62 protein-coding genes and 2 pseudogenes (1 of these 64 cut by a window edge) are annotated in these 53,040 nt (G+C 71.1%); 28 read left to right on the forward strand and 36 right to left on the reverse strand.

The features are described from left to right. Nucleotides 1-157 precede the first annotated feature (157 nt). From ACFV46_RS11940 to ACFV46_RS11960, 5 genes are all read right to left on the reverse strand, one after another. Nucleotides 158-1,591: a S28 family serine protease gene (locus ACFV46_RS11940; protein WP_385497933.1), complete on the reverse strand. Its 1,434-nt coding sequence runs from the start codon at nt 1,589-1,591 to the stop codon at nt 158-160. A gap of 155 nt (nt 1,592-1,746) precedes the next feature. Continuing rightward, complete coding sequence (locus tag ACFV46_RS11945) at nt 1,747-2,625, reverse strand: PhzF family phenazine biosynthesis protein (RefSeq protein ID WP_385497934.1); 879 nt, start codon at nt 2,623-2,625, stop codon at nt 1,747-1,749. A gap of 81 nt (nt 2,626-2,706) precedes the next feature. Next, nucleotides 2,707-3,843, reverse strand: a complete 1,137-nt coding sequence (locus ACFV46_RS11950; protein ID WP_385497935.1) for an FAD-dependent oxidoreductase — start codon at nt 3,841-3,843, stop codon at nt 2,707-2,709. Between the two features lie 236 nt (nt 3,844-4,079). Then, complete coding sequence (locus ACFV46_RS11955) at nt 4,080-5,141, reverse strand: fatty acid desaturase family protein (protein WP_385497936.1); 1,062 nt, start codon at nt 5,139-5,141, stop codon at nt 4,080-4,082. A gap of 119 nt (nt 5,142-5,260) precedes the next feature. After that, on the reverse strand, nt 5,261-5,707 hold the full coding sequence (locus tag ACFV46_RS11960) for an anthrone oxygenase family protein (RefSeq protein ID WP_385497937.1): 447 nt from the start codon (nt 5,705-5,707) through the stop codon (nt 5,261-5,263). 91 nt (nt 5,708-5,798) lie between these two features. Between ACFV46_RS11960 and ACFV46_RS11965 the strand changes: the two genes are divergently transcribed. Next, nucleotides 5,799-6,377, forward strand: a complete 579-nt coding sequence (locus ACFV46_RS11965) for a TetR/AcrR family transcriptional regulator (protein WP_385497938.1) — start codon at nt 5,799-5,801, stop codon at nt 6,375-6,377. A 73-nt stretch (nt 6,378-6,450) separates the two neighbouring features. On the opposite strand, the gene ACFV46_RS11970 is transcribed toward ACFV46_RS11965, so the two are convergent. The 3 genes from ACFV46_RS11970 to ACFV46_RS11980 all read right to left on the reverse strand — a co-directional run bounded on the left by ACFV46_RS11970 (nt 6,451) and on the right by ACFV46_RS11980 (nt 8,858). Next, nucleotides 6,451-7,968 (reverse strand): MFS transporter, encoded by a 1,518-nt coding sequence (locus ACFV46_RS11970; protein WP_385497939.1) that lies wholly within the window; start codon nt 7,966-7,968, stop codon nt 6,451-6,453. 107 nt (nt 7,969-8,075) lie between these two features. Next, nucleotides 8,076-8,603, reverse strand: a complete 528-nt coding sequence (locus ACFV46_RS11975; protein ID WP_376728283.1) for a DUF488 family protein — start codon at nt 8,601-8,603, stop codon at nt 8,076-8,078. A gap of 45 nt (nt 8,604-8,648) precedes the next feature. Further along, nucleotides 8,649-8,858 carry a DUF2945 domain-containing protein gene (locus ACFV46_RS11980; RefSeq protein ID WP_385497940.1) on the reverse strand — a complete coding sequence of 70 codons (210 nt, stop codon included), beginning with the start codon at nt 8,856-8,858 and terminating at the stop codon, nt 8,649-8,651. A gap of 165 nt (nt 8,859-9,023) precedes the next feature. Here ACFV46_RS11980 and ACFV46_RS11985 point away from each other — a divergent pair, with 165 nt between their 5' ends. Both ACFV46_RS11985 and ACFV46_RS11990 read left to right on the forward strand, forming a co-directional pair. Next, entirely contained in the window at nt 9,024-9,800 is a 777-nt protein-coding gene (locus ACFV46_RS11985; protein WP_385498038.1) for a maleylpyruvate isomerase family mycothiol-dependent enzyme, read from the forward strand. A 65-nt stretch (nt 9,801-9,865) separates the two neighbouring features. Beyond that, complete coding sequence (locus ACFV46_RS11990; protein ID WP_385497941.1) at nt 9,866-10,258, forward strand: VOC family protein; 393 nt, start codon at nt 9,866-9,868, stop codon at nt 10,256-10,258. Nucleotides 10,259-10,274: 16 nt separating this feature from the next. Here the strand turns inward: ACFV46_RS11990 and ACFV46_RS11995 are convergent, their stop codons facing one another. Both ACFV46_RS11995 and ACFV46_RS12000 read right to left on the reverse strand, forming a co-directional pair. Further along, nucleotides 10,275-10,868, reverse strand: a complete 594-nt coding sequence (locus ACFV46_RS11995) for a YdeI family protein (protein WP_385498039.1) — start codon at nt 10,866-10,868, stop codon at nt 10,275-10,277. Between the two features lie 143 nt (nt 10,869-11,011). Then, entirely contained in the window at nt 11,012-12,133 is a 1,122-nt protein-coding gene (locus ACFV46_RS12000; RefSeq protein ID WP_385497942.1) for a hypothetical protein, read from the reverse strand. Between the two features lie 103 nt (nt 12,134-12,236). Here ACFV46_RS12000 and ACFV46_RS12005 point away from each other — a divergent pair, with 103 nt between their 5' ends. Then, the gene (locus ACFV46_RS12005) at nt 12,237-12,584 is read left to right on the forward strand and encodes a DUF1931 family protein (RefSeq protein ID WP_385498040.1); all 348 of its coding nucleotides are present in this window, start codon (nt 12,237-12,239) and stop codon (nt 12,582-12,584) included. On the opposite strand, the gene ACFV46_RS12010 is transcribed toward ACFV46_RS12005, so the two are convergent. Continuing rightward, a complete protein-coding gene (locus ACFV46_RS12010) occupies nt 12,500-12,712 on the reverse strand; it encodes a hypothetical protein (protein ID WP_385498044.1) in 213 nt (70 codons plus the stop codon). The genes ACFV46_RS12005 and ACFV46_RS12010 overlap by 85 nt on opposite strands. Nucleotide 12,713: 1 nt before the next feature. Here ACFV46_RS12010 and ACFV46_RS12015 point away from each other — a divergent pair, with 1 nt between their 5' ends. Further along, a complete protein-coding gene (locus ACFV46_RS12015) occupies nt 12,714-12,917 on the forward strand; it encodes a hypothetical protein (RefSeq protein WP_376728383.1) in 204 nt (67 codons plus the stop codon). A 217-nt stretch (nt 12,918-13,134) separates the two neighbouring features. On the opposite strand, the gene ACFV46_RS12020 is transcribed toward ACFV46_RS12015, so the two are convergent. Then, nucleotides 13,135-13,521, reverse strand: coding sequence for a peptidase inhibitor family I36 protein (locus ACFV46_RS12020; protein ID WP_361932677.1), 387 nt, complete (start codon nt 13,519-13,521; stop codon nt 13,135-13,137). Nucleotides 13,522-13,538: 17 nt separating this feature from the next. Beyond that, nucleotides 13,539-13,913, reverse strand: coding sequence for a hypothetical protein (locus ACFV46_RS12025; RefSeq protein ID WP_385497943.1), 375 nt, complete (start codon nt 13,911-13,913; stop codon nt 13,539-13,541). 347 nt (nt 13,914-14,260) lie between these two features. On the opposite strand from ACFV46_RS12025, the gene ACFV46_RS12030 reads away from it, so the two are divergent. After that, nucleotides 14,261-15,151: a winged helix-turn-helix domain-containing protein gene (locus ACFV46_RS12030; RefSeq protein WP_385497944.1), complete on the forward strand. Its 891-nt coding sequence runs from the start codon at nt 14,261-14,263 to the stop codon at nt 15,149-15,151. 26 nt (nt 15,152-15,177) lie between these two features. Here the strand turns inward: ACFV46_RS12030 and ACFV46_RS12035 are convergent. Next, a pseudogene (locus ACFV46_RS12035) lies at nt 15,178-15,989 on the reverse strand (alpha/beta fold hydrolase). A 180-nt stretch (nt 15,990-16,169) separates the two neighbouring features. Between ACFV46_RS12035 and ACFV46_RS12040 the strand changes: the two are divergent. The 4 genes and pseudogenes from ACFV46_RS12040 to ACFV46_RS12055 all read left to right on the forward strand — a co-directional run. Then, nucleotides 16,170-16,352 (forward strand): hypothetical protein, encoded by a 183-nt coding sequence (locus ACFV46_RS12040; protein ID WP_385497945.1) that lies wholly within the window; start codon nt 16,170-16,172, stop codon nt 16,350-16,352. 89 nt (nt 16,353-16,441) lie between these two features. After that, nucleotides 16,442-17,107 carry an HAD family hydrolase gene (locus ACFV46_RS12045; RefSeq protein WP_376728276.1) on the forward strand — a complete coding sequence of 222 codons (666 nt, stop codon included), beginning with the start codon at nt 16,442-16,444 and terminating at the stop codon, nt 17,105-17,107. A gap of 53 nt (nt 17,108-17,160) precedes the next feature. Next, nucleotides 17,161-17,733, forward strand: a complete 573-nt coding sequence (gene mug / locus ACFV46_RS12050; protein ID WP_385497946.1) for a G/U mismatch-specific DNA glycosylase — start codon at nt 17,161-17,163, stop codon at nt 17,731-17,733. Nucleotides 17,734-17,934: 201 nt separating this feature from the next. Further along, nucleotides 17,935-18,831 (forward strand): annotated as a pseudogene (locus ACFV46_RS12055) (TDT family transporter); the annotation flags it as partial. Here ACFV46_RS12055 and ACFV46_RS12060 read toward each other — a convergent pair. The 3 genes from ACFV46_RS12060 to ACFV46_RS12070 all read right to left on the reverse strand — a co-directional run bounded on the left by ACFV46_RS12060 (nt 18,827) and on the right by ACFV46_RS12070 (nt 21,073). Next, nucleotides 18,827-19,894, reverse strand: coding sequence for a GlxA family transcriptional regulator (locus ACFV46_RS12060; protein ID WP_385497947.1), 1,068 nt, complete (start codon nt 19,892-19,894; stop codon nt 18,827-18,829). The pseudogene ACFV46_RS12055 and the gene ACFV46_RS12060 overlap by 5 nt on opposite strands. A gap of 172 nt (nt 19,895-20,066) precedes the next feature. Further along, complete coding sequence (locus ACFV46_RS12065; protein ID WP_385497948.1) at nt 20,067-20,780, reverse strand: SDR family NAD(P)-dependent oxidoreductase; 714 nt, start codon at nt 20,778-20,780, stop codon at nt 20,067-20,069. A gap of 134 nt (nt 20,781-20,914) precedes the next feature. Beyond that, a complete protein-coding gene (locus tag ACFV46_RS12070; RefSeq protein WP_376728272.1) occupies nt 20,915-21,073 on the reverse strand; it encodes a hypothetical protein in 159 nt (52 codons plus the stop codon). Between the two features lie 212 nt (nt 21,074-21,285). Here ACFV46_RS12070 and ACFV46_RS12075 point away from each other — a divergent pair, with 212 nt between their 5' ends. Both ACFV46_RS12075 and ACFV46_RS12080 read left to right on the forward strand, forming a co-directional pair. Beyond that, a complete protein-coding gene (locus ACFV46_RS12075; protein ID WP_385497949.1) occupies nt 21,286-22,203 on the forward strand; it encodes a DUF6891 domain-containing protein in 918 nt (305 codons plus the stop codon). 106 nt (nt 22,204-22,309) lie between these two features. Beyond that, entirely contained in the window at nt 22,310-23,056 is a 747-nt protein-coding gene (locus ACFV46_RS12080) for a phosphotransferase family protein (protein ID WP_385497950.1), read from the forward strand. Between the two features lie 105 nt (nt 23,057-23,161). On the opposite strand, the gene ACFV46_RS12085 is transcribed toward ACFV46_RS12080, so the two are convergent. Beyond that, complete coding sequence (locus tag ACFV46_RS12085) at nt 23,162-23,779, reverse strand: CGNR zinc finger domain-containing protein (protein ID WP_385497951.1); 618 nt, start codon at nt 23,777-23,779, stop codon at nt 23,162-23,164. Nucleotides 23,780-23,940: 161 nt separating this feature from the next. Between ACFV46_RS12085 and ACFV46_RS12090 the strand changes: the two genes are divergently transcribed. Beyond that, the gene (locus ACFV46_RS12090) at nt 23,941-24,684 is read left to right on the forward strand and encodes a metallophosphoesterase (protein ID WP_385497952.1); all 744 of its coding nucleotides are present in this window, start codon (nt 23,941-23,943) and stop codon (nt 24,682-24,684) included. 40 nt (nt 24,685-24,724) lie between these two features. Here ACFV46_RS12090 and ACFV46_RS12095 read toward each other — a convergent pair whose 3' ends face one another. Together ACFV46_RS12095 and ACFV46_RS12100 are read right to left on the reverse strand one after the other, a co-directional pair. After that, nucleotides 24,725-24,853, reverse strand: a complete 129-nt coding sequence (locus ACFV46_RS12095) for a hypothetical protein (protein ID WP_385497953.1) — start codon at nt 24,851-24,853, stop codon at nt 24,725-24,727. A gap of 74 nt (nt 24,854-24,927) precedes the next feature. After that, the gene (locus ACFV46_RS12100; RefSeq protein WP_361932719.1) at nt 24,928-25,929 is read right to left on the reverse strand and encodes a DUF389 domain-containing protein; all 1,002 of its coding nucleotides are present in this window, start codon (nt 25,927-25,929) and stop codon (nt 24,928-24,930) included. A 273-nt stretch (nt 25,930-26,202) separates the two neighbouring features. On the opposite strand from ACFV46_RS12100, the gene ACFV46_RS12105 reads away from it, so the two are divergent. Beyond that, complete coding sequence (locus tag ACFV46_RS12105; protein ID WP_385498041.1) at nt 26,203-27,300, forward strand: MerR family transcriptional regulator; 1,098 nt, start codon at nt 26,203-26,205, stop codon at nt 27,298-27,300. An 8-nt stretch (nt 27,301-27,308) separates the two neighbouring features. Here the strand turns inward: ACFV46_RS12105 and sigJ are convergent, their stop codons facing one another. Beyond that, entirely contained in the window at nt 27,309-28,229 is a 921-nt protein-coding gene (sigJ, locus tag ACFV46_RS12110; protein WP_385497954.1) for an RNA polymerase sigma factor SigJ, read from the reverse strand. A 115-nt stretch (nt 28,230-28,344) separates the two neighbouring features. Here sigJ and ACFV46_RS12115 point away from each other — a divergent pair, with 115 nt between their 5' ends. Continuing rightward, nucleotides 28,345-28,713 (forward strand): hypothetical protein, encoded by a 369-nt coding sequence (locus tag ACFV46_RS12115; protein WP_385497955.1) that lies wholly within the window; start codon nt 28,345-28,347, stop codon nt 28,711-28,713. Nucleotides 28,714-28,736: 23 nt separating this feature from the next. On the opposite strand, the gene ACFV46_RS12120 is transcribed toward ACFV46_RS12115, so the two are convergent. Further along, entirely contained in the window at nt 28,737-29,201 is a 465-nt protein-coding gene (locus tag ACFV46_RS12120) for a MarR family winged helix-turn-helix transcriptional regulator (protein WP_385497956.1), read from the reverse strand. A 76-nt stretch (nt 29,202-29,277) separates the two neighbouring features. Here ACFV46_RS12120 and ACFV46_RS12125 point away from each other — a divergent pair, with 76 nt between their 5' ends. Together ACFV46_RS12125 and ACFV46_RS12130 are read left to right on the forward strand one after the other, a co-directional pair. Further along, nucleotides 29,278-30,129: an alpha/beta fold hydrolase gene (locus ACFV46_RS12125; protein ID WP_385497958.1), complete on the forward strand. Its 852-nt coding sequence runs from the start codon at nt 29,278-29,280 to the stop codon at nt 30,127-30,129. A gap of 91 nt (nt 30,130-30,220) precedes the next feature. Next, nucleotides 30,221-30,778, forward strand: a complete 558-nt coding sequence (locus tag ACFV46_RS12130; protein ID WP_385497959.1) for a YcxB family protein — start codon at nt 30,221-30,223, stop codon at nt 30,776-30,778. Between the two features lie 12 nt (nt 30,779-30,790). Here ACFV46_RS12130 and ACFV46_RS12135 read toward each other — a convergent pair whose 3' ends face one another. The 5 genes from ACFV46_RS12135 to ACFV46_RS12155 form a co-directional block, all read right to left on the reverse strand. Next, nucleotides 30,791-31,636, reverse strand: coding sequence for a hypothetical protein (locus ACFV46_RS12135; protein WP_385497960.1), 846 nt, complete (start codon nt 31,634-31,636; stop codon nt 30,791-30,793). 164 nt (nt 31,637-31,800) lie between these two features. Continuing rightward, nucleotides 31,801-32,955, reverse strand: a complete 1,155-nt coding sequence (locus ACFV46_RS12140; RefSeq protein WP_385498042.1) for a pentapeptide repeat-containing protein — start codon at nt 32,953-32,955, stop codon at nt 31,801-31,803. A gap of 111 nt (nt 32,956-33,066) precedes the next feature. Further along, a complete protein-coding gene (locus ACFV46_RS12145; protein WP_385497961.1) occupies nt 33,067-34,674 on the reverse strand; it encodes a VWA domain-containing protein in 1,608 nt (535 codons plus the stop codon). A gap of 62 nt (nt 34,675-34,736) precedes the next feature. Continuing rightward, nucleotides 34,737-35,939, reverse strand: a complete 1,203-nt coding sequence (locus ACFV46_RS12150) for an AAA family ATPase (protein ID WP_385497962.1) — start codon at nt 35,937-35,939, stop codon at nt 34,737-34,739. Nucleotides 35,940-36,078: 139 nt separating this feature from the next. Further along, entirely contained in the window at nt 36,079-36,471 is a 393-nt protein-coding gene (locus tag ACFV46_RS12155; protein WP_361932743.1) for a helix-turn-helix domain-containing protein, read from the reverse strand. Nucleotides 36,472-36,578: 107 nt separating this feature from the next. Between ACFV46_RS12155 and ACFV46_RS12160 the strand changes: the two genes are divergently transcribed. The 5 genes from ACFV46_RS12160 to ACFV46_RS12180 all read left to right on the forward strand — a co-directional run bounded on the left by ACFV46_RS12160 (nt 36,579) and on the right by ACFV46_RS12180 (nt 41,085). Further along, a complete protein-coding gene (locus ACFV46_RS12160) occupies nt 36,579-37,415 on the forward strand; it encodes an enoyl-CoA hydratase/isomerase family protein (protein ID WP_385497963.1) in 837 nt (278 codons plus the stop codon). Between the two features lie 63 nt (nt 37,416-37,478). Further along, the gene (locus ACFV46_RS12165) at nt 37,479-38,465 is read left to right on the forward strand and encodes an NADPH:quinone reductase (protein ID WP_385497964.1); all 987 of its coding nucleotides are present in this window, start codon (nt 37,479-37,481) and stop codon (nt 38,463-38,465) included. Between the two features lie 132 nt (nt 38,466-38,597). Continuing rightward, entirely contained in the window at nt 38,598-39,071 is a 474-nt protein-coding gene (locus ACFV46_RS12170; RefSeq protein WP_385497965.1) for a carboxymuconolactone decarboxylase family protein, read from the forward strand. A 100-nt stretch (nt 39,072-39,171) separates the two neighbouring features. Then, complete coding sequence (locus ACFV46_RS12175) at nt 39,172-40,095, forward strand: RNA polymerase sigma-70 factor (RefSeq protein WP_385497966.1); 924 nt, start codon at nt 39,172-39,174, stop codon at nt 40,093-40,095. 120 nt (nt 40,096-40,215) lie between these two features. Continuing rightward, nucleotides 40,216-41,085 carry an alpha/beta hydrolase gene (locus ACFV46_RS12180; RefSeq protein WP_361932757.1) on the forward strand — a complete coding sequence of 290 codons (870 nt, stop codon included), beginning with the start codon at nt 40,216-40,218 and terminating at the stop codon, nt 41,083-41,085. A gap of 26 nt (nt 41,086-41,111) precedes the next feature. Here the strand turns inward: ACFV46_RS12180 and ACFV46_RS12185 are convergent, their stop codons facing one another. The 5 genes from ACFV46_RS12185 to ACFV46_RS12205 all read right to left on the reverse strand — a co-directional run bounded on the left by ACFV46_RS12185 (nt 41,112) and on the right by ACFV46_RS12205 (nt 46,360). Further along, nucleotides 41,112-42,539, reverse strand: a complete 1,428-nt coding sequence (locus ACFV46_RS12185; protein WP_385497967.1) for a serine hydrolase domain-containing protein — start codon at nt 42,537-42,539, stop codon at nt 41,112-41,114. A gap of 91 nt (nt 42,540-42,630) precedes the next feature. Continuing rightward, on the reverse strand, nt 42,631-43,749 hold the full coding sequence (locus tag ACFV46_RS12190; protein ID WP_385497968.1) for a hypothetical protein: 1,119 nt from the start codon (nt 43,747-43,749) through the stop codon (nt 42,631-42,633). An 84-nt stretch (nt 43,750-43,833) separates the two neighbouring features. Continuing rightward, the gene (locus ACFV46_RS12195) at nt 43,834-44,481 is read right to left on the reverse strand and encodes a LysE family translocator (protein ID WP_385497969.1); all 648 of its coding nucleotides are present in this window, start codon (nt 44,479-44,481) and stop codon (nt 43,834-43,836) included. 48 nt (nt 44,482-44,529) lie between these two features. Continuing rightward, complete coding sequence (locus ACFV46_RS12200) at nt 44,530-45,609, reverse strand: NAD(P)-dependent oxidoreductase (RefSeq protein WP_385497970.1); 1,080 nt, start codon at nt 45,607-45,609, stop codon at nt 44,530-44,532. Nucleotides 45,610-45,613: 4 nt separating this feature from the next. Continuing rightward, a complete protein-coding gene (locus tag ACFV46_RS12205; RefSeq protein WP_385497971.1) occupies nt 45,614-46,360 on the reverse strand; it encodes a hypothetical protein in 747 nt (248 codons plus the stop codon). A 174-nt stretch (nt 46,361-46,534) separates the two neighbouring features. Here ACFV46_RS12205 and ACFV46_RS12210 point away from each other — a divergent pair, with 174 nt between their 5' ends. Both ACFV46_RS12210 and ACFV46_RS12215 read left to right on the forward strand, forming a co-directional pair. After that, nucleotides 46,535-47,740: an NAD(P)/FAD-dependent oxidoreductase gene (locus ACFV46_RS12210; RefSeq protein WP_385497972.1), complete on the forward strand. Its 1,206-nt coding sequence runs from the start codon at nt 46,535-46,537 to the stop codon at nt 47,738-47,740. Further along, the gene (locus ACFV46_RS12215) at nt 47,737-48,660 is read left to right on the forward strand and encodes an RNA polymerase sigma-70 factor (protein WP_376728247.1); all 924 of its coding nucleotides are present in this window, start codon (nt 47,737-47,739) and stop codon (nt 48,658-48,660) included. The genes ACFV46_RS12210 and ACFV46_RS12215 overlap by 4 nt, the downstream gene beginning before the upstream one ends. A 54-nt stretch (nt 48,661-48,714) precedes the next feature. Here ACFV46_RS12215 and ACFV46_RS12220 read toward each other — a convergent pair whose 3' ends face one another. Both ACFV46_RS12220 and ACFV46_RS12225 read right to left on the reverse strand, forming a co-directional pair. Then, nucleotides 48,715-49,128, reverse strand: a complete 414-nt coding sequence (locus ACFV46_RS12220; RefSeq protein WP_385497973.1) for a VOC family protein — start codon at nt 49,126-49,128, stop codon at nt 48,715-48,717. After that, nucleotides 49,125-49,709: a dihydrofolate reductase family protein gene (locus ACFV46_RS12225; protein WP_385497975.1), complete on the reverse strand. Its 585-nt coding sequence runs from the start codon at nt 49,707-49,709 to the stop codon at nt 49,125-49,127. Before ACFV46_RS12225 ends, ACFV46_RS12220 begins: the two co-directional genes overlap by 4 nt. Before the next feature lie 292 nt (nt 49,710-50,001). Between ACFV46_RS12225 and ACFV46_RS12230 the strand changes: the two genes are divergently transcribed. After that, complete coding sequence (locus tag ACFV46_RS12230; protein ID WP_376728244.1) at nt 50,002-50,607, forward strand: dihydrofolate reductase family protein; 606 nt, start codon at nt 50,002-50,004, stop codon at nt 50,605-50,607. A gap of 9 nt (nt 50,608-50,616) precedes the next feature. On the opposite strand, the gene ACFV46_RS12235 is transcribed toward ACFV46_RS12230, so the two are convergent. Further along, on the reverse strand, nt 50,617-50,943 hold the full coding sequence (locus ACFV46_RS12235; RefSeq protein ID WP_385497976.1) for an ArsR/SmtB family transcription factor: 327 nt from the start codon (nt 50,941-50,943) through the stop codon (nt 50,617-50,619). Between the two features lie 282 nt (nt 50,944-51,225). Here ACFV46_RS12235 and ACFV46_RS12240 point away from each other — a divergent pair, with 282 nt between their 5' ends. The 3 genes from ACFV46_RS12240 to ACFV46_RS12250 all read left to right on the forward strand — a co-directional run bounded on the left by ACFV46_RS12240 (nt 51,226) and on the right by ACFV46_RS12250 (nt 52,915). After that, a complete protein-coding gene (locus ACFV46_RS12240) occupies nt 51,226-52,047 on the forward strand; it encodes a hypothetical protein (protein ID WP_385497977.1) in 822 nt (273 codons plus the stop codon). Between the two features lie 45 nt (nt 52,048-52,092). Further along, nucleotides 52,093-52,710: an NUDIX hydrolase gene (locus ACFV46_RS12245; RefSeq protein WP_385497978.1), complete on the forward strand. Its 618-nt coding sequence runs from the start codon at nt 52,093-52,095 to the stop codon at nt 52,708-52,710. A 67-nt stretch (nt 52,711-52,777) separates the two neighbouring features. Continuing rightward, on the forward strand, nt 52,778-52,915 hold the full coding sequence (locus ACFV46_RS12250) for a hypothetical protein (protein ID WP_385497979.1): 138 nt from the start codon (nt 52,778-52,780) through the stop codon (nt 52,913-52,915). A 36-nt stretch (nt 52,916-52,951) separates the two neighbouring features. Here ACFV46_RS12250 and ACFV46_RS12255 read toward each other — a convergent pair whose 3' ends face one another. Beyond that, on the reverse strand, nt 52,952-53,040 hold the final stretch of the coding sequence (locus ACFV46_RS12255) for a hypothetical protein (RefSeq protein WP_361935520.1). 307 nt of this gene lie beyond the right edge of the window; the window shows 89 of its 396 coding nt (coding positions 308-396); its start codon lies off the right edge, out of view; it ends in the stop codon at nt 52,952-52,954.

Consider the following 53,040-nt stretch of genomic DNA (forward strand, 5'->3'; position numbering starts at 1 on the left):
GGTCTCCGCCCGAGTGCCCACCCGGGCCCGCCCGCCCACCGTCACCCCCCGCTGGCCAAGCGCGTCGGCCCCCGGCCCGCACTTGCCGAGGGCGGGGGACGGGGGCTCTCGCACCCCGGACCACGGCCCTCGTGTGAACGACCGCTGCCGTGCTCGCCTACGGACGCAGCGTCCGCTGCCGCTCGACGTCCCGCTTGTCCAGCTTGGCGTCGAACTTCGCCAGCGGCTTCGCCGCCGCCGGGTTCTCCCGCACCGCGGTCGGTGCGACGTCCGCCCAGTCGAGGATGCGGGCCGTGGCCAGCGCCTTCTCCTTCTCGACCAGACCGGCGACGTTCGCGCCGTGGTTCATGCCGGGCGCGGTGAACACGTACGCGTCACGCGCCTTCTTGCCGACGCGGAACCGCTCGGCGCCCCACGGGTCGTTCTCGCCGTACACGAACAGCATGTGCCGGGCGTTGTGCCGGACCCAGGTGTCGACGTCCCGCATGGCCGACGGCTCGAACTTCATGGGAATGGAGCGCGGCACGAAGTTGCGCGGCGGCTGGTAGCCGTAGCGGATGTACTTCTTCTCGATGTGCGGGAAGTCGATGGTCGGCGCGCCAAGCTGCGTACCGGCCTGGTAATAGTACGGCGTGTACGGGGTCAGGCCCTGGTCCGTGTAGGCCGAGAAGCCGGAGATCGTGTCGACGGAGGTCCAGATCGCGTCGTCGGTGGCGTTCTTGGCGTCGGCCGGGATGTCCGCGCAGTCGGCGAGGGTGCTGTACTGCCAGAAGCCCCAGACGTAGTCCAGGACGACCGCCTCGTAGGCGCGGTCCAGGCTGCCGATGGTGTCGAACGTGTAGCCGTTCTCGGCGGCGTACGCGGCGTACTTCTTCTCCAGCGGGGTCCGGCGCACCAGCGCCTCGCGCTGCACGCCGTTCAGCCTGTCGCGGCACTCCTTGGTGCCGACGGTGCGGAAGAAGCGGTCGTAGGCCGAATCCTCCTTGTTCACCACGTCGTTGGGGGCGACGTAGGCGACGACGCCGTCCATGTCCTTGGGGTAGAAGCGCTCGTAGTAGGTGGCGGTCATGCCGCCCTTCGAACCGCCCGTGGAGATCCAGTTCTCGCTGTAGATCTTCTTCAGTGCCGTGAAGATGCGGTGCTGGTCGCTGGCCGCCTGCCAGATGTCCAGCTTCGACCAGTCGGCCGGCTCGGGCCGGGACGGCGTGAAGAAGCGGTACTCCATGGAGACCTGGTTGCCGTCCACGATCTGCGTCGGCTCGGCGCGCCGCGGCGTCGTGGAGACGCTGTAGCCGCCGGTGTAGAACACGGTCGGCCGCGCGGTGTCCTTGTGCAGCACGGTGATCCGCTGCTGGAACGTCCCCTTGGAGGGCCTGCGGTGGTCGACGGGCTGGGTGTAGTTGAGGACGAAGAAGCGGTACCCGGTGTACGGCTTCTCCTCGATCAGGCTCATGCCCGGGATCGAGAGCAGTCTCTCCTTGATGTCAGTGGTGCCGGTGGCCTCCGGCCCGGCGGCGGTGGCCGCCCCGGCCGAACTCACTGTGCCTATGAGCACCGTGAGCGCCAGCAGCCATCTGAGCGCCTTGCGCATGCGCACTCCCCTGTGAGACAGATGTGCGCCGGAAGCTACTCGACCAACTCCCCGCCACGCCAGGGGACATAGGGAAAACCCTGTGTGAGGGGAGGGGTTCGAGGGTCGATAGTGTGGCGAAGCCCGCCTCGCGTATGCGGTCCGGGTCGAAGTGGTCACCTCGGCGGCGTTCCTCGTGGCAGCTCCGTCAGGTGGCCCTCCGCGACGAGGCTCACGTGGCCGCCCACTCTGACCCCGTGGCGATCTGGGGCGATGTCGTAGGTGCCGATGATCATCGAACTGGGGCGGCCCAGGTGGCGGCCCTGACGCAGTGTCACGGTCTCCTCGGCGGCGAGCCGCTCGTGCCGGCGCAGATAGGCGGCGACGCAGCCGGCCGCGCTGCCCGTGGCGACGTCTTCCAGGATGCCGTCGTTGTTCCAGTGTCGGCCTTCGAGCTCGTCGGCGTCGAGCAGATAGGCGAACTGCGCGCCCACCTGATGGAGGGGCTCCGTCAGATCGAAGCGGATGCGGGCCCTGTCCAGTACCCCCGGCCGCACGGGGACGATGAGATAGCGGAGCCCCGTCGACACCACCTGCGGCGGCAGGTCGGGGTGCAGGTCCCGCGGTTCCAGATCGAACCACGAGGCCAGTCCCTCGATGTCCGGCTGCCCCAGGAACGACGCCGCCCCCTGGTCCAGGACGCCCTCGTACGACCTGCCGTACTGGCGCACCCTCACCCGCACCGTGCGGGCCTTCAGCTCCAGCGTCCAGTCCGCCGGGCGGCCCATGCCGGCGAGGCGGTGCAGCACGGCGGCAGCGCCGATCACCGGGTGGCCCGCGAAGTCGAGTTCCTCGGACAGATCGAAGACGCGCGCCCGGATACGGGGACCGGCGCCCGCGTCCGACGGGAAGAGGAAGACCGACTCGAAGTGGTGCAGTTCCTGGGTGATGCGGAGCATCTGATCGGGGTCGAGGCCGGTGGCGTCGGGGAAGACGGCGAGGCCGTTGCCGCCGTAGGGGACGTCGCTGAAGACGTTGACGTGGAGGAATCGCATGCTCGGCCGGACCTTCGGGGGGATGGGGAGAGGGAGGGGCGGGTGCGCCTGACGGCCATCCTGGGCGTCGTAGGTGCCGCTTCAGCGGTAGTTCAGCTCGGCGAGTTCCGTGGCGAGCTTGGTCCGGAACGGGGTGTGGCCGAGCACCCGCAGGGCGGTGTTGCGGACACCGCGGGCGGCGGGGTGGTGCGTGGTGGCCAGGCGCGTCATACGGTCGGCGAGCGCGACCACCTGTTCGGCGACGGGCCGGCGGGTGGCCTCGTACGCGTCGAGGGTTCCCGAGGCCAGGGCCCGGCCGAGGGCGTAGCCGTCCTGGATGCCCGTGTTCATACCCTGGCCTCCGGCCGGGCTGTGCACGTGCGCCGCGTCGCCGGCCAGGAAGAGCCGGCCCGCCCGGTAGGAGTCGGCGACCCGGTGGTGGATCCGGAAGCGGGAGGACCAGTGGACCTCGTGGGCGGTGGCCTGCCCGGGGACGCGCTCGTCCAGCATCCGCTGCAGGAAGGCCAGGTCGGCGGTGTGGGGGGCGTCGTCCACGGTGGCGACGATGCGGTAGCGGTCACCGGGCAGCGGGGCGACGACGATCAGACCCGCGCTGTGGAAGTTCAGGGACACCTCGCGCGGGCCCGGCGCCCAGCGCATGTCCACGTCGGCGAGGACGAAGGACTCGGCGTAGGCGCTTCCGGTGAAGCCGATGCCGGCCGCTTCGCGCACCATGCTGTGCATGCCGTCCGCACCGACGGCGTAGTCGGCCCGTACGGTTTCCCCGCTCGTCATCGTGACGGTGACCCCGGAGTCGTCCTGGACCACGGACGCCGCCTCGTAGGGCCGGGAGGTGTCGGCGCCCAGCGCCCGCAGCCGGGTGAGCAGGACGTCCTCGGTCTCGTTCTGCGGGATCATCAGCGTGTACGGGTGCGGCGTGGGCAGGCCGTCGAACGGGATCGTCATCAGGGCGCGGGCGCGTGCGCCGTCGCGGACGGAGAAGCGGGTGAGCTTGATCCCGCGGCGCAGCAGTTCGGCCGAGGCGCCGAGTTCGTCGAGGACCTCGAGGGTGCGGGCGTGCACCACCGCGGCACGGGAGGTGTTCGCCCCTTCCGCCTGCCGGTCCACCAGGACGAAATCGACGCCGGCCTGGGCGAGGGTGATCGCCAGCGCCAGCCCGGTGGGTCCGGCGCCGATGATCGCGACGCGGGTGCGGGAGGGGAGTGCGGGCTGGTTCATGAGAGTCTCCTGCTCCGTCGAGGATGCCAACGCTTGTTGGCCATCGCCTGTTGCCATGGTGTGCCCTGGCGGCGGCAAAGTCAACAGGTGTTGGCCTACGGGTGTTGGCTTGCTGGATCGAGGCCCGCCGACCCGCCCTCGCCGAACGCCGAACGCCGAACGCCGAACGCCGAACGCCGAACGCCGAACGCCGGCCCGGTCAGGCGCCGGGCCGGCGTAAGAAGGTGCTCCCCGTGTCAGTCCCGCGCGGCGCGAAGCGGTTCGCCGACGCTCCTGAGGTGGCGCAGCGCCTCCCGGTGCGAGTCGATCAGACCGGTCTGGTGGTACGGGATGCCCAGCTCGGCGCAGTACCGCTCGGTGATGGCCTGGGCGCGGCCGAGGGCCGGGGTGGGCATGCTCGGGAACAGGTGGTGCTCGATCTGGTAGTTCAGCCCGCCCATGAAGGCGTCGACCAGGGCGCCGCCGCGGACGTTGCGTGAGGTGAGGACCTGGCGGCGCAGGAAGTCCAGCCGGGTGCCCTCCTCGATCATCGGCATCCCTTTGTGGTTCGGTGCGAACACCGACCCGAGGTAGATGCCGAACAGCCCCTGGTGGACGGCGATGAACACCAGCGCCTTGCCCGGCGAAAGGACGGAGAACAGGGCACCGAAATACAGCCCGAAATGCAGCACGAGCAGCGTTCCCTCGAGCGCGGGACGTTTCACCGAACGGCTTCCCAGAGCCGGGAAACTGTTGAAGCTGAGATTCAGCCCTTCCAGGGTCAGCAGGGGAAAGAACAGCGCCGCCTGATGCTTGCCGACGAAACGCGGGAGGCCCTTCGCCTTACGGGCCTGGCGACGCGACCAGACGAGGATGTCCGGTGACACGTCGGGATCCTTGCCCTCGTGGTTGGGATTCGCGTGGTGCCGGGTGTGCTTGTTCATCCACCACCCGTAGCTCATGCCGAGCAGCAGGTCGGCGACCAGGAGGCCGCCCACCTCGCTGGGCCGCCGGCGGGAGAACACCTGCCGGTGGGCGAGATCGTGGGCGGCCAGCCCGAGCTGGCCGAAGACCACGGCCAGGGCGACCGCCACGAGCATTTGCCCCCAGCTGTCTCCCAGCGTGAAAAAGGCGACGATCGACCAGGCGAGAGCAAGTGCCACCGCACCAAAACGCACCGTGTAATACAGCGGACGACGCCGGAGGAGACCGGCCGCGGTGATCCGGCGGGACAATTCGGAGTAGTCGCTTCCATCGCGCCGTTCGTCTTGTCCGCGTTGCGCGGGCGGGCCTGCCGGAAGAACCGTGGGATACGTCATGACGGCAAGTATCTGAACCGTGCACCGGCCGCGGAATGGCGGCCGCCCCCCAGGCGGGGGAGGGGCTAGCACCAGCATGAGGGTGTGGAAACCCCGGGGTCGCTTCCTCGCCCCTGGCTTCAGGTGAGGGCGGTGACCAGCAGGGTGAAGGCGGCGATGATGACGGCGACACGGACGTAGTGGTAGCGGTCCCAGCGGTTCATCTGCTCCTTCCAGTCCTCCGGGCGGTTCTCGGGCGTCCATGTCTTGCCGCGGTTGTTGATCGGGACGAGCAGCAGGACCGACATGACGATGCTGACGACGAGCAGCGCGCCGGCGACGACGAGGAGGGCGGTGCCGTCCTCGTTCCATGCGACCGCGGCCCACAGTGCCGTGAGCAGCAGGGAGCCGATGTACCAGAACGGCATGAGCGCGCCGAGCATCCGGCCGCCGTGGGCGCGGGCGAGCTGGTCGCTGTCCTCGGGCAGGGCGCTGAAGATCCGGTTCATGACGAAGGCGACCGCGAACTCCACCCCGACCATCAGTCCGACGATCACGGTGGTGACGACTTCCAGGACATCGAGCATGACGACCCCTCCTTGTGCCTAGCGTTGCTAGCTGACGGGTCAACGCTAACTCTGCTCACGCTCGATTGTCTAGCGGTGCTAGGATCGCACCATGTCGGTCAAGGAACGCAAGGAACGCGAGCGGGCACAGCGCGAGCGCCTCATCGTCGCCACGGCCCGGGAACTCGCCGAGGAGCAGGGTTGGGACGCGGTCACCACCCGCCGGCTCGCCGAGCGCATCGAGTACAGCCAGCCCGTGCTCTACAGCCACTTCCGCGGCAAGCGCGAGATCATCGGCGCGGTCGCCCGGGAGGGGGCCGCCGAGATGGCCGTGGCGGTGCGGGCCGCCGTTGCCGGCCTGGACGGCCCGCGTGAGCGGGTCGCCGCGCTCGCCCGCGCCTACCTGGACTTCGCCGAACGCAACCCGGCCGTCTACGACGCCTTGTTCGACCTCGACGGCGGCCTCGCGTTCGCCCAGGAGGACACCCCGGGAGAACTCAAGGACGCCTTCGCCGCCCTGCTGGAGACCTTGGGCGAGGTGGCCGGTGACGGTGTCCACCCGGGGCTGTTCACGGAGACGTTCTGGGCGTCCCTGCACGGACTCGCCACCCTGACCCGGGCGCGACGCCTCCCCCCTGAGGACACCGAACGCAGGATCGAGCTGCTGGTGGACCGCCTCGCGGTGATCTGAGCGCCAGCCCGCCAGCCCGGCTGACCGGCTGACCGGCCGACGGGCAGACCGGCCGACCGGGCGCCGGCGCGGTTCAGCTCTGCCGGGAATGCACGGGACTGTTCGCGACCTCCTCCGGACACTTCCGGTGCGGGGCCCGCGCGCGCCGGTCGCGTACCCAGTCGGACGTGGCCAGGGCCAGCGAGGCCAGCATGCCGACGATGCCGGTGCCCAGGGCGACGACGAGGGCGTTCTGGTAGTCGTCGCCGTCGCCGAGCACCATGTAGAACAGGCCGGGCAGGGCGGCGGTACCCACCGCGGCGCCGAGTCGCTGCCCCGTCTGCAGCGCTCCTCCGGCCGCGCCGGCCATGTGCACGGGCACGTCCCGCAGCGTCATCGTGATGTTCGGCGACACCACGAACCCTCCTGCGATGCCACCGAGGAACAGCACGGGCGCGGCGAGCCAGGGCGCGATATCGAGGGGCGCGAACCGCAGCAGCAGCGCCGCCCCGCCGAGTCCGCAGATCACCCCCGCGAGCCCGCACACGGTCAGCAGCCGGCCGAACCGGTCCACCAACCGCCCCGCGATCACCGCGGCCCCGGCCGAGCCGAGCGCGAACGGGGTCACGGCGAGCCCGGACTCCAAGGGCGAGAAGTGCCGCCCGTCCTGGTAGAACAGCGCGAAGACGAGCCAGACGCCGCTGAACCCGATGAAGTACAGCGTGCCGACACCGGCGCCCACGGCGTAGCCGCGCACCGTCGTGAACAGCCGCGGATCGAGCAGCGGCCTGGTCCCTCTGGCGACGAGACGGTACTGCCAGCGCACGAACACAACGAGGATCGCGGCGCCGACGAGGAACAGCCACCACAGGCGGCCCAGCCCGCCGGCCTCCGCCTGGACCAGCGGATACATGAGGGCCAGGACACCCAGCCCCAGGAGCAGTACCCCGGGCAGATCCACGTGCCCCCGCCCGGAACGCCGGGTCCGGGGCAGCAGACGCCGCCCGAGGAGGACGGCGAGGATGCCGATGGGGACGTTGACGTAGAAGATCCATCGCCATCCCTGCGGGCCGTCCGCCAGCGCGAGGATCGTCCCGCCGATCAGCGGGCCGGACGCGGACGAGATACCGACGGTCGCCCCGAAGTAGCCGAAGGCACGCCCGCGTTCGGCGCCGCGGAACATCTGCTGGATGAGCGCGGAGTTCTGGGGCGCCATGAATCCGGCCGCCAGCCCCTGGGCGAGACGGGCCACCACCAGGAGCGTGATGTCGGGCGCGGCACCGCAGGCCGCGCTGAAGAGGACGAAGCCGCACAACGCCGTCAGGAAGATACGGCGCCGGTCCAGGGCGTCGCCGAGCCGTCCGGCGGTGACCAGGGCGAGGGCGAACGTGAGGGTGTATCCCGACACCACCCATTGCACCTGCGCGGGGGAGGCGCCCAGGTCGCGCTGCACGGTGGGCAGGGCCACCGCCACGATCGTGACGTCCAGCAGGCTCATGAAGCCCGCCACCAGGGTGACCCACAGCGCCCGCCACCGGCGTGGGTCCGGCTGCTGCCCGTCCGTCCGGCCACCGGAGTCCCGGTCGCCCGCCTCTGACGCCGACGCTGTCACATGGAGTCCTCTCGCACCGCCCGGCCGAACAGGTCCCCGGTTCCCCGGACGTACGGCGTGCACACCCGCCCGCCTGCAAATGGGCCACGCGGCGAACGCCCGCGCATTCAGCGGGGCGGGGGATAGATCAGCGAGCCGTCGACGACCTGGGCGTGAGGACTCAGCGTCGCCGGTGCGGTCGACGTGGCCGACATGATGTGCACGACCTCCACACCGGCGACGATCAGCGCGTCCGTGATCAGCCGCCGATGACACCGCCACGGCACCGCCTCGCTGCACATGATCGCGGGCCGCTCGTGCGCCGCCAGCTCCAGCAGCTCGCCGAGCCCTTCGGCGAACGCGGGCGTGCTCATGTGGTCGGCGTAGTCACGGAAGGCCTTGACCCGCCAGGCTCCGTTCGGACTCGGCACCCCCGCCGGCGTGTGCCGGCGCCCGCCCAGCTCACGGATCCACCGATAGCCGATGTCCGGCGGCAGGGCCTCGACGACGGCGGCCTGGTTCCACTGCGGATGCTTCCGGGACGAGGGGAACGACCGGACGTCGACCAGACACGTGACGCCGTTGCCGCGCAGCATGCCGACGACGTCGTCGAAGCCGCGGGTCGAGTGCCCGATCGTGTACACGCGGTCCGTCATCGCCCTGCCTCGCCACCCAAGCCGCTCCGGGGAAACCCCTGCTCCCTACAGCTTCGTCAGGGCGCCCCCCTTGTGCATGGCGACATGACCGGTCTTGTCGCTCTTGATCTCGTACTGCGGATCCTCTTCCGAGCAGCGCCGGGTGTGCCCCTTGTACTCCACGTCGCGCGTGTGCTTTTTGACGATGACGCCTTCGACATGTCCCGCCTCGGAGTTCCACCGCACCCGCTGACCGACGTGGAACTGGGCAGCCATCGTGATCTCCCTTCTCCCGGCGCGGCACCCGCTCCGTGCCCCGACCCACTCCCGGCCGGGCTCAGCCGCGTCACGCGGCGCCGGGTGCCCCGGGCCACGGCGTCCAACCGTGGGAAAAACCGGTGTCCGTCGTCCGTTCCCCGGTGATAGACAGCCGGTGTGATCATGACACTCGAGTTCTCCGACCTGCGGCGCCTGATCGACGAACGGTCCACCGCCTTCCGGGCCGTGGTCGCTTCCGCGCCCAGCCTCGACGTGCGGGTGCCCACCTGCCCGGAGTGGACGCTGTTCGATCTGGTGCAGCACCTGGGCGGCGGCGACCGCTTCTGGGCCGCCGTCGTCGCCGCCGGGCCCGCCGACGCGCCACCGGCCGAGGCCGTCGCCGCGCGCGCCGCCCTGGAGGCGCCGCGAGAGCGTGAGACGCTGCTGGCCTGGCTGGCCGAGTCGACACGGATGCTGCTGAACGCGCTGGGGGATGCGGGCCCGGAACGCGGTTGCTGGACGTGGTGGGGGGCGTCGCAGTCGCCGCGGACCGCTGGGGGCGTCGCCCGGCACCGGGTCCAGGAGACCACGGTGCACACCTACGACGTCCAGGTCGCCCTGGGTGTCCCGAAGCCGCTGCCGGACGAGGTGACGCTCGACGGCGTCGACGAGTTCCTGTCCACCTGCGTCGCGACACCGGCCGCCTGGCCGCACAAGCCCACCACGATCGACTTCCACGCGACCGAGGGCCTCTCCTGGCGCCTCACGCTCGACGGAGACGGGGCGCGAGCCACCCGCCTGCCCGCCGACGCCACGGAGGCCGCCCCCGGCCTCTCCGTCACGGGAACGGCCAGTGAACTGATCCTCTCCCTCTACGACCGCATCCCGGCCGCCTCCCTCCAACTCGCCGGAGACGCGGGCCTGCTGGACCTGCTCCGCGCCTGGGAGCCGGAGGAGTAGAGCGCGAGGGAACACACCGCCTGCCGCGCGGCGCAAGCCGGCGCTGATCCGTAGGCTTGGACGTCATGGAGACAACGGCGTCCTTCGTCCACCATCTCGGGCTGTTCGCCTCGGACTTCGAGGCCGGCGAACGGTTCTACACCGCCGTGCTGGACGTGCTGGGGATCGCCGTCGGCCACCGGGCCGACGGCGTCGCCGAGTACTGGAGTCCGGAGCACGACACGCCGTCGTTGTCCCTGGAACGGGCGGAGAACGAAGCTGCCGTCACCAGGGGAGCGCACATCGCGTTCACGGCGGCCACCCGGGACGCGGTGGACGCCTTCCACGCGGCCGCGCTGGCGGCCGGAGGCACCTCCCGGCACGCGCCCCGCTCGTGGAGCGAGTACCGCGCCTACTGCGCGTTCGTCAGCGACCCGGACGGCAACAACATCGAAGCCGTCCACAAGGAGACCTCCTGACGCTCCAGCGCACACGTCAGGGGTGCAGCTTCTCGCCCTTCGCCAGCATCGCCACGAACTTCTCGATCCGGCGGGCCCGGGTCTCCGGCCTCTTGGCGTCCTGGACGCGGTACAGGATCGCGTAGCGGTTCTGCCGGTCCAGGGTCTCGAAGAACTCCGCCGCGGCCGGTTCGGCGGCCAGGGCCGCGACGAGGTCGTCCGGCACCGTGGCGGTCCTGGGGCTGTCGTACGCCGCGTCCCAACGGCCGTCCGCCTTGGCCCGGTCCACCTCGGCCTGCCCCGCCGGCTGCATCCTGCCCTGCTCGATCAGGGCGGTCGCCTTCTCCCGGTTGACCTTGGACCACCTGCTGCGCGCCGTGCGCGGCGTGAACCGCTGGAGCCACCACTGGTCGTCGAGCCCGGCCTTCTGCCCGTCGATCCAGCCGTAGCAGAGGGCCACGTCGAGCGCCTGCGCGTAGTCCAGCGCGACGACTCCGGGGCTCTTCTTCCGCAGCTTGAGCCAGATGCCGGGCGATACGGCGTGGTTCTCCCCGAGCCACGCCTGGAACGCCTCAGCGGATTCGAACGCGACGATCTCCAATTCCTGAGTCACCCCAGCAGCGAACCACACCGGACTGACAGTCACGAAGCAGTTCCTGGATCCACGACAGCGACCGGCATGCGCCGACCGGGTGGGTGTCAGTGCCGTGCGACAGCCTCCGGGGCTCCATCAGGAGCCGAACGTCTGGATGCAGCACTGTTGATCCCAGGCGGCTAGTCGTCCTGGTCGTTCCGAAGACTGCGAAGACGCATCTGCTCACGCTTGGAGTAGGCGGCCGCCCGGATCGCCTCGTCACTCTCCAGACCTGATCCCAGCGCACCGCCCACCGTGGCGACCGAAGCGACGAACCAGGACAGCGTCCAGTACTCGGCGGCATGAAGCGGGGTTCGGGTCATGGCGGAGAACACCCGGTCGTTGATGATGAAAAGCGCCCACAGAAGGTTGATGACCAGCAATCCCAGATAGCAGACGAGCACGCCGATCCCCACGGTCAGGACCGTCGAGGCGTTGTACAAGGCTGCCCTCTTCCGCGCCTCCGGCGACATCTCCGCTGTTCGATGCCACAGGTGTGCGTCCACGATCAGCCAGCCGATCATGAGTGCGACGGACCCGACCATGGCGAACACCAGACGCGGCGTGCTCAGGGCCGCGGCCAGGCTCCAGACGGTGGCGTTCACGGTGGCGATCGCTCCCGTGGCCAGCGCGGCCGCCAGGGCCTTGGACAAGCCGGGCACCAGGCGCCACGGCCGGTTGGCCCGGACCATGCCGGCGAGCAGCCTCAGGTAGCCGCGCGGCCCGCTGGTGATGATCCGGAGATCGGCGGTCTCGTCCTCGTCCACGGTGTCCGGACTGATCGGCGCGGCAAGATCGTCGAGGAGTCGCTCCCGCGCTGCACCTCCCTGTTCCCCCTCGGCCTCGGCGGTCCGCGCCAGCGCCAGGCTGAGCACGGCCTCCTCCACGGCCCTCTGCGCCCGCTTCTGCAGCCGCCAGCCCCCCAGCGAGGGAAGGGACAGCAACGCCAGGCCGTGTTCGTGGCTCAGATCCACGACGAGTTTGCGTCCGTGCGAGTGCAGCAGAAGGTCGGTGAGGGCTATGACGATGTCCCAGTTCTCCGTGCCGGCACGTTCCATGACCCGCTGCATCACGATGGGTGGGTCCTCGGTCCCCGCGGCGATCGGCTCACTGACCACCTCGACTTCGAACCGTCGCCCCTTGCCCGCCTTTCGGGCGAGCCGATCGGGAAGTCTCCGGGCCATACGCTGAGCGATCTCCGTCGGCGCGTCCGGATCGGCCAGGAGAGCCACGACGGTGACGTCCTGCGACGACTTCGGCATGGCTGGACCCTTCTCGTCTGCTGCCCCCGCGATCGCAAGTCTCCACAGGATGCCCCCCGAACCATGTCGTCGCCACGTGAAGGTCGGTCGGGCCCGACAGCTCATGCGTCTGCGCGCTCCGTCGGCGCCGGCTGGACGACAGAGGGCTGGGAGCCGCCCCGGCCACGGGCGGGAGAGCATCCATCGTCTCCGGGCGATCGACGAGGAGCTGGAGCTCAAGCCGATCCTCGAACAGCTCGCCATCCAGCCCGCCCTCGACCGCACGCCCGACGACGACACCGAGGCGGCCTATCCGGGATCACCGGCGGACTCGGCCTCGCCCTCGCGCGGATCCGGGTGGGGAAACCAACGGCGGGTGGCTGGTGGTCATCCAGCGGCCGCGGCCCGCGGTTCGACCACGCAGCGATCGATCCTGTCCACGGCCCCCGCGGTGGTGACGCGTACCCGGTAGGTGGTCGTCTCCTTCGCGGGCACCGACACCCCGTCCCTGGTCTCGACCATCTTGAAGCCCTGGGCGTCCAGGAAGGCGATCTTCACCGTGAAGACGCCGTCGCGCCGGTTCGGATTCGTGATCTTCACGGTGGCGCGCGGGTCCGACGGGCTCGCGCAGCTCACGAGAACCGCCGATCCGTCCTTCAGCGGCTCCGGCGACGGCTCCGTGGCCTCGGTGGAAGGGGAGGAGGGCGGCTGCGAGGCGGGCGTACTGGCGCTGCTGTCGGCGCTCGGCTCCGTCGTCGCCGTGGCCTTGCCCGGCGAGGCGGTGCTGGAGGTGCGCGCGGTGTGACTTCCCTCGGCGCATCCCGCCGACAGAATTGAAAGGCTCACGACGATCGTCGCCGACACCGCGATGGACCTGGGCCGCTGCCCCCTCATGTACATGCCGTCACCCTACCTGCGGATATCCCTCACACCTTCCGCAGGTGGATGCACCGGCAGCACGCCGCCGACCGGTGGGACCTCGCACCGGTCGGCGGCGTGTGTCAACGGGTCGGTTCAAGGGCTCAGCACTCACCCCTCCATACGACCCGCGTGATGGTGAGCCCCGCCTCGGCGTTCGCCTTGTACCGGCCCGGGCCCGGGTTGTAGTGGAAGCAGTCCGTCGACGGCTGACCGCCGAGATACGACGTCACGTCGACGTGGTCGGCGCCCGGGTAGGCGACCCCGTTGTTGAAGATGGAGCCGACGGCCAGGTTCCCGGACCAGTTGCCGGCGACCTTGAGGACGAGCCGGCCGGACTGGTTGGCGCCGCTGTAGGCGCAGAAGTAGCCCTTCCCGCACCCGGCGGGATTGGGCTCGGCCGACGCCGACGGGGCGACGGCGAGAACCCCGGCCAAGGCGGCCGCCACGGCTCCGGCGCCCAGTGCGGTGAGTCGCTTTCCGGTCAGCACGGTGAGTCCCCTTTCCGTCAGCACTCGCCGCGCCAAACGACCTTGACGACACGGGTGCCCGGCACCGCGTTCGCCTTGTAGGCGCCCGGACCGGGGTTGTAGTGCAGGCACGCGGTTTCGGTTCCGCCGTCGACGGTGTACGTCACGTCGACGTGGTCCGCACCCGGGAAACGCACCCCGTTGTTGAACGCGGAGCGGAAGGCCACGCTTCCGCTCCAGTTTCCCCTGATTTTCAGCACGAGTTGACCGGTCTGGTTCTCCCCGCTGTAGGCGCAGAAGTATTCCTTCCCGCAGCCCGGTGGATCGGCCTCGGCCGCCGCGCCGGGCGCGTTGACCAGCACGGTGGCGAAAGCGGCGGCAGCCGCCGCCCCGATGGCAGCACGTGTGCGCATGTGGTGCTTCCCCCTTGAACGACAGTGCGACAAGCATGGTCGCGTACGCCCTTCAGGCTGCCGGTCGGTGCCGGCCACGGCCAGGTGATTCGGCGGCTGCCGAAAAAGCCTGCTGGTATGCCCGGACAGGGGTGCGCAGAGGACCGGTTGGCGTGAAAGGTGATATCGCGGTCACCGGCGCCACGGGACCATTGCTTCTGTCCCGTGCTGATTTTTCCAGTTGAACACGCGACTGACTGTGATGGAATTCCGTGCTCCGAGTCCATTTCACGCGAGAAGATCTGCTCCGCACCCGAGTCGCCGACGCGCCCGACCCTTTGTGGGAACTCGTACTGAGCGTAAACCTTTTGGCAACACGTCAGGGACGGGCCGTATTCGACCTATGGCGTGCGGACGCCCGTACCGCGCTGCGCCGGCTGCCCCGCCACCACCTGCACCTCGTCCGGGCGCTCGCTCCGCCCCGGGGCAGCTTCCCCGACTTCCTCAACCCCCCGGAGGCCTCGGAAGGGCTGACGGAAGGCATCGAGGCCGTTCTGTCGACGCCACGCCGACGGCTGGGCCAGGAGATGTCCGTGCTCGCCAGGCCACCGAGATGGCTGCGCCCGCTGGCCGACGGTGAGCCCGCGGCGCTGGAGTTCCTCGGCAAGGCACTCCACGGCTACTTCCACGCGGCCCTCGCCCCGCACTGGTCCGCCGTCCGGGCACAGGTCGAGGCCGACCGGGCGGTCCGCGCACGGGACTTGCTGCGCGGAGGCGTCGACGCCCTGCTGTCAGGTCTGGGGCCCTCGATACGCTGGCGTCCACCGGTGCTGGAGACGACGTACCCGTTCGACCGCGATCTGCGCCTCGACGGCAGAGGGCTGCTCCTGGTGCCGTCCGTGTTCTGCTGGCAGGCGCCGATCACCTTGACCGACCCGGCCCTGCCGCCCGTGCTGGTCTACCCGGTGGCCCGCTCGTACCGCTGGTGGCCGCCTCAGCAGCCGGGCACGGAGCCCCGCACGCTCGCCAGGCTGCTCGGCCACGGCAGGGCCGTCGTCCTGCGGGCGCTGGAGGACGGATGTACGACGAGCGAGGTGGCCCGGCGGGTGGGGGTGACGCCCGCGACGGCCAGCGAACACGTCGGAATCCTGCGGGAAGCCGGACTGGCCGCCTCCGTCCGCGACCGCAACACCGTGCTGCACGTCCTCACCCCGCTGGGGGCCAGTCTCCTGACGGCGAACGGCTGCGGCCGGCAGTGAGCGCCGCGCCGTGGGTGTCGGGCACGTCAGGCGAGGCCGCCCAGGAAGTCGAGCAGCACGGTGTGCAGGACGCCGGGCTGTTCGAGGTGCAGGTCGTGGTGGGTGCCGGGAACGCACAGGGCTCGGGTGGCGGGCCGCCGCCGCAGCATCTCCTCGGCCTCCCGCTCCGGGAGGAAACTGGACTGCGCCAGCACGAGCAGAGTCGGGCACATGACCCGCTCCCACTCGGACCAGAAGGACCGCTGGGCGTTCTCCGCCAGCGAGCCGACCATGACGTCCCGGTCGAAGCGGGGCCACCACCCGTCCTCGCGTTCCTCGAGCCCGGCCGCCCAGCCCGCGCCGACCGGCCCGCCCCCGAGGAACGCGACCGCCGCCTCGCGCGACGGGAACGGCGTCGGCCATGAGTCGAGCCACGAGCCGATGGTCGCGGGGGTGTCCGGACTCGGACCGCCGGCACCGGACTCCACGAGCACGAGCCCACGGACCAGTTCGGGGTGTGCGGCGGCGGTGAGCATGGCCGTGTGCCCGCCCAGCGACTGGCCCACCAGCCGGGCCGCTCCAGCGCCAGCCGCTCGACGACGGCGGCGACATCGGCGACGTAGGCCGCGCGCGACACGTCCCGCGGGTGGCGTTCGCCGGCGCCGTGCCCGCGCTGGTCGACCGCGACGACCCGGAACCGGGGACTCAGGCGCTGCGCCAGCGCGTCCCATTCCCCGGCATGGCCTGCCAAGCCGTGCAGCAGCACCACCGGCTGTCCGGACCCGCCCCAGTCCCGGCACACGAGCCGGACGCCGTCCCGCTCCACTGCCCGTTCCGACCATGCCACCCCGGCCCCCATCCCCAGACGATCGGCTGACCCGGACCTGATCCGATCATGCCGCAGCCCGCTCGGACGCCCGCGCCGGGGGGGCGACCGTGCGACCCCGCTGCGCTGCGGGCCGCGCGCACGCCGGCGGGATTCCCTGTCGGCCCCCTGGGTACTCCCGCAACCATCACTGTCCACCGACACCGGAGAGTCATGACAGGCACGACGGAGAACGACCGGCCGAACCGCTACTGCAAGGCGTGCGGCACGCCCGCCGGCGAAGGTGAGCTGTGCGCCCACTGCGGCGCCGTCCTGGACCTGCCCGACAAGGCGGGACTGGTCGAGGACCAGGGCGCCGGGGTCCGACGGGGCCTCGCCGATGAGACGCACACGTAGAAGAGGCACCCCGAGAGGCACCCCGCCGCCCCGGACGGAGGCGGGCGTGAAGCCCGTGTGAGCAGTGCGTCGATGGGTAGCCGGTGCGCGTGACGAAATCCCCCATCGCCGTCCTCGATGTCGACGGCACGCTGATCGACTCCAACTACCACCACGCGCTCGCGTGGTACCGGGCCCTGCGCTCGGTGGGCGAGATCTGGCCGGTGTGGAAGCTGCACCGCCTGATCGGCATGGGAGGGGACCAGCTGGTCACCGCCCTGGGAGGCGAGGACCTGGAGCGCCGGGTGGGCGACCGGGCCCGGGAGCAGCAGGGACGTGAGGTCGACGCGCTGCTCGACGAGATGGCGCCGCTGCCGGGCGCCCGTGACCTGCTCCTGGCCATCAAGGAACGCGGTCACCGGCTGGTGCTCGCCAGCTCCGGCAAGGAGCGGCACGTGGACGCCTTCCTCGACAAGCTGGACGCCCGCGACATCGCCGACGACTGGACCAGCAGCGCCGACGCCGAAGCCTCCAAGCCCGCGCCGGACCTGCTGCACGTGGCTCTCGAGAAGCTGGGTGCGCCGTCCGACGCGTCGAGTGTGATGATCGGCGACTCGGTGTGGGACGTCGAGGCGGCGAAGCGGGCGGGGATGCCGGCGATCGTGGTCCGCTCCGGCGGCTTCGGGGACGACGAGCTGCGGAACGCGGGCGCCATCGCCCTGTACGACACCCCCGGTGACCTGGCGAAGGCACTGGACGACACGCCCCTCGCCTGAGGCGGGCCGACGCCGGGAATCCGTCACCGCCGACGGATGCACACTGGACCACCATGAGCAGCCACCCGCACCCGGCCTTGCCCGACGTCGTCGCCGAGCGCCTGGACGTCGTCTTCGTCGGGATCAACCCGGGGCTGGCGTCGGCGCTGCGGGGACACAGCTTCTCGACGCCCGGCAACAGGATGTGGCCGGCCCTGCACCGCTCGGGTTTCACACCGCACCGGTTCCGGCCCGAGGAGGAACGCGACCTGCTGGGGCTCGGTCTGGGCATCACGAGCATCGTGCGCAGGCCGACGGCCCGGGCGGCGGAGCTCACGCCGGACGAGTTCCGGCAGGGCGGCGAGGACCTGGTCCGGCGTATGAACACCCTGCGCCCCTCATGGCTCGCGTTCCTGGGGGTCACCGGGTACCGGGCGGCCTTCGGGGCGCGCGACGCGGGCGTGGGTGCCCAGGCGGCGTCCATCGGGGGTGCGCGCGTGTGGGTGCTGCCGAACCCCAGTGGGCTCAACGCGCACTACCCGCCGTCCGCGCTCGCCGTGGAGTTCGCCAAGCTCCGCGTCGCCACCGGTCTGCCCGACCGCTCGGGCCTGACCGGCGACGGCCCCTTCGAGCAACGGCCCACCTGACCTGAGGGCCCGCGCCGATCGACGGCCCGACGCTCGGTTCGTGCCCGGGGACCCTCGCATCCGGACACGATCGCCGACCCGGTCCCGCCCGAACCTAGGGTCCGGATCATGGATCTCTCCCTGAAGGCCCCTCCCTCCCCGCCTCCCACGCCCGGTCGCTCGGCGCGTCCGCTCCTCGGCCCCTCCTGGTTCGCGGCGGTCATGGGCACGGGCATCGTCGCCAACGCGGCGGTGAGCCTGCCATGGATCGTTCCCGGACTGCGCACGGCCGCCACGGTGATCTGGGTCGGCGCCGGGTGTCTTCTGCTCGTCCTGGCCGCGCGCTACCTCCGGCAGGGGGTGATCCGTGCCCACGCCGCCGACCCCGTGACGGCGCAGTTCTTCGGCGCACCGCCCATGGCGCTCCTCACGGTCGGCGCCGGCGCCCTTCTGCTGGGCGAAGACGTCATCGGGCCGGACGCGGCGGTGGCCATGGACTGGGCCCTGTGGCTGACCGGGGCCGCACTGGGCCTGGCCACGGCGTGCACGGTGCCGTACCTGATGGTCACGCGGCACCGCTTCTCCCCGGAGGCGGCGTTCGGAGGCTGGCTGATGCCGGTCGTGCCGCCGATGGTCGCCGCGGCGACGGGCGCGTTCCTGGTGCCGCACGCGCCGGCCGGGCAGGCGCGGCTCACCCTGATCCTGGGCTGCTACGCGATGCTGGGACTCGGCCTGGTCGCGACGCTGCTGATCCTGGCCATGATCTACAGCCGCCTCGTCCACCACGACGTGCCCTCAGGGGCCACGGTGCCGACCGTGTGGATCGGCCTGGGCGCGCTGGCACAGTCCGTGACCGCACTCGGCGCCCTGGCCTCGGTGGCGCCCTCCGCCCTTCCGGCGCCCTATGCGCGCGGGACCGAGGTGCTGGCGCTGCTGGGCGGCATCGCGGTGTGGGGCTTCGCCATGCTGTGGCTGGCCCTCGCCGTGGGCCTGACGGTACGGACGATCCGGGCGGGACTGCCGTTCGCGCCCACCTGGTGGTCGTTCATCTTCCCGATGGGCGCCTGCGTGACGGCCACCGCCACCCTCGCCGCGCGCACCGGGTCCACGCCGCTCAGCTGGACGACGATGGCGCTCTACATGGTGCTGGTTCTGTCCTGGGCGGTGGTGGCGGGCCGCTCCCTGCTGCACGCTCTGCACTCGTCGTCCGGAAGCGGGAGCGGAAGGCGCCCGGTGTGACGCCCAGCTGCCGTACGAACGCGCGGCGCAGGGACTCCGCCGACCCGAACCCCGTGCGGCGTGCCACGACCGCCATGCAGTCGTCACCGGTCTCGAGGAGCACCTGGGCGGCTTCCACCCGGACGCGCTCGACGTAGCGGGCCGGCGTCGTGTCCGCCTCCTCGCGGAAGAGCCGTGCCAGATGGCGGACGCTGACTCCGGCCCGGCGCGCCATGGCCGGCAGGGTGTGGTCGGCGCCCGGGTCCGCCACCACCGCGTCGAGGATCCCGCGCAGCACGCCATGGGGCGCGGAAGGAAGAGGGGAGCGGACGCTGAACTGGGACTGTCCTCCAGGCCGTTGCATGAAGACGACCAGGTCTTTGGCGACCGCCCGTGCCACTTCACCGCCGTAGTGCTCCTCCACGAGCGCCAGGGACAGATCGATCCCGGCGCTCACACCGGCCGAGGTCATCATCCTGCCGTCCCGTACGAAGAGGGCGTCCGGTTGGACCCGCACGGACGGGAAACGCCGGGCCAGACGGCGTGCGAAGCGCCAATGCGTCGTGGCGCGGCGGCCGTTGAGGAGTCCGGCAGCGGCCAGCAGGAAGGCCCCCGAGCAGACGGAGGCCGTACGCTCAGCGGCCCCGCTCAGACGGCGGACCGCGTCCAGCAGGGCGCCGTCCTCGACCAGAGTCTCCCACTGCGGGCCTCCTGGAACCACCAGCACGTCGCAGGGGCCACGGACCTCGTCGACGCGCCCGTCCACACTGATGCGGGTGCCGGCCGAGGTGGTCACGTCCGTCCCCTCCAGGGCCACGATCCGCACGTGGTAGTGCGCCCCGAAGTCGTTGGCCGAGGTGAACACCTCGACAGGACCGGTCACGTCGAGGAGCCGGACGCCGGGAAAGACGAGCAGCGTGACGGACACCGGGTCCGTCCGGCGACGGGGACGGGTGCCGTTCACCAGGTGCCTCCGGTCGGAGCGGGCGGGCACCACGGACGGTCCAGGGGCACGACGCGCGCGCCCGGTGCCTCGCCGCCCCCCAGGCTCGTCCGCGGCCCGGGGACGCGCCACGACCTGCTCGCTCCCTGCTGGGAGGCGCAGGCTCTCAAGGGATCGGCAGGGGACGGGTGGGTCAGTCACCGGCGCTGCGGCCGCCGTCGACGGGCAGCGTCACACCGGTCACGAAGGACGCCGTCTCGAGATACGTGACGGCCTCGACGACGTCCCTCACCTCGCCCATCCGTCGGAGCGGATGCCTCAGCGCGAGGTCCGCGTCGTCATCACCCTCGTGCATGGGTGTGCTGATGATGCCCAGCGCGACCGCGTTGCTGCGGATGCCGTGCGCCGCGAACTCGATGGCGAGTGACCGGCCGGCAGCCTGGAGGCCACCCTTGGTCAGGGAGGCGAGGACCGAGGGCTCGGTGGAGCGGGGGTGGTCGACCAGGCTGGTGGTGATCTGGACGATGTGTCCACCGCCCTGCCGGAGCATCTGCTCGACGGCGAGCTGGGTGATCCGGAAGAAGCCGGTCAGGTTGACGCCGACGATCGCCTCGTAGTCCTCCTGGGAGTACTCCGTGAACGGTTTGCCTATGAACAGGCCGGCGTTGTTCACCAGGGTGTCGACGCGGCCGAACCGTTCCATCGCGGCGGCACAGACGTGTTCGGCCGTGGCCGGGTCCGCGATGTCGCCCCGGACGGTGAGTACGTCCGCGTCGTCGGAGGGATCGATGGAACGGGAGGTCGCGACGACCCGGTGCCCGAGCGCGCGAAAGGCGTCGACCAGGCCCGCCCCGATGCCCTGCGACGCACCGGTGATCACAGCGACCTTGGCGTCAGGAGAATGCATGACCGGCTGCCTCGCTCTCGATCACCCCCTCGATTCGGTCGCACCCCGCTCACTGGGAGGTCGGACGCGCCCTCTCCATACTGACGCCGGACCGCGGAGCGCGCGCCCCGACGGGCGTCCGTACCCGGCCGCGGTCAGGCCCCGCAGTCCTTCCCGGCGTCGCACTGCCAGCCGGAGAAGCCGCCCTCACGGGGGTTGTCGATGTCATGGTCGAACTGCAGGAAGCCCCACGCCACCCAGGCGATGAAGACGACGCACAGCGCGAGGAAGGCCCACAGGGCCACCTTCCTCACACGGCCGGTCCTCGCGTCGTCCCGGGCGGTGCTGGGAGCCGTGGCGTCCTGCTTCGGCCGCGGCGGTCCGGCGGGGGAGTGGCGGCCGTTCATCAGCGCGCCGTCATCTCGTCGGACGAGCCGGAGACGTCGAAGTCTCTGACGCGCAGCGAGAACCACGGGTTGCCCAGGCGCTGAAGTCCGTTGTCAGTGGCGTGTGTCAGAGTCTGGGCATGCTCGAGATCACGGTGGAGACGGAGAACTGGGAGCGGCACGTACGCGTGTCGGCGGATGAGCTGGACGGACTGGTCCGGCGCATCGGTGATGAGGGTGACCGGTTCCTGATCATCCAGCGGATACCCGACCTGCCCGACGTCTTCGCCCAGGTCTGGCACCGATCCGGCGGCGCCTACACGGTGGAGCATCGCGACGGCTCCGGCGACCGGCACTTCCAGGCTTCGACGGACACGGCCGAGGCGGTCGGCGCGGTACTGACCGGCTGGGCGCGCCGGACGGCCGGGTGGGACGAGGACCTGACGTGGTCGCGGCTGGACATGGGACCGGTGAAGGAAGTCCCGCCGCTCGACCTGACCGACGACGAGCGCGGGGAGTTGGAGCAGCGCGTGCGCGAGGTGCTGGCCGGCGGCTATGCCACGCGGGCCGAACTGGCCGAGCTCGCCGAGGACTACCTGGTCACCGCCGACCGCCGCCCCGTCTCGCACGAGCAGGCGATCGCGTTGGCCGACCGGCTGTGGCTGGAGCGCGTCGCGGAACAGGCCACATGGAAGGGCGAGACCGACCCCGAACGGCTCAGCCGTGCCTTCACAGCGCTGCAAGAGGTCGGTGTCACCGCCCGCGAGAACTTCTCCTGCTGCCGCAACTGCGGCGAGTCCGAGATCGGAGCCGAGGGCGGACCCGACGCCCGCGGCTACGTGTTCTTCCACTCGCAGTCCACGGATTCCGCCGCGTCCGGTCACGGACTGGCGCTGTACTACGGCGGCTTCGACGGCTCGTCCAGGACCACGGCGGCGATAGGAGCCGAGGTCGTGGCCGCCCTCGAAGCGGTGGGCCTCCCCACGGAATGGGACGGCGACCCTGGCCGCGCCATCACCGTCACGCCGCTGGATTGGCGTCGTCGGCTGGTCGGATAGCTGCCGGTGCCGTCACCGGAGTGCGGTACCGCACCCGCTGCCGCTGCCTCGACGCAGGTGACAAACCCGGCGACGTCGGCGATCGGCTCCGGGATACTGGGCGCCCATGGATGAGGTCGAAGTCGTCGTGGCCCATTCCGAACGGGCGACGTTGCGGGTCGGCGAGGTGTTCCTGAAGGTGGACGCCGATCCGGCGCGTCTCGACGCCGAGGTCGAGGCGATGTCCCTCGCGCCGGTGCCGACGCCGGAGGTCCTGTGGCGTGAGCCGCCCGTGCTCGCGACGGCCGCGGTCCGGGGGACGACGCTCGGGCGCCTTGGCGGCCCGTCGACCGGGTCACCGGCGGCCTGGGCTGCTGCGGGCGCCGCCATCCGGCAGCTGCACGAGGCACCCCTGCCACCTCGGCCGGGCCGGGCCGGACGGAGCATCGCCGCCTTGTCGGCGGAGCTCGACGCCGAGTGCGAACTACTCGTGGCGAACGGCGTCCTGCCCGCCGACCTGGTCACTCGCAACCGCCACGTCGCCGAGGCCGCACTGCGCCCGTGGGCCCCGGCCTTCACGCACGGCGACCTGCAGATCGCGCATGTCTTCGTCGAGGGCGACGAGGTCACGGGCATCATCGACTGGTCCGAGGCGGGCCGGGGCGATGCCCTGTACGACCTCGCCACCTTCACACTCGGACACGAGGAGCACCTGGACGACGTCCTCACCGGCTACGGCACCGACGTCGATCGGGACGTGATCCGAGCGTGGTGGTCGTTGCGGAGCCTGCTGGCGGTGCGCTGGCTGACCGAGCACGGCTTCGACGCGGCGGCGCCGGGCTGCGAGATCGACGTGCTCAGGGCGAGGATGTGAGATCGCCGAGCCGATACCGGCAGGCCGACCGTCGGCGCCGTAGTAGCCAAAGCGGCAGGTGACTCATCAACTTCCACGCATTCCCCACGCGCTTCGGAAGCGGGTTCAGGGCGAGGCAGGACCGCCGTCGGTGGCGAGGCGTTGGCGTTGGTAGTGACGCGCCGCGCGGGCGCGGTTCCCGCAGGACGGCTTGCACCACTCCTGGCGTCCGTGGCTCTTGACGAAGTAGCGCACGCAGCGGGGCGCGGAACAGGCCCGCAGGCGAGTGCGCTGCGGCCCGCTCAGGAAGTCGACGGCGGCGCGGGCCAGCGCCGCCAGCAGGCGCACCGCCGGATCACCCTCGGCGGACACCAGACGCACCACGGGATCACCGTCGGACGGCCAGTCCATCTGCGGGACGACCGCTTCGCGAGCGGCGACGGTGTTGACGTAGGCCAAGGCCCGTTCGGCCGGCATCACTTGCCCGGCGTCCGCCGTACTGGGCGGAGCGGGACCGACCGCACGGGCGAAGAGGGCCCGGATCGCCTTCCGTACTTCGACGATCCCCCTCCTGAGATCGTCGTCGGCTGCCAACTCCCCAACCGCGACATGGTCGGCCAGCAGGTCGGCCTGCGCCTCCAGCCAGCGGTCCACCCCTCGTACCGTGGCGAGGTCGTCGGTGACACCGCCGTCCCCGTCGTGGCGGATCGTGCTCACCAGTTCCAGCGCCAGCCAGCGCTCCATGAGCACCTCCTCCCTCCGATCGCCGACCACTTGATCACACTGTCCGGCACACTCTAGGGTCTCTAACGGAAAAGGCGAGAGTTTCCGTTAGACGGTGAGGCGGGTGACCGCACACCTCGGCGTGCACGGCGGCCGGGTGCCGTCGGGGGAGAGGACGGGGAATGACGGTGTTGCTTGCCCAGATCAGCGACCTGCATCTGGACGGCAGTGAGAGGGCCACCGAACGCGCCGGCCGCGTCATGGACCACCTGCGGAACCTGCCGCAGCCCGTGGACGCGCTCCTGGTGACCGGGGACATCGCCGATCACGGCGCGGAAGCCGAGTACGAGGAGGCAGCCCGTCTCCTGGCAGTGCCCTTCCCGGTGCTCACCTGTCCCGGCAACCACGACGTGCGCCCGGCCTACCGCAAGGCCCTGCTCGGAGAGGCCCCGGACGAGGGCCCGATCAACCGCGTCCACCACATCGCCGGGACCGCCATCCTGATGTGCGACTCCACCATCGCCGGCCGGGACGAGGGGAGACTCGACGCCGAGACGCTGGGCTGGATCGACACCGAGCTCAGCGCGCTGCCCGCCGACACCCCGGCGCTCATCGCCTTCCACCAGCCGCCCGTCGAACTCCACCACCCCCTGCCCGACTCCGGCAGACTCGAACAGCCCGAGCAACTGGCCGCGCTGCTGGAGGCACACCCGCAGGTGGTCGCCGTCCTGACCGGACACGCCCACACGGCAGCCGCCTCCACCTTCGCGAACCGCCCCCTGATCGTCGGCCCCGCCATCACCTGGACGCTCCGCATGCCCTGGGAGGGCGACCGCCCGGCCGACCGGGACCAGCCGCCGGCCCTGGCCTTCCACGTCCTGGATGACGATCGGCGCCTGACCACCCACTACCGCGTGGTGCTCTGACCACGTCCGCAGTGGCTCCCCGGCGGCCGGACGAGCGGTGTCACTGCTGCTGGTGGGTGAGGTCGGCAGCGGTGAGGCCCTCCAGAGCCATACCGAGCTGGAGCCCTTCCGCCATGCGACGGCTGATGCGCCGGCGCAAGGTGACGGCGAGATACGCCGCACTCGCCACAGCCGAGCTGTCGGAGGTGCGGCACGCGACAGGCGCCTGGTCGAGGCTGCGTGAGGAGGATGGCGAGGGGTCGTTCAACCGCCCACCTTTCCGGCATCGATGCGCTGTCCCCGCGTCTCGTCCACCACGATCGGGATGCCTTGGGGAATCCGGCCGTCCAGCCGGTCCATCAGGGACTTCACCGGGGGGAGTTCCCCCGGCGTACGGACATGCACGTACAGGGTGCGGGAGTTCGCGTCCACGCTGGTGACGGACGCACCCGGCTGGGAGGCCAGCCACTCCCTCGCCACCTCCTTGGTGCGGCCGGTCCACAGGTTGAGCAGCAGCGTCGCGGCGGTGTTGGCCGCCAGCGGGACGAAGACGACGGCGAACAGCAGCGCCATGGCGGCCGACGTCCGGCCGGCGGGGCGTCCGGCCGCCTTGTCCGCCTCCGCGGCGTATCCGAGCGAGGCGAACACGACCATGCCGGCGAAGACGAGGGCGAAGAGGTTCGACACGAACAGCGCCAGGGATCCCAGTGCCAGCCACCCCGACAGCTTCCCCAGACACACCCCCGTCACCACCAGCGGCGGGACGAGGGAGATGGCGATCGCGACACCGGGCAGCACGGAGGCGACGTCCCGGCGGGCCAGGGCGATCGCGCCCGCCAGACCGGTGGCGAGGGCGGCGACGAGGTCCATCAGGTCCGGCGAGGTCCGGGACGCGATCTGGCTGTTGGACAGCAGGTCGTAGTGGTCGGGCAGCGCCAGCGACATGACCATCCCCAGGGCGACGGCGAGCAGGCCCCCGAGGAGGACGACGGTGACCGAGCCGGTACGGCGGCGCAGGACCGAGCCGAGGGCGATGCCCATGATCGGTGTCGACAGGGGCGCGATGATCATGGCGCCGATCACGGTGGCCGTCGAGTCCGTGAGGACGCCGGCGCCCGCGATGACCGCCGCCAGCGTCAGCATCGTCCAGAAGGCCGACCGCTTGGACGTGGTGTCGCCGGAGCCGAGAATCAGATCCTCGGTCAGTTCGTCCAACGTCCGGCGCTGGGCGGCCGGCAGGACACGGGCACGAGCGCTGCTGAGCATGAGCCCAAACAACCACGACGGGGCCGGCCGGAGCGGGCAGGACACGGCGACGCCGCCGACCGGCATCGGCCGTCGAGCCTTACGGGGCGGACGCCGGTGAGAGGGCGGACGCGTGCCCGTCCCCTCACCCAGCGGGCCCCGGCGGCGCCCCGTCACCCGGTGCTTCCACCTTCCTCCCCTTGCACACGAGGTGCGCCGGAGGCCCTACCGGGAGCCCTTGACCCTCACGCTGCGTCAGGCCGCATAGTCGGGTCCGTGGAGGATCACTGGACCGTGGGACGGGTGGCGGAGCTGGCCGGCGTGACCGTCCGCACGCTGCATCACTACGACGCGATCGGACTGGTGCGTCCGTCGGCGCGCACCGCCAAGGGGTACCGGGCCTACTCGGCCGGGGACGTGGAACGGCTCCGGGAAGTGCTGGCCTACCGGAGGCTCGGCTTCGGCCTGCGGGAGATCGCCGATCTGGTCGGCGACGCGTCGACGGACCCGGTCGCACGCCTGCTCCAGCTGCGCGGTCTGCTGCTGGAGCGGCGTGACCGCGCAGACGCCATGGTGGCGGCCCTCGACAGGGAACTCGAGGCACGAGGAAAGGGACGCACGGTGACACCTGAGGAGCAACTGCAGGTGCTCGGCGCGCGCCTGTACGACACGATCGGCGGCGCCTACACGGCGACACGGCGTACGGAGCCGCGGATCGCCGCGCAGATCCTCGACGCGCTCGGCGACGCGCGGACGGTCCTGAACGTCGGTGCCGGCACCGGCAATTACGAGCCCGCCGGGCGCGAGGTCACCGCCGTGGAGCCGTCGGCGGTGATGCGGAGGCAGCGGCCCGTCGGCTCGGCGCCCTGTGTGGCCGCCGCAGCCGAGAGCCTGCCGTTCGAGGACGGTTCGTTCGATGTCGCGATGGCCGTCTCGACCGTTCACCACTGGGAGGACCCGATAGCGGGGCTGCGCGAGATGCGGCGCGTCGCCCGCCGCGTCGTCGTGCTCACGTTCGACACCGACGAGCCCGGATGGCAGGACCGCTTCTGGCTCACCCGGGACTACCTGCCCGAGTTCGCCACCGTCCTCGAAGGGTTCCCCTCGCTCGCCGGCATGGCCGACGCGATCGACGCCCGTACCGAGCCGGTACCCGTCCCGTGGGACTGTGCCGACGGCCTGTTCGAGGCGTACTGGCGTCGACCGGCGGCGTATCTGGAGGAGCCGGTGCGCCGCGCGATGTCGGTGTGGACGAGGGTCGGGCCGGAGGCCGAGCGACGGGCGGTGGAACGCCTCGGCGACGACCTGGCATCCGGCCGCTGGGCCGAGCGCAACGGCGACCTGACGGACCTCGCGGCGGCAGACCTCGGGCTCCGCCTGCTCATATCGTGAACGAGGCGTCAGACAGCCCGGGCCCACGGCCGCAGCTTCTCCGGGTTGCGGACCACCCAGATGCGGGTGACGGCCCCGTCCACGACCTCGAACGACGCCACCGTCACGACGACGCCGGCCTGCCGCGCCACCAGCCCCGGCGCCCCGTTGACCGACCGCTCCAGCAACTCGAGTCCGGCGGCCTTGTCCGCGATGGCGACCATGTACTGGGCGATCCGCGCGTCGCCCTCGACCGGGCGCAGGACGGTGCCCACCATGCCGCCGCCGTCGGCCGTCATCACGGCTGCCGGGTCGAGTACGCCCACGAGGGCCGCGATGTCCTTGTTCTCCCAGGCCTCCTTGACCCGTCTGACCACGTCCGCCTGATCGGCCGTCCTGGCCGGGGCGCCCGCCGCGCCCACCCGCCTCCGCGCGGACGCGGCCAGCTGCTTGCACGCCGCGGGAGTCCGGCCGAGAACGCCGGCGATGTCGGCGAACGGGTAGCGGAAGACGTCGTGGAGGACGAACGCCACGCGTTCCGCCGGCGTCATCGACTCCAGGACGACGAGGAAGGCCGTGGTCACCGACTCGTCCAGGACGATCTGGTCGGCGGGGTCCCCGGGCGCGGCCGGTTGGGCACCGCCCGCGTGGTGCCACTCGGCACGGTCGGGCAGCGGTTCCGGCAGCCATGCGCCGACGTAGCGTTCACGGCGGGCCCGTGCCGAGCCGAGCAGGTCCAGGCAGATCCGGCCGGTGACCGTCGTCAGCCAGGCGGTGGGGGAGCGTATCTCCTCGCGTCGGCTTCGCGGCAGCCCGTACCAGCGTGCGTAGGCGTCCTGAACCGCGTCCTCGGCCTCGGTCACCGAACCGAGCAACCGGTAGGCGACGTTGACGAGTTGGCGTCGGTCGTCGCCCCTCGTCTCCACTGCGCTTGTCTCCACGGTCCTCATCCTCCCGCCACCCCTCGCCTTACCTTCCACCGGCCTACGTCGTCGTGTGGGTGAACGTGCGTCGATCCATCACCCGAGGGCGGAGAACCCGAGGGCCGACCAGGAGGACTGGGACATGGCCATTCAAGAGACGGCCCGCGTGGCACGCGGCGCCTCGTTCCTGCGATTCGCCATCGCCGTGCAGACGTTGACCATCTTTCTCCAGGCGGTCTCCGCCGGACTACTGCTGACCGCGTCCTACGGTGAGACGCTGCACAGCGTCGGAGCCCGCGTGATGTACGGGGCGTCGATGCTGTACATGCTCGCCGCGGTACTGGCGTGGAAGCCGGGCGGCGGCTCACCCCGGCCCATCCTGCACGCGTCGGGCTTCCTCGTCCTCGCCTCGGTCCAGGTGGTGCTGGGCATCGCGCACGTTCCATCGGTCCATCTGCCCCTTGGTGTCCTGATGTTCGGGCTCAGCGTGCTGGCGCTCGCGCGGCGCTGAGAGACCGTCCGAACGGGGCGGTGTCAGACCGTCCGCGCCCGTGCCGCGGCCGCCAGCACCGACGTCAGGAAGCGGCGCACCGCCTCCAGTTCGCCCTCGTCCAGCCCCTCGGCGGCCGCCACCACCTCGTCGATCAGCGGTCCGAAGAAGTCCCACCCGAGCTGCCTGGCCTTGTCCTCCACCTCCAGCAGGACACGCCGACGGTCGGCGGTGTCCCTGCTGCGCCGGACGAGTCCGAGCCGCTCCAGCCGGTCCACGAGGGCGGTGGTGCCCGCCGAGTTGAGCCGCAGTTGCTCGCCGAGCCGGCCCGGCGTGGCCCGGACGCCTGCCCGCGCCGCGTCCAGCAGGTGGATCAACGCCCGTACATCGGTGGGGTGGAGCCCGCGGCGGGCGGCGAACTCGGCGCCGAGCAGGTCGAATTCGACCGTGACCGCGCGCAGCAGGTGCACCAGCCCCATGAGCGGGTCCTGGTCGCCCTGGTTCTCCATGGGCTCTCCCCTCTTCCGTGGATCTCCGCATAGTATCTCGCTGAGCGAGATAATTGCTGGGCGAGAGGAATACCCCGTGTCCCTGACCGCTTTCGACCTCTCCTACGACGAACTCCGCGCACGCTGGCCCGAACCCACCGAGGAACTCGACGTCGCCACCCCGTACGGACCCACTCGCGTCCACGCCCACGGGCGGGCGGACGGCAGCCCGCTCGTGCTGCTGCCCGGCGGATCGGCCACCGGCCTGGTCTGGTTCGCCAACGCGGCGGCCCTCGGCACGCGCCACCGCGTCTACGCGGTCGACCTGATGGGCGACGCCGGCCGCACCGAACGCCGGGGCACCCCCTTGAAGAACGCCGACGACATGATGGTCTGGCTCGACGCGCTGCTCGACGGGCTGGGGCTCGCGCACACCGACCTGTGCGGCCACTCCTACGGCGCCTGGCTGGCCGCCACGTACGCACTCCATGCTCCGCGGCGTCTCGAGCGCCTCGCCCTCGTCGATCCCACCCAGGTCTTCGCCGGGTTCCGACCGGGCTACCTCCTGCGCGCCCTGCCCACCCTGATCCGCCCGACAGAGGCCCGCGCCCGCTCCTTCCTGGCCTGGGAGACGGCGGACGTCCACCCGGATGAGACCTGGCAGCGCCTCTACGCCCTGGCCTGCACTGTCCCCGGCCGCACGTTCGTCACCGGCGGCCGCCCCCGGGCCGCTGAGCTGTCGCTGCCGGTGCTGGTCCTGCTCGCGGAGCGCAGCCGCGCCCACGACGCCGCCAAGGTCGCGGAGAGGGCCCGTCGAGTGCTGCGGCAGGGCGAGGTGACCGTGCTTCCCGGAGCGACGCACCACTCGCTGCCGCTCACCGCACCCGAGCTGGTGAACGACAGGCTGCTCGGCTTCCTGGACGCAGGGCACCGGACGCCGAGCCGCTGAGACCCGTCCCGGCGGGGGAGGGAGGCGCGCCCCATGTGCGGTCTGCCCAGCGACCGGTAGGATCCGTCGGTCGTCTCACGGGGGAGGAACCATGGCCGAGGGCCGCGAAGTCACCAGCGACAGCGAGGAAACCGGGTCGGAGGTCCAGGGGGACGCGGCGGTGCAGCTGGTGTACCGGCCGCAGCCCGCCGACACGCTGGCCGGGCTCCAGGTCCGGCAGCGGATCAAGCGGTGGGGGCTGATCCTGCGGGTCGTGTTCCTGGTCCTGTGGGTGGGCCAGTGGCTGCTCGGCACGATCAGCCGGGGCGGCGCCGACGCGGTCTCCACGGTGCTGTTCCTCGTCGTCGTTCTGCTGGTGGCCGGTTATCCGCGGCTTCAGGCCGCCCAGGTGCAGCGCCTCGTCGGCTGGCAGGGCGAATACCGGACCTCCGTGTCCGCCGCCGGGATCACGACCAGCAGCGACCACACCACGCTCATCCAGAAGTGGTCGGTGTACCAGGGCTACCGCGAGACGAAGGGGCACTTCGTCCTGCTCAGCCGCGACCCCAACATCCTGTGCGTCGACGTCCTGCCCAAGCACGGGCTGAGCACGCCCGACGATGTCGCCCGGCTGCGGGGCCTCCTGGACCGGTGCACCAAGCGGGTCTGACGCCGTTCACGGTCAGGGCCGTTCGTACAGCTGGAGGACACCGGCCAGGGAGAAGCATGCCGCGCCGAGGAAGGTGCCCCAGTTGGCGATGTCGGCGTTGACCAGGCTGCCGGTGGCGGGACGGGTGTAGGCGGCGAGCGCCGAGACCATGAAGAGGACCGAGCCGAGCTGGTTCACGGCGACGATCCACCAGCCGAGATCGCGGCGCCGCAGACAGGGCCATGCGCGGTGGCAGATCTCGACGAAGCCGAGGTGGCCGGAGATCAGGAACAACAGGCAGCCGACCACGTCCGGGGCCCAGATGAGCCGGTTGACCTGCTGCACGCTCAGGCCCTGGAGGAACGAGTCCAGCAGATCGACGCCGAACACCAGCGTCCCGGCGAAGAGGACGAACGTGCTCAGCCAGTCCACCCGCCCGGGCTCGTAGCTCCACCAGCGCCAGGCACGGGTGAACAGGCGCCCCTCACCGCCGGGTTCATGACGTGGGGCGTTGACGACCTGGAGCAGGGAGGCATAGCCGCCGGTGGTGAAGAACAGGCCGCCGGCGAAATAGATCGAGGCACAGGTGGTGGCGTCCCCGGAGCCGACCTGCGCGACACCGGCACCGGCCGCGAAGAGCGCGCCGCCGAGGACGAAGGCGATCGCCGCGATCGCGTTGAGCCTGCGCAGACGGCCCAGCGCACGATCGTCACCGCTGACGTACCGGCCGGCCGGGGCTCCGGACGGGCCGGCCGCGAGGACGCCCCGGCGCCGGGCGGGCCGCGACTCCCAGACGGCGGTGCCGCCGCCGGGCGGCTGCCACGTGAGCCGCGTCGTGAACGGCCCCGCGCCCTCGGCGCGCTGCTCGGGGGGCGTCATGCGAGTGGGGTGGCGATGTCACGGAACACGGGTCGACTCTGCCAGAGCACCGGCCGCGGAACCGGGATTGCCCGGGGTGCATCCGTATGACTCCACCGTCTGACTTCACCGTCTCTTTGACCAGGGAGCGAGCGACGTCGGTTCCCGGATTCGGGGCGTCCCGGTCAGGGAGTGGACCTCAGCGGCGGCGCCTGCCATGTCAGCGTGGGCGGCTGGAGCAGGGGCGAGGGCTCGGGCCCAGGGTCTTCGGTGTCGACGACTCCGGCGGCCGTGGGGTCGAAGCCGACGGGCCAGCGGGTCTGCTCACTGGCCAGGGCGCCGGTCAGGCGTGCTCCGCCGAGGTCGGCGGTGCTCAAGTCGGTGCCGCGCAGGTCGGCCATACGGAGGTCGGCGCGGTGGAAGACCGCGCCATGGGCGTCGGCCTTCCGCAGGTTGGCCTCGCGCAGGTCGGTCTCGGTGAAGTCGGCGTCACGCAAGTCGGTCTGCACCAGCTTGGCGGCCCGTAGGTCGGCCAGAACGCATCGAGCGCGGCGGAGAACCGCAGTCGTGAGGTCGGCGTGCCGCAGGTTCACCGAGACCAGGGACGCCTGGGTCAGATTGGCGCGGTAGAACCCCGCCGCCTCCATGCAGGAGCGGTCGAAGTTGACCTCGGGGAACCACAGTCCGTCGCAGTCGGCCCGGCGCAGGTCGGTGATGCTGAGGTTGACCCAGGACTGCTCCCGGCGCCGGCACAGAACGCCGAGTCCGGTCAGGGCCACTTGGGCGTCGGCGGAGCGGGTCTCCAGGGGTGCGATGTCGTTGATGGGCGCGTCCACCGCCGGTGCTTCCGGCCCGGCGGGCGGCCAGGGCAGGTGTGTTCGCAGGTACGCGGCCTGGATGGAGATGACGGCCTCCCGGTCGCGGGCGGACTGCTCGGCGATCCGCCACAGCGCGTGCAGGCCACCGACGCGCACATCCAGCTTGTCGCTGCCGAGCTGGTCGACGGCCCGGCTGAACCGATCGGTGACGTAGCCCTCCTGGGCGGCGCGCAAACTGTCCTGACTCACCCGCAGTTGCCTCCAGGTGGCGTAGGCGCCGAAGAGCACGACCAGGCCGCCGACCACCTGCAGAAGCGTCGTACGGATGTCGTTCACCGCCTTCAGGCGGTCCTCGGCGGCGACGCTCGCGCCGCCGAGATCGTGGTCGACCACCACGCCCGGCAGTACGACGAACAGCGTGCCCAGCGTGACCAGTCCCGCCCCGGCCAGCAGACCTGCGGCCAGACGACGCCTGACCGGCCCGTCGTGCCACCGCCGCCGCCCGCCGTCCGGTTCCCCCATCTCCATGGGCACGGGAGCCTAGGCGTCACCCAGAAGACGATCAAGGCTGCCGTGCACCGGCCTGAGGTGTGCGAACGACCTTGTGGGTTCGGTCAGTTGCTCCCGGCCGGGTCAGATGACGCGGAAGAGATCGGCGGCCGCGTGGACGTCCGTGAGGTCCTCGATGGAGCGCAGGTTGTCGCACAGGGCGTCCAGGACCGAGCCGCCGGCGGCCGCCGGCGGGACTCCGACGGCCGCGCCGAAGACCCGGAAGCCCAGCCGGCGCTTGGTCTCCTTCCACTGGTGCATCCACGCCTCGGTGACGTCACAGTCGTCGTCGGTGATCAGCACGATGTCGCCGCGGGAGCGGGAGGCGTCGTCGAACTCCTGCTGCAGCAGGTCGGCCGCCGCGCCCAGTGGTCTCTGATAGTCGGTGCCGCCGCCGAGAAAGGTCTCCGCGAACTCAAGGACGCGCTCGACGCGCGCGGGCTCGTCGGCCGGGAACCGGAACACCTGGAGCTTGTCGGCGGCGGAGAAGAGGATGCCGACGAAGTCCCGCCGGGCGTGACGGGCCTGGTCGAGGAGCGCCAGGGCGCACCCCTTGGCCCACGCCTCCCTGGTGACGCCGCCGGGGCCCGCCTCGTACATGGAGTGCGAGGTGTCGACGCACGCGATGATCGCGCCGCGCCCCGACCTCTGGTCGCCCCGGCTGTCGTACAGCATGAGCTCGCCGGCGGCGTAGCGCGCGGCGAACACGGCGCGCAGCTCCGGCAGGCCGAGGTGGGCCAGTTCGGAGGGGACGATGCGCGAGAGGTCGTTGCCGAGGGTGACGCCGATCAGCTCGCCGCTCGTGTGCTCCACCTTGCGGGCGCGTTCGCCGCGAGCCATCTGCCGGAAGCGGCCGATCAGGTCGGCCCACCGGGCGAGGTGGCTGGAGGCCAGCCGTTCGGCGAGCCGCATCCGTTCGGCGAACGGCATCCGCTCTGTCTGGCCGGGACCGACGCCCCACGCCCGCATCAGGTCGGCTTCCCTGCGTGCGGCCGTGGCGGCCCGGGCCGCTGCCGCGTGGGAGACGGCGCGGAGGCCGGGGGCTGCGGCGGCCAGGGCCTGTGTGGCGGTGTTCATGGCCTGCCGAGCTGCCATGCGGGCCGCCTCGGCGGCTTGCCGCAGAGCGTGGCTGTCCGCTTCCCCCGGTCGGTCGTCATCTTCCGGTCCGTCGTCATCCTCGGGTCCGTCGTCCGCCCGCCGCAGTGCCTCCGCCAGCTCCGCCGCCGCCCTGTCGGCCTCCCACTGGGCCCGACCGGCGTCGTCCGCCCGGCTCTGGGCCTCGTCGGCGCCTTCCAGGACGCGGCGCAGCGCGGGCGCCAGGGCGAGTACGGACATGGCGGCCGCGTACGGATCTCCGGCTGTCGTCCGCCGCAGTTCGGTGAACTCAGGGGGCTCCGTGAGCGAGGTGAGGACGTGATGGTTGACCAGCCGGGTGGGGTCCAGCGTCGCGGGGTCGCGCAGCCGTGGCCGGGCCTGGTAGGCGGCCAGGAACACGTCGGTCAGCAGGTCGGGCGCGCCTTCGTGGCGCGCGCGCAGCTCTGCGGCCAGATCGCGCAGGGCGGTCGACTGGGCGCGGGTGTCCTGCCATGTGGCGATGTCGAAGCGGTCCGCGACCACGGTCAGCGTGTGCCGCTGAACGGGGGCGGCGGGCGGTGCCGTCGGCGGGCCGGAGCCGGGCGGTGTGTCGGTCACGGGTGCGCAGTCCTGGAGCCGGGGTCGGAGGTCGGAGGCCAGGGGCCGGGGAGGGGGGAGTGTCAGGGCTGGGCGTCCACCATGCTGGTGTCCAGGCCGAGGGCCTCCGTGAGCACGCGGGCGCGCACCGCCCGCTGGCGGAGCGTGACGCGGTCGATCGTGGTCGTGGAACGCCCGGCGCCCGCGGCCTCCGTGCGGAGCTGCTCCAGACGCTTCCCGGCCATGGCGAGCTTGTTGTGGGCGTTCTTGATGACCCAGTCGCTCAGCGCCTCACGGGACTGACCGGCCATGGCGTCGAGCTGGGTCTCCAGTTCGTCGAGGGTGTCGGCCAGGTCGAGCGCCTCCTTCGCGTCGGGGTTGACCAGGTGCAGCACTTCGCGCTCGACGACGGGGCGTTCGGCGGGGGAGTTCCACAGCACGTGGGTCAGCACCGGCAGGTCGGTCTCGGTGACCTCCGGGCGGCCGTCGACGTACGCGGACGCCTGGAGCAGGCTGACCGCCTGCCGCCAGCGCCGGTCGGAGGCGATGAGTTCCTTGCGCCGCAGAGCGGCCCGCAGGGTGCAGACGGCGTCGACCATGGCGTCGGGGACCTCGATCGCCGGGACCGCTCTCGTCACGGCGTCCTGCAGCTCGCTGAGGTGGATCGTCGTCGGGGCGGAGGCCGGCGCCGGTGCGCGGACGACGGAACGGACGAGGGCGGCGAAGTTCGAGGGATCGGTGAGGTAGCCGACCTCGATCCGTACCAGCAGGCGGTCGTAGATGGCGGCCGCGTCCTCCTCGTCCGGCAGCTCGTTGCTCGCGGTGATGGCTCCGATCAGAGGGCACCGGATCGGCTCTCCACCGTTCTCCGGGTGGTAGATCCGCTCGTTGAGGTAGCCCAGGGTCTCGTTGAGTGCCGCCGTGGAGCACTTGAATATCTCGTCGATGAACGCCACATGGGCGGTCGTGGCGCGGCCCTCGTAGACCTGGCGGTACTCGCCGCGGGCCAGGGCGCCGACGTCGATGGGGCCGAACATCCTGGTGGGAGCGGTGAACTTGGACAGCAGGATCTCCCAGTAGGAGGCGCCTTCGACCCTGCCGGTGATGTCCCGGGCGAGCTCGGACTTCGCCGTCCCCGGCGGGCCGAGCATCAGGGAGTGCTGGCCCGCGAGCAGCGTCACGACGAGGGTGCGCACCACGTCGTCCCGTTCGTAGAAGCGCTCCGACAGCTCGCCGATGATCGTCCGCAGCTTCCCGGCGGTGGCCTGCGCGTCGGCTTCACTCATGTGTCTTCTTCACGGCTCCATGGTCGGGCGGGCTGGGGACTGATCGCACGGTTCTCGAACATATCCGGCGAGACGACTTGCACGGGCCGGTTCCGTGCAGCGGGCGCGTTCCTTCGGTGCCGGAAGGACGGCCGGCGGGCTACCGCCCCGAGGGCCTGCCGTCGTACTCCTGCTGCGCGGACAGGACCTCGTCGCTGTGCTCGACCGTCCAGTCGTACAGGCGCGTGAAGGGTTCACGGAAGGACTCGCCGAGCGGTGTGAGGGAGTACTCCACGCCGACGGGTGAGGTCTCCAGGACGCGGCGCCGGATCAGGCCGTTGCGTTCGAGTCTGCGCAGCGTCTGCGTGAGCACCCGCTGGGTGACGCCCTCCAGTTGCCGCTTGATCTCGTTGAAGCGCGTCGGCTGCTCCAGGACCGCCAGGACCATCATCGACCACTTGTCGGCGATCTGGTCGAGGATGGGCCGGCTCGGGCACTCGGCGCTGAACCGCGGCATGGGGCGGGGCGTCAGGGACGTGGCGTCGGTATCCATCACGATCCTTGGTTGTCGAAAAGTGCGTTATTGACCGTCCTCGACGCAGAGCCGAGGGTAGGTATCCATCGCAAACCTACTGGCTCATCGCAAACCTTGGAACAGTCATGAATCTGGACCTGTACACGACGCTGCGTGTCGCCGTCGACGCCGGAGTCGCGCGGATCACCTTGGACAACCCTCCGGTCAACGTGCTCAGCGGCACGATGATCCGCGAACTCCACGACGTGCTGGGGGCGTTGGAGGGCGACGACTCGGTCCGGGTCATCGTGTTCTCCAGCGCCGACCCCGAGTTCTTCCTCGCCCACGTCGACATCCACATCCTCGACGAGATGGACGACCTCCAGGCGATCGCGGACCGCAACCCGGACGCCAACCTCTTCCAGGGAGTCGGTGAGCTGCTCCGCCACCAGCCCCAGGTGACGATCGTCAAGCTCGCGGGGACAGCACGCGCGGGTGGCGCCGAGTTCGTCGCGGCGGCCGACATGACCTTCGCCGCGCGGGAGACGGCGGGCATCGGCCAGAGCGAGGTGCTGATGGGCATCGTGCCGGGCGGCGGCGGAACGCAGTACCTGCGCGAGCGGGTCGGTCGCAACCGGGCACTGGAGCTGCTGCTCACCGGTGACCTGGTGGACGCGGACACCGCGGCCGCCTACGGATGGATCAACCGGGCGGTTCCGGCAGCGGAGCTGGACGCGTTCGTCGACCAGGTCGCTGAGAGGATCGCCGCGCTGTCGCCGCGGCTCATCGCCGCAGCCAAGCGGCTGGTCCCCCCGACGGACCTGAGCGACGGCCTTCGAGCGGAGAACGACGCATGGGCCGAGCAGGTGAGCGGCGACCTGCCCGCCCGGCTCATGGCGGGAGCCCTGGAGCACGGTGCGCAGACCCCCGCGGGCGAGCGCGATCTGGAATCGGTGATGCGGCGCGTCGCCGCCGACCTGTAGGCGCGCCGCGCGGCCCGCGCCCACAACACCCCACTCTGCACGCCATATCGAGGAGAAGAACCGATGAAGGCGGCCTTCTACGACCGTTCCGGCCCAGCCAAGGACGTGCTCAGGGTGCTCGACGTCGAGCGTCCCGAGCCCGGCCCCGGCCAGGTCCGCGTCCGTGTCGCGCTCAGCGCGATCAACCCGGGCGACATGTTCCTGCGCAGGAACTCGACCCCGCAGGACTTCCGTCCCGTCGGCGAACACACCGGCCGCATCCCGCACCAGGACGGCACAGGCACGATCGACGCCGTCGGCATCGGCGTCGACCCGGGCCGGATCGGTGAACGCGTCTGGATCTGGATGGCCGGCGCGGGCCATCCCTGGGGGACCGCCGCGGAATGGACCGTACTGCCGTCCGAGCAGGCCGTCGCACTCCCGGACGGCGTCTCCGACGAACTCGGCGCCTGCCTCGGCATCCCGGCGATGACCGCGCACTGGTGCCTGCACGCCGACGGCTCACCGCACGACCGGACCGTGCTCGTCGCGGCCGGTGCGGGCGCCGTCGGGCACTATGCGATCGAACTCGGCCGGCTCGCGGGAGCCCGGATCGTGACCACGGTCAGCGGCTTGGAGAAGGCCGCGATGGCCAAGGCGGCGGGCGCGGACCTCGTCGTGAACCACCGCGAAGCCGACGCCGCCCGGCAGATCCTCGAAGGGGCCGGACCCGTCGACCGGATCATCGAGGTCTCGCTGAACGACAACCTCGAACTCGACCTGGCCGTGGCGAGTCCGGGAGCGGTGATCGTGACCTACGCGGCGCAGCCCGACGACCCGACGCTGCCGGTCTTCCGGCTCATGTGGGCCAACCTGGTGCTGCGGTTCGCGCTGTTCCTCACCGAACCGAGGGACGCGCTGCTGCGCGCCGCCAAAGAGATCACCGCGGCCCTGGAGGACGGCGCTCTCACACCGCTGCCGGTGCACTCCTTCAGTCTCGACGACGTGGGCGTCGCACACGAGGCCGTCGAGAAGGGCCTCCTCGGGAAGGCCGTAGTCGACCTGCGCTGATCGTGCCGTGCCGGACCGCGGCCCGTGCGGACGTCCCGCACACCGCGTCGGGCACACCGCGTCGTGTCACAGGCGGAAGGGCTGTCTCGTCTCGGGAGGTGAAGCACACCGACGAACCCGGAGGAGCACACGATGGACGCGCGACTGAACCTCTTCGCCGGCCCGACCGCCGGCAAGGCGCTCAAGCACTTCATGGCGGTCGGCCAGGGACTGAAGGAATCGCCGCTGCCGGCCGCGACACAGGAACTGGTGGCACTGCGCGTCAGCCAGATCAACGGGTGCGCCGCCTGCATCGACATGCACACCAAGGAGGCCGCCGCGGCCGGGGAGAGCCCGGTTCGTCTGCACCTCGTCGCGGCCTGGCGGGAGGCGACGGTCTTCACCGAGGCCGAGCGCGCCGCGCTCGCCCTGGCGGAGGAGGGAACCCGCCTCGCCGACGCGGCCACCGGGGTCAGTGACGACGTCTGGGAGCGCGCCGCCCGGCACTACGACGAGGACCAGCTGGCGGCCCTCGTCCTGCTGGTCTCCTTCATGAACACGGCGAACCGGCTGAACATCATCACCCGGCAGCCGGCCGGCGACTACCAGGTCGGCCAGTTCCACTGAACAAAGCGGCGGGCGCACCGCCGGGACAGTGGATGATCTTCGAAGGACGCCTGGCCGGCCGCCGTCCGGCCAGGCACACGGACCGCAGGGGGAAGACAGCGTGAGCAAGGTCGAGGAGTTCGAGGAGCTGCGGCCGCTGCTGTTCTCGATCGCGTACCGCATCCTGGGCAGCGTGGGCGAGGCGGAGGACGCCGTGCAGGAGACCTGGCTCCGCTACGACGCCTCCACCACCCGCCCCGTGTCGCCCAAGGCGTTTTTGTCAGCCACGGTGACCCGGATCGCGATCGACGTGCTGCGCTCCGCCCGTGTGCGCCGGGAGGAGTACGTCGGACCGTGGCTGCCCGAGCCGCTGCTCGACGATCCCTACGAGGACCCGGCCCGCGCGGCCGAGCTGGCCGACTCGGTGTCCATGGCGGCCCTGCTCCTCCTGGAGCGGCTCAGTCCGCTGGAGCGGTCGGTGTTCGTGCTGCGGGAGGTCTTCGCCTTCGGCTTCGACGACATCGCCGCGGCGGTGGGGCGCTCGGAGGCGGCGTGCCGGCAACTGCTCGTACGGGCCCGTCGCCACATGAACGAGGGACGGCCCCGGTTCGAAGCGGACAGGCGGGAGCGGCAGGAGCTGGCCAGGCGGTTCTTCGAGGCACTGGCGCGGGGCGACGTGGACGGACTGCGGGAGCTGCTGTCCGCCGACGTCCAGCTCGTCGGGGACGGCGGTGGCAAGGCGCCGCAGCTGGCCAGGGCCGTCGCCGGCGCCGAGAACGTGGCGCGGCTCCTCGCCGCCGTCTACCCGCTGATGGCCCAGGTCGACATCACCTTCGAGACGCGCGAGGTCAACGGCCAGCCGGGCGCGCTGTTCCGCGACCGCGACGGCAAGGTCCTCCACATCATCGCCCTCGACGTCCTCGACGGGGAGATCCGGACGGTCCGCTCGGTCATCAACCCCGACAAGCTCAGCCATCTCGGCCCGGTCGCCGACGCCTGGGCCGTCGACCAGGAGGTGAGGAAGGCCCGCAGGCGGACGCGCTGAACCGTCGAGAGGATGGAGTGTCCCAGGAGCCGGAAGGGGCAGGAGGAAGCAAGGCAGCGAAGGGTCGGCACTCGCGGGGCCATGGGCGGGTGCGTCGAGGAAGCAGGGGAGGTTCGGGCCGTGTTCGAAGGCTTCGAGACCACGCGGGTCCAGCTCGACGAGGCGTCCATCCTCGTCCGCCACGGCGGCGAAGGGCCGCCCCTGGTGCTGCTGCACGGACACCCCCGCACATCCGCGACCTGGCATCGCGTCGCCCCGCTCCTCGTCCGGCGCGGTTTCACCGTGGTGTGTCCCGATCTCCGCGGGTACGGCCGGTCCACCGGACCCGCGCCCACCGCCGACCACGCGGGGTACTCCAAGCGGGCCGTCGCCGGTGACGTCGTCGAGGTGATGCGCACCCTCGGCCACACCCGGTTCGCACTCGCCGGGCACGACCGCGGAGGCGCTGTCGCACTGCGCCTCGCCCTCGATCACCCGGACACGGTCTCGCGGGTGGCGCTGCTCGACTGCCTGCCCCTCAGCGAGCATCTGTCCCGGATCACGGCCGAGTTCGCCACGCAGTGGTGGCACTGGTTCTTCTTCGCCCAGCCCGACATCCCCGAGCGCGTCATCAACGCCGACCCGGACGGCTGGTACCGCGGTGACCCCGAGACGATGGGACGCGAGAACCACGACGAGTGGCGCGCGGCCACGAGGAACCCGGCCGTGGTCCGGGCCATGCTGGAGGACTACCGGGCCGGTCTCACCATCGACCGGCGGCACGAGGAGGAGGATCGCGCGGCCGGGACACGGGTCCGGTGCCCGGCGCTCGTCCTCTGGTCGCTCCGGGACGACCTCGAGGACCTGTACGGCGACCCGGTCAGGATCTGGCGGCAGTGGGCACCGGACGTGCGCGGTCACGGCATCGACGCCGGGCACCACGTGGCCGAGGAGGCCCCGGACGCGCTCGCTGCCTCCCTCGGGGACTTCTTCGCCGTACGACCTCAGTGAAGCCCTTCGGGGAACTGCGCACCCACCTACGCGACATCGGGCCGTGTCATCAGCGGCGACCGCAGGTGCAGCTCCAGGCGGGGGCCGGTCAGGGGCACCGTGCTCCAGGTGGCGGACGCCCTGCCCGACTCCCCGTCGACAACCAGACGGACGCGATGGGGGGTGGTGATGACGTAGAGGTCGGCGACGAAGGTGCCGCCCTGCCAGGCCCCGGCCGCCACCACGGGCCGGCCGAGCGGGGAGCTCTCCCGCCAGCCGCCGTGGCCGACCTCGACGCCGAACAGCGACTCGAACCGTACGAGCCATCCGCCGTCGGTGCTGTCGACGGTCACCGTCGTCCCGTCCGGCAGTGCCGAGCCGTCGGTGGACGTGTCGAGCACGGCGCTGACGGAACCCGGAGCACCGGCCGAACCCGGCACCGGAGACGCCGAACCCGGCACCGGAGACAAGGACAGCCTCCTCAGCCGCTCGGCGAGCTGCTCGTCGTCCAGGTCGGATCCCGGCTGGTCCAAGCCGGGCAGCAGGCAGTCCCAGAGGGCGTCGAACAACGCCTGCGCTTCCCCTTCGGCGGTCACGGCGACCACGAGGTCGTGCGACGGCACCACCACACACTGCTGTCCGAAAGCACCGTGCCCGTGGTACCCGTGACGTGACATCCAGAACTGATAGCCGTAGCCACAGGAGAAGTCGGCCTGTTCGGTTCCGTCCTCGAACGGCTCGCAGTCGATGTGCCGTCCCGTCGCGAGCTCCACCCATGCGCGTGGGACGAGCTGTTGGCCGTCCCAGACGCCCCCGCGAAGAAGCACCTCACCGAACGCGGCGACGGCCTCCGTCGTGAGGTGCAGTCCGTGGAATCCGAAGACGGCATCGCTCTTCACCCGGTCCCATTCGGCGTGATCCACGCCCATCGGCCTGAAGAGGCGGTCGTCGAGGAAGTCGTCGAGGCCGCGGCCCGTGACCGCTTCCACCATCCGGGCCAGGAGGAAGGTGGTGGAGTTGTCGTAGGTGTGCCGCGTGCCCTCGGGCACGGCGAACGGCAGCCTCAGGAAACCCTTCACCAGGTCGTCCGGTTCCAGCTCCCAGGCGTCGGCCAGGCTGTCCGTGGGATGGCCGGCCGTCATGGACAGCAGGTGGTGGACGGTGATCCGGCGCGCCTGCTCCGTGATGCCGTCCGGGACATGGCCGGGCAGCACGTCCACCACCCGGTCGTCCAGAGACAGCAGCCCGTCGGCGATCGCCAAGCCCACGGCGACCGACGTGAACGACTTCGTCAACGAGTAGAGCAGGTGGGGCCGTTCGGCGGAGTACGGCGCCCACCAGCCCTCGGCGACGACGTGACCGCGGCGCACCACTATGAGGGAGTGGCACTCGATCGGCGCCGCCTCCAGCCGGTCCAGCAGGGCGGCGATCGAACGGGACGACACCCCGGAGGCGGCCGGTGTCGAACGCGGCAACAGGGCACGCTGAGAGGCTATTCGGGCACCCTAACGAGGCGCCGTTGCGACGCCCAACCGAAGATCCCCGCCCGCCTTGGGTGAGGTCAGGTCAGTGCATGAGCTCGAGATGGCGGTGGCGCGGCGAGGCCGGGCAGATGTAGAGCTGCTGGGCGTATCCGCTGCCGATCTGGACCTTGGTGGGTTGCCCCGGATCGTAGGCGTCGGCCCCGGCTGACCGCTGGCCGGACGGCTCATACGGCTGCCAGCTGCTGTCGTCGTCGTCCTCGAACGTGGCGATGGTCAGCAGGGCGTCCATGGCGTGGCCGCAGTCGGGGCACGTGCGGGGACGGGGGTCGGTGGCACCCCAGCGGGGCCAGCCGCCGACCTTCCAGCCCGGTGCACCGGCGAGCTCGTTGTCGTAGTACTGGGGCAGGAACGAGCTGAGGTCGCTCTCGTCGGCCTCCGAGAGCTCCTCCTCGAAGCCGCGCTCGAAGGATGCCCGCAGGTGGGACATGGCGGAGCCGACCGCATGCGAGGCGTGCCAGACGCTCCAGTCGGTGAGCCGGCCCTGGAGCTCCTTGCTCAGCTCGAGGTGGTCGGGATAGTCGGTGACCTGTTCGGGATGGAGCAGGCAGGGCTCGGGCAGGTAGTCGTGGAACTGCATCGCGGGCGGCTCGGGCGGCGCCGTGAGGATGTCGGTGACGGCCGCCGCGTCACGCCAGAACAGCGCGGTCCTGGGCATGATCGGGTGATCGAAGGGACACCACAGGACCTGGAGCACGTCCGCCCCCTGCGGTGGGTTCAGATCGGGCACATCCCGCGCATGGAGCTGCGCCACCGGCAGCATCGCCATGGGCCCCTCCGGCGGGCCGGCAGGCGGCTGCCCCGGCGCCCTGCGACGGGGGGCCATGCGCAGGAGGGCCTGCTGCTCCTCCTCGGTCAGGCTTCTCACGCGCTGGGCGGCGAGGAGGTGCCGTCTCAGCCGTACGGAGGCCGGGGAGGGGGCGAGGTTGAGGCCGTCGACGACATGGGATTCCTCGCAGTGCGGCCATGGCTCGTCGGCGGGCCACAACAGGGGGCCACCGACGGAGCTGTCCTGCGGGGTGGGTGATCCGGGGCGGGGATGCAACCGTGTCGCCGTGCGTGCCAGCGGCGCGAGTTGGGGGAAGACCTCGGTGACGTCGAAGGGGCGCGGCGGGGTGGTCGGGCTGGTCGGGGGCATCCTCATGACCTCGATCATGCCAACCGCCACTGACAACGGGCCGGGACGGCGCAACGATCGGGCGGCTGCAGGCCAGGGCGACCGGGCGACTCATGCCGCCGCCGCGACGCCGAATCCGATGGCGATGAACAGCCACCCGGTCGTCAGCTCCCAGCGGTGGCGGACCCTCGGGCGGTCCAGGAGCGCACGCAGCCGAGCGGCGACGGCGACCAGGGCGAACCAGTACGCGACGCCGATGAGCACGTCCAGGATGCCGAGCAGGAAGATCTGCCGTGTCGTGGAGCCGCCGCCGTCGACGAACTGGGGCAGGACGCTGAGGAAGAACAGCGCCGCCTTGGGGTTGAGCACGTTGGTGAGGAAGCCCTGCGCGAACCCGGACCGCCACCGGCTGCGGGAGGCGTCCTCAACAGCCGCCGACGCCCCGATCGGACGGGCCGTATCGCGTCCTGCTCGCAGTCGCCGCGCGGCGAGCACCGCACGGACCCCCAGCCAGACGAGATAGGCGGCGCCCGCGAGCTTGATCGCCGTGTACACCACCGGTGAACGGGCGGCGATCAGGGACACGCCGACCGCGGCGGTCAGCATGTGCACGCACAGTCCGCCCTGTGCGCCGAGCGCGGCCGCCCGTCCCTTGGCGGGGTGCTCCGTGGCAGATCTGACGACCACGAGGAGATCGGGTCCTGGAACGACGTAGGCCACCAGCACCACACCGAGGAAGCCGAGGAGATCGACCGACATCCGCACCCCTAGTCTCGACGGCCGGTCGAGTACCCCGGGCCCCGCCGCCTACGGGTACTCGCCCACAAAGCGCCCGAACTCCTCCAGGAGACGGTCCGATGCGGCCCGCATGGCACTGGCCGTCATGCCCGCGACGTGCGGGGACAGCGTGCAGTACGGGTTGTCGGCGAGCGGTGAGGAGAAGACCGCCCCCTCGTTCTCGAAGACGTCGACCGCGGCACGGGCGGGTCCGGCGCCGGGATCCCGCAGCGCCCGGTCGAGTGCTGCCTCCCGTACGACGCTCGCCCGCGCCGTGTTGATCAGTACCGAGCACGGCCGCATGAGGCGCAACTCCCGTGCCCCGATGAGACCTTCGGTCTCGGCAGTCGCCGGCACGTGGACCGACACCACGTCGCAGCCGGTGAGAAGCTCCGTCAGGGTTTCCACCCGCCGCCCCGGCCAGCCCGCCGCCCGTTCCGGCGTGAACCGCAGCGACCCGAAGACCCACACCTCGGCGCCGAACACGCGTACAAGCTCGGCGGTGCGCCGGGCGATGGCTCCGGAACCCACCAACCCCACCCGCGCGCCGTCCAGGCTGCTGGCCGGAAGGCCCTCCACGGCCGAACTCCACGAACCCGCGCGCAGGTTGCGGTCGCGTCGCGCGACGTCCCGCAGTGCGTCAAGCATGAGCGACACGGTCAGTTCCGCCACGGCACCCGCGTTGACGCCCGCCGTCGTGCGAACGGAGACCCCGAGGCGCTGCGCCGCCACGAGGTCGATGGTGTCGGTGCCGGCAGCTGCCCTCCCCACCAGCACGAGACGCCGCTCCAAGCCGCCCGCCGTCGCCCGCTCGAGCACCTTCCGGGTGAGCGGAATTCCCGCCCGGCACTTCAGGGCGTCGAAACCGCGCTCTCCGTCCTCGAGTTGATGAGCCAGTTCCTCCTCGGCGAAGCCGTCGAAGTCCACGGTCTCCCAGTCCGCCTCGATCCGGGCACGCAGCGAAGCGTCGTTCACGCGCCGCAGATTGACCGTCGGCTTCATGCCGAGTCCTTCGAGGGCGATGAGCTCAGGAAGAGCCTGCTCGCCGAGGGCCGGGTCGACGACGAGGACACGGAGGGGCGCGGCATGATGCCGGTCGGGTCGTCGCACGCGTTCAGCCCGCCGAAGGGCTCTGCGCGACAGCTCGTGCCGCGGTGAGTGCTCGCTGTCTGAGGTCACCGCCCATCAACTGGATCAAGGTGGCGTCCAGGATGGCGTCGCTGTCGATGGTCCGACGCGAGGGCAGGGCCCGGTGGGAGGTGGCCGGGGGGAACGAGGGCGGGGCGGCATCGCCCGGCGTCCCGATGTTGACGGACGCCCCCATGCTGACGGAGCCAAAACGCTGAATCCCACCCTCGCGGACCACCATGGCCGCGTCCCGGGCCAGGTCCGTCAGAAACACGCTCGCGATGCCGTCCAGGTCCCGGACCATCGCGGGGACGGCGGTCACCCCCTGACTCCGCAACAGCCGCTTGACTCCCGCTTCGAACCTGTGGGCTCCGGCCACAGCACTCGGTTTGCGCACTCCTCTGCGCTGACGCGCCGTCACGACCACGCCGTCGGCGTCGCGCAGGACGCCGGTCAGTCCTCGGAACGTGGGGCTGAAGTCGTACCACCTGACCCCCACCTCGAGCTCGACGTTCCGGTCGATCGCCGCGATCAGGTCCTGAGGGACGAGTTTCTTCCGGTCTTCAGCGGCCGCCGCCGTCCTGGCCCCATGGATGATCTCCGTCAGCACCGTCCGCGTCACCGCTGCGGCGGCCCGCGAGGCCGACCGGGAGAGGTGCATCGGCGTCACGTCCCTGAACACCGCTTTGACCAGCGCGGGCTTGAACGTCCAGCTGTCCACGACCGAGGTCATCAGAGGAACCGCTCCCACTCACCGAAGTTGTCAGAGGCTCACACTGCACCACGCGGAGCCACACATCATGAGTCCGATTCAGCTGTGTCGTGCATCACAGGCAGGCCATGTCACGTTCACGCCCCCCGCCCCCATCTGGTGGGCGTCAGCACGCGAACCGAGGAGGACGGAACGATGAGCACGCATCAGGAGACGGGCACGGCGGGCGCGCACCACGTGGTGATCCTGGGGGCCGGATACGCCGGCATGGCCGCCGCGATTCAGCTCGCGGCACGGACCAAGCGGCGCGACGACGTGGAGGTGACCCTGGTGAACGCGCAGGACCGGTTCACCGAGCGCATGAGGCTCCACATGACGGCGACCGGGCAGCGGCTCGCCGAACTGAGCATCCCGGAACTGCTGGAGGGCACACGCGCGCGGTTCGTGCGCGGCTGGGTGACGGCGGTGGACCCCGACACGAGGACCGTCCGCGTCGACGACGACCGCGTCCTGGCCTACGACACGCTCGTGTACGGCCTGGGCGGCGTCGCCGACACCTCGGCGGTGCCGGGGGCCGACGAACACGCCCACACCCTGAGCGGCGCCCAGGACGCCGAGTTGCTGGCCGAGCGCCTGGCCAGGCTGGGCAGCGGCACCGTGGTGGTCGCGGGCAGCGGCCTGACCGGTATCGAGTCGGCTGCGGAGATCGCCGAGCGGCACCCCGAGCTGAACGTCGTCCTGCTGGGCCGGCAGGAGCCCGGAGCGACCCTGAACCGGAAGGCCAGGTCGTATGTGCACGACGCACTCGGCCGGTTGGGCGTCGAGGTGCGCGCCGGCGTCGAGGTGGTGAAGGTGCTTCCCGACGCGGTCGAGTTGGCGGACGGGGAGAGCATCGCGGCCGACGTGGTGCTGTGGACGAGCGGCACACGGACGTCGCCGCTGGCGGCCGCCGCCGGGCTGACCGTGGACGAGCACGGGCGCATCGTCACCGACGCCGCGCTGCGCTCGGTGTCCCACCCCGACGTGTACGCGATCGGTGACGCGGCCGCGATCCGGCAGGGCTACGGCGTCATGCACGGGACCTGTCAGGGCGGCATGCCGACCGGTGTGCACGCGGCGCTGTCGATCGACCGGGTGCTCCGGGGCCGGGAGCCCAAGCCGTTCCGGTTCGGCTACTACCACACGCCGGTGAGCCTGGGGCGTCATGACGCCGTGGTGCAGTTCACGCGGCCCGACGACAGTCCGCGCCGGTTGTGCCTGACCGGGCGCACGGCCGTCCGGTACAAGGAGACGGTGACCGCCTCGCCCTGGCCGACGTACGGTCGTATGAAGAAGATGCCCGCCTCGGGCGCGTTCTGGCCCCGTGGGGGCCGCTTCACCCGGCTCCGGGGGACCAAGTGACCGAACCGACCGCCGCCGCCCCTGACGAGCAGGCCTTCCACCAGCACCGACGGCTGCTGTTCTCCGTGGCCTACCGTGTCCTCGGCAGCGCGGCCGACGCCGAGGACACGGTCCAGGACGCCTGGATCAAGTGGTCCGGCGCGGACCGCTCGCAGGTGGCCGACCCCAAGTCGTACCTGACGAGGATCGTCTCGAACCTGGCGCTGGAACGGCTGCGTTCCGCCCGGCACAAGCGGGAGACCTACGTGGGCCCGTGGCTCCCGGAGCCCGTCCTCACCGCGGGGGATGCCTCCGAGGCCGTCCTGGACGCCGAGTCGGTGTCGATGGCCATGCTGGTGGTGCTGGAGACGCTGAGCCCGCTGGAGCGCGCGGTGTTCGTGCTGAAGGAGGTCTTCGGCTTCAGCCACGCGGAGATAGGCGAGGCGCTGGAGCGTTCCGAGTCCGCGGTGCGGCAGGCCGCGCACCGGGCCCGGGAGCACGTGCGGGCCCGGCGCCCGCGCTTCGCCGCCGACCGGTCACGGCAACGTGAGGCGACCGAGCGGTTCTTCGCGGCCGCGACCGGCGGTGACGTCAACGCCCTGATGGAACTGCTGGCACCGGACGTCACGTTGTGGACCGACGGCGGGGGCAAGGTCCGCCAGGCGCTGCGACCTGTGGTGGGGGCGGGCACGGTGGCGTCCTGGTTCGCGGCCATCGGCACCGTCACCTACCAGGGCGTCGAGCCGGCCGACATGAAGGCGGAACTCGTCGAGATCAACGGTGGGCCGGGGATCGTGTTCAGCGGCCCGGCGGGTGTGATCGCGACGGTCACCTTCGACTTCGGCGCGGACGGCCGTATCACCGCCCTCCACAACGTGGCCAACCCGGACAAGCTCCGGGCCGTCGCCGACGGCACCGCGTACGACCTGTCGTCGCACTGAGCACCGCCGTGCTCCGTAGGGGGACGAACTGCCGTCCGGCGTGTCGTGCCGATCTCAGGCGAAGTCCGCGGGAGTGATGCCGTCGGCGTGTCCCGTCGGCCACTCTACCAGCTCGATCCGGTAACCGTCGGGATCCGTGAGCCACGAGGTCTTCGGACCGTCGGGGCCACCGGGGTGCTCGAGGGGTCCGGGCCTCAGCCCGGCCTCCACGAGCCGCCTCAGCGTGACGGTCAGTTCCTCCACCTGGATGGCGAGGTGGTCGAAACCGCTGCTCACGTCGACCCGTCCGTGGCCGGGGCGGTGGACCAGCTCGAGGGAGGCCGCCGGTTCGTCGGGGAACTTCAGGAGCACGAGGTGGGCGCCGTCGCCGAGAGCGACCTTGCCCAGCTCGGCGTAACCCAAGGCGGTGTAGAAGCCGAGCGAACGGTCCAGGTCGGTGACGCGGTAGGAGACGAACAGGGTCTTCACGCGACCTCCTCGGGTCGGCGCACCCGGAAACGGAGGTGCGTGACGTCTCGGTCCTCGAGGCGGCGGACCAGTTCCAGCTCGGTGCGTTCGCCGCCCAGGTGGTCGAACAGGCGTAGACCGTCCCCGAGCAGAACCGGAACCAGATGGATCTCCATCTCGTCCAGCTGTCCGGCGCGCAGAAGCGCCTGGGCCGCCCCCGCCCCGTGGACCATCACCGCCCGGTCTCCCGCCGCCGCGCGGGCCCGGCGGGCGCAGTCCTCGACGTCGGTGACGAAGCGCGCGTGTCCGGGGGGCACGTCCTCGGCGTCCACCTCATGAGTGAGTACGAAGATCGGCACACCGTCATGGTGATCGCCCTGCCAGCGTCCGGCGAGCTCGAAGGTGCGACCCCCGGAGATCACGGCACCGGTCGCCAGCGCCTCGCGGTAGACCTGACCGCTCGGCCCGTCGGACTCCCGGTCGTCGAGCCAGTTGAAGAGACGGCCGCCGCCGCGTCCCAGTTCCTGGCCCGGCCGGTCGTCCGGACCGGCGATGCAGCCGTCGAGCGACATCGACATGTACAGCCGGATCGGTCCGTCCATGGCTGCCTCCAGCCTTCACGCCCGGTGTCCGGCACGCTCTCGTTCCTCGACGCTCCGGGCTCGTGAGAAGGAAGACACTCATCGCACCTGCGGTCATCGGCGCCGCACGTTGTCCCTGAGGTGCCGCACCCGGTCGCCTCGGATGGCCACGTGAGGCTCCTCCAGCAGGAGCTGCCCGTCGATGCTCCGAGATGGCTTCATGCCCGAGCCGACGTGCCCGGCGGTCGGCACGCGTGCCGCCGATGAGTTTGCGGCGGTCCTGCCGTCTACCCCTCGACGAAGGGAGCGCACCATGCGCAAGATCATCGTTTGCACGTTCCTGACGCTGGACGGCGTCATGCAGGCGCCGGGTGGCCCGGACGAGGACAAGGAGAGCGGCTTCGAGTACGGCGGCTGGCAGAAGCCGGTGGACGACGACGAGGTCGGCACGGCCATCAGCGGCTGGTACGACGACTTCGACGCGATGCTGCTCGGCCGCAAGACGTACGACATCTTCGCGGCCTACTGGCCCAACGCCGACCCGGGCAATCCGTTCACCGACCGGATGAACGGCATGGACAAGTACGTGGCGTCCCGGACCCTGACGTCCGTCGAGTGGCGGAACTCCCACCTGCTGCAGGGCGACGTCGTCGACGCCGTGCGCGAGCTGAAGGCGTCCGACGGTGGCGACATCAGCGTCGTCGGCAGCGGCGACCTCGCCCAGACCCTCATGCGGCACGGCCTCGTGGACGAGTACCGGCTGACCATCCATCCCGTGATCATCGGCACCGGGAAGCGCCTGTTCGCCGACGGAGCCATCCCCACCGCACTGGAGCCGGTGAGCGTGACGACGACCAAGGGAGGAACCGTCGTCGGTGTCTACCGCACGAACGGGCAGCCCACCTACGACAGTTACTAAGGCCGCCGCTCATTCCGAGTAAGGCTCCGCGGTCACGATGGAGTCGATCAGGCCGGGAAACCGCTGGTCGAGATCGGACTTCCGCAGGCGCATGTACAGGCCGTTCCCGGTGTCGCGCTGGTGGACGAGGCCGGCCTCGCGGAGTACGCGCCAGTGGTGTGTGCGGCTGGACTTGCTGACGGGCAGCTCGAACGAGGCGCAGAGCCGCTCCTCCTGGGGGCGGGCGGCGAGTTCGGCGATCACGCGACGGCGGTGGTCGTCGGCGAGGGCTTTGAGGATCGGCCCGATCGTCAGCTCGCTCGCCGCCGGGTGCGGCAGCGGTTCGTTCGCGGTCATCGTCCCGCCTCTCGACAAGGTACGTCTAGCGTCGTACCTTCTGTTAGGTACGCCATCGTTCGTACCTTACTCGTGGAGGAACCATGTCCGCATCCATGCATGCCCATCACCGGGGTCTGCCGCGTCTGCAGCGCTGGTTGCGACGGCTTCTGCTGGCCGAGCACTCGCCCTTCATCTCCCTGTGAGGTACACCGTCGCTCACGGGCGTAGGTGGCTTCGTAGACTGACGGCGCGAGGCATGCCGCGAGGGCAGAGCGCTCGCCGAGAACCCCGGAGAGTTTCATGCGCCGTCCTTTCACGCCTCTCGCGCTCATCGCCGCAGCCGCCGTGCTGCTGTGCGCCGGCTGCTCCGCGACAGACACGCGGAGCGGTGACGGGGCTGAGGCCGGGGCACCGTCCTCCCAGGCGGCGTCGGACGCTCGGTCCGCCGTTCAGGAAGCGGTCGCGGCTCTCCGCGAGGACAGCGCCGGGTTCCGCCAGAAGATCGAGTTGCAGGGTGATGGTCAGGTGCACAGCCTCACCATCGCCGGCGGTTTCGACTTCGCCGCTGACCGGGGCCACCTGGCGGTCGACCTCCCCGGCGGCGCGATCGACCACAGCGAACAGGTCTTCGCCGAGGGCGAGATCTACGTCAGGAACATCCTGGGAGCCGGTGAGGACACCTGGGGCGTCATCTCCCGGGACAGAGCCCAGGCCCACTACCTGTTGCGGGCGCCACTGAACGACCCCGAGCACGTCCTGCAGCAGATCGCCGCGATGCGCAAGGTCTCCCGGGAGGGCGAGGAAGACGTCGCGGGCGTGCGTGCCGTGCGCTACCGGGGCGTCCTCGACCACCGCACCGTCACGCTGCGGATGGACTCGGACGTCCGCGGCAAGATGGACCAGGCCCGCGACATCCTGGGCGGGGACCTCCCGGTGTTCGCGGACGCCTGGGTCGACGGCAAGGGAAACCTGGTGCAGACCCGCATGAGCTCCAACCTGTCCGGCGCGCGGGTGACGGTGACCACGGTCCTGTCGGACATCGGCAAGCCGGTGCGGGTGACGGTCCCACGCGCCGCGGACACGACCTCGATCAGCGAGGCCACCGGCATCCTGAGCGGCTGAGCGGCAGGGAGGCCCACTGTCAGACGCCTCTGACAGGATGCGCGGATGGCCCCAACCGCCCTCCCTCCCGCCGGAGATGACGAAGAGCCGCGAGCCCGCCTGCTGGAACAGGTCGGCACCATCGAACCGTGGGACAGCATCGAACGCACCCACCTGACCACCACCGTGCAGTGGATCACGAGCGGAGCCCCGCTCCACCGGATACGCAAGCCCGACGTTCCCGCGATGCACCTGGTGAGCTACTTCGTCGTCCTCGACGCCACGAGCGGGCGGCTCCTGCTCGTGGCGCACCGCAAGGCGGGCCTGTGGCTGCCGCCCGGCGGTCACGTCGAACCGGGCGAGGACCCGTGGTCCGCCGTGGTCCGCGAATGCCGTGAGGAACTGCGCGTCCCGGCCACCGCATCGCCGATCACCGGCGAGCTCCCCTTCTTCCTCACGGTCACGGAGACACGAGGGCCGGGCGTCCACACCGACGTCTCGCTCTGGCACCTCCTCACCACCGACGCCGACAGCGTCACCTCCTACGACGAGGAAGAGTTCGACGCGATCCGGTGGCTGACCGCCGAAGAGGTGCTCGAGGAGTCGTCGGAAGGGCTCGACCCCCACATGCACCGCTTCACACACAAACTGCGGCACGCCCGGGCCAGGAGGCGTTGCGGGTAGCTGCTCTCGAGCTCATTGGTTTGAGGGGCAGTCCCTCGGTGAACTCGAACCGGGCGATCCCGAACAGGTGGGGCTCAACCTCAACGCCACCGTGCAGGGCATCACCGCCATGGTCAACAGCGGCGCGGTCAGCGCGGACCGGCTCGACGGACTCGTCGACGCCGCCGTGACGCAGTTCCTTCGGGGTGCCAGGCCCTCTGCTTGACAGCCGGACGGGGAGAGCGCGCACCCCTGCGCAGCGCTATCGAGCGGCGTCGGGGTCGACTTCGGGATGCGTGAACCGTACGGGCTTGCCCAGCGACCGGGCGTAGGCGATCTCGGCCCGAGTGC

The organism is Streptomyces sp. NPDC059852 (assembly GCF_042731455.1).
GTDB lineage: Bacteria > Actinomycetota > Actinomycetes > Streptomycetales > Streptomycetaceae > Streptomyces.

Excerpts from the sequence above, each read along its gene's own strand:
- ACFV46_RS11940 (WP_385497933.1), bottom strand. The coding sequence starts at position 1,591 with ATGCGCAAGGCGCTCAGATGGCTGCTGGCGCTCACGGTGCTCATAGGC.
- ACFV46_RS11945 (WP_385497934.1), bottom strand. The coding sequence starts at position 2,625 with ATGCGATTCCTCCACGTCAACGTCTTCAGCGACGTCCCCTACGGCGGC.
- ACFV46_RS11950 (WP_385497935.1), bottom strand. The coding sequence starts at position 3,843 with ATGAACCAGCCCGCACTCCCCTCCCGCACCCGCGTCGCGATCATCGGC.
- ACFV46_RS11955 (WP_385497936.1), bottom strand. The coding sequence starts at position 5,141 with ATGACGTATCCCACGGTTCTTCCGGCAGGCCCGCCCGCGCAACGCGGA.
- ACFV46_RS11960 (WP_385497937.1), bottom strand. The coding sequence starts at position 5,707 with ATGCTCGATGTCCTGGAAGTCGTCACCACCGTGATCGTCGGACTGATG.
- ACFV46_RS11965 (WP_385497938.1), top strand. The coding sequence starts at position 5,799 with ATGTCGGTCAAGGAACGCAAGGAACGCGAGCGGGCACAGCGCGAGCGC.
- ACFV46_RS11975 (WP_376728283.1), bottom strand. The coding sequence starts at position 8,603 with ATGACGGACCGCGTGTACACGATCGGGCACTCGACCCGCGGCTTCGAC.
- ACFV46_RS11980 (WP_385497940.1), bottom strand. The coding sequence starts at position 8,858 with ATGGCTGCCCAGTTCCACGTCGGTCAGCGGGTGCGGTGGAACTCCGAG.
- ACFV46_RS11985 (WP_385498038.1), top strand. The coding sequence starts at position 9,024 with ATGACACTCGAGTTCTCCGACCTGCGGCGCCTGATCGACGAACGGTCC.
- ACFV46_RS11990 (WP_385497941.1), top strand. The coding sequence starts at position 9,866 with ATGGAGACAACGGCGTCCTTCGTCCACCATCTCGGGCTGTTCGCCTCG.
- ACFV46_RS12000 (WP_385497942.1), bottom strand. The coding sequence starts at position 12,133 with ATGCCGAAGTCGTCGCAGGACGTCACCGTCGTGGCTCTCCTGGCCGAT.
- ACFV46_RS12005 (WP_385498040.1), top strand. The coding sequence starts at position 12,237 with ATGCGTCTGCGCGCTCCGTCGGCGCCGGCTGGACGACAGAGGGCTGGG.
- ACFV46_RS12025 (WP_385497943.1), bottom strand. The coding sequence starts at position 13,913 with ATGCGCACACGTGCTGCCATCGGGGCGGCGGCTGCCGCCGCTTTCGCC.
- ACFV46_RS12040 (WP_385497945.1), top strand. The coding sequence starts at position 16,170 with ATGACAGGCACGACGGAGAACGACCGGCCGAACCGCTACTGCAAGGCG.
- mug (WP_385497946.1), top strand. The coding sequence starts at position 17,161 with ATGAGCAGCCACCCGCACCCGGCCTTGCCCGACGTCGTCGCCGAGCGC.
- ACFV46_RS12065 (WP_385497948.1), bottom strand. The coding sequence starts at position 20,780 with ATGCATTCTCCTGACGCCAAGGTCGCTGTGATCACCGGTGCGTCGCAG.
- ACFV46_RS12075 (WP_385497949.1), top strand. The coding sequence starts at position 21,286 with ATGCTCGAGATCACGGTGGAGACGGAGAACTGGGAGCGGCACGTACGC.
- ACFV46_RS12080 (WP_385497950.1), top strand. The coding sequence starts at position 22,310 with ATGGATGAGGTCGAAGTCGTCGTGGCCCATTCCGAACGGGCGACGTTG.
- ACFV46_RS12085 (WP_385497951.1), bottom strand. The coding sequence starts at position 23,779 with ATGGAGCGCTGGCTGGCGCTGGAACTGGTGAGCACGATCCGCCACGAC.
- ACFV46_RS12090 (WP_385497952.1), top strand. The coding sequence starts at position 23,941 with ATGACGGTGTTGCTTGCCCAGATCAGCGACCTGCATCTGGACGGCAGT.
- ACFV46_RS12100 (WP_361932719.1), bottom strand. The coding sequence starts at position 25,929 with ATGCTCAGCAGCGCTCGTGCCCGTGTCCTGCCGGCCGCCCAGCGCCGG.
- sigJ (WP_385497954.1), bottom strand. The coding sequence starts at position 28,229 with ATGAGGACCGTGGAGACAAGCGCAGTGGAGACGAGGGGCGACGACCGA.
- ACFV46_RS12115 (WP_385497955.1), top strand. The coding sequence starts at position 28,345 with ATGGCCATTCAAGAGACGGCCCGCGTGGCACGCGGCGCCTCGTTCCTG.
- ACFV46_RS12120 (WP_385497956.1), bottom strand. The coding sequence starts at position 29,201 with ATGGAGAACCAGGGCGACCAGGACCCGCTCATGGGGCTGGTGCACCTG.
- ACFV46_RS12130 (WP_385497959.1), top strand. The coding sequence starts at position 30,221 with ATGGCCGAGGGCCGCGAAGTCACCAGCGACAGCGAGGAAACCGGGTCG.
- ACFV46_RS12135 (WP_385497960.1), bottom strand. The coding sequence starts at position 31,636 with ATGACGCCCCCCGAGCAGCGCGCCGAGGGCGCGGGGCCGTTCACGACG.
- ACFV46_RS12140 (WP_385498042.1), bottom strand. The coding sequence starts at position 32,955 with ATGGGGGAACCGGACGGCGGGCGGCGGCGGTGGCACGACGGGCCGGTC.
- ACFV46_RS12150 (WP_385497962.1), bottom strand. The coding sequence starts at position 35,939 with ATGAGTGAAGCCGACGCGCAGGCCACCGCCGGGAAGCTGCGGACGATC.
- ACFV46_RS12155 (WP_361932743.1), bottom strand. The coding sequence starts at position 36,471 with ATGGATACCGACGCCACGTCCCTGACGCCCCGCCCCATGCCGCGGTTC.
- ACFV46_RS12160 (WP_385497963.1), top strand. The coding sequence starts at position 36,579 with ATGAATCTGGACCTGTACACGACGCTGCGTGTCGCCGTCGACGCCGGA.
- ACFV46_RS12165 (WP_385497964.1), top strand. The coding sequence starts at position 37,479 with ATGAAGGCGGCCTTCTACGACCGTTCCGGCCCAGCCAAGGACGTGCTC.
- ACFV46_RS12170 (WP_385497965.1), top strand. The coding sequence starts at position 38,598 with ATGGACGCGCGACTGAACCTCTTCGCCGGCCCGACCGCCGGCAAGGCG.
- ACFV46_RS12190 (WP_385497968.1), bottom strand. The coding sequence starts at position 43,749 with ATGAGGATGCCCCCGACCAGCCCGACCACCCCGCCGCGCCCCTTCGAC.
- ACFV46_RS12195 (WP_385497969.1), bottom strand. The coding sequence starts at position 44,481 with ATGTCGGTCGATCTCCTCGGCTTCCTCGGTGTGGTGCTGGTGGCCTAC.
- ACFV46_RS12205 (WP_385497971.1), bottom strand. The coding sequence starts at position 46,360 with ATGACCTCGGTCGTGGACAGCTGGACGTTCAAGCCCGCGCTGGTCAAA.
- ACFV46_RS12210 (WP_385497972.1), top strand. The coding sequence starts at position 46,535 with ATGAGCACGCATCAGGAGACGGGCACGGCGGGCGCGCACCACGTGGTG.
- ACFV46_RS12225 (WP_385497975.1), bottom strand. The coding sequence starts at position 49,709 with ATGGACGGACCGATCCGGCTGTACATGTCGATGTCGCTCGACGGCTGC.
- ACFV46_RS12230 (WP_376728244.1), top strand. The coding sequence starts at position 50,002 with ATGCGCAAGATCATCGTTTGCACGTTCCTGACGCTGGACGGCGTCATG.
- ACFV46_RS12235 (WP_385497976.1), bottom strand. The coding sequence starts at position 50,943 with ATGACCGCGAACGAACCGCTGCCGCACCCGGCGGCGAGCGAGCTGACG.
- ACFV46_RS12240 (WP_385497977.1), top strand. The coding sequence starts at position 51,226 with ATGCGCCGTCCTTTCACGCCTCTCGCGCTCATCGCCGCAGCCGCCGTG.
- ACFV46_RS12245 (WP_385497978.1), top strand. The coding sequence starts at position 52,093 with ATGGCCCCAACCGCCCTCCCTCCCGCCGGAGATGACGAAGAGCCGCGA.